Below are 53,248 nucleotides of genomic sequence, written 5' to 3'. Positions count from 1 at the left end.
CACCGCGTGGACGCCGACGCGGGGACGGTGGAGGTCGACGCCGGGGTCTCGCTCGACACGCTGATGCGGGCGCTGCTGCCGTTCGGGCTGTGGCTGCCCGTCCTCCCCGGCACCCGGCAGGTCACCGTCGGCGGGGCGATCGGCAGCGACATCCACGGCAAGGCGCACCACGTCGAGGGCAGCTTCGGCGACCACGTGCGGTCGCTCGACCTCCTCACCGCCGACGGCGAGATCGCCACCCTCACCCCCGACGACGACCTGTTCTGGGCCACCGTCGGCGGCATGGGCCTCACCGGCATCGTGCTGAAGGCGACCCTGCACCTCAACCACGTCGAGACCGCCTACTTCGTCGTCGACACCGAGCAGATCGGCAGCCTCGACGAGCTGATGGCGCGCCAGAGCGTCGACGACGAGAAGTACGTCGAGTCCGTCTCCTGGTTCGACGCCGTCACCACCGGGCCGCACCTCGGCCGCGGCATCCTCACCCGCGCCAACCACGCCACGGTCGACGACCTGCCGAAGAAGCTCCGGAAGCACCCGCTGAAGTTCGACGCGCCGCAGCTCCTGACGGTCCCGGACGTGTTCCCGCCCGGCATGCTCAACAAGCTGACCGGCCGGATCTTCAGCGAGCTGTGGTACCGCAAGTCGCCGACGAAGCTCGGCGCGGTCCAGAACATCACGCAGTTCCTGCACCCGCTGGACCTGGTCGGCGAGTGGAACCGCGGCTACGGGCCGCACGGCTTCCTGCAGTACCAGTACGTGGTCCCGTTCGGCGCCGAGGACGTCATCCGGCACACCGTGCGCCGCATGACCGAGACCGGCCAGGTGTCCGCGCTGAACGTGCTCAAGCGCTTCGGCGATGGCAACCGCGCGCCGCTGTCCTTCCCGATGGCCGGCTGGACGTTGTGCGTCGACCTGCCGGTCGGCGGCGGCGTGCACGAGCTGTGCGAAGAGCTGGACGAGCTGGTGCTCGCCGCGGGCGGGCGGCACTACCTGGCGAAGGAGTCCCGCGCGACGCCCGAGGTGATCGCGCGTGGTTACCCGCGGCTCGACGAGTGGCGCAAGATCCGCGCCACCGTCGACCCGCACGGAAAGTTCGCTTCGGACATGTCGAGAAGGTTGGAACTCTCGTGATCGACGCAGTCGGAAACCCCCAGTCGCTGCTGCTGCTCGGCGGCACCTCGGAGATCGGCCTCGCGGTCGCGAAGAAGTACGCGCGGCGCCGCCCGCTGCGGGTCGTGCTCGCCGCGCGGCCGTCCGAGCGGCTCGACAAGGCCGCCGACGACCTGCGTGCCGCGGGCGCCACGGTGTCCACCGTGGAGTTCGACGCCCTCGACACCGGCTCGCACGCCGCCGTGCTCGACAAGGCGTTCGGCGACGGCGACATCGACGTCACGGTCGTCGCGTTCGGCCTGCTCGGCGACGCGGAGCAGGCGTGGCAGGACCACGCGCGCGCGGTCGAGCTCGCGCAGGTCAACTACACCGCGCCGGTGTCGGTCGGGGTGCTGCTCGCGGAGCGCCTGCGCAGGCAGGGGCACGGCCGGATCGTCGCGCTGTCGTCGGTTGCGGGTGAGCGGGTGCGCCGGTCGAACTTCGTGTACGGCTCGACGAAGGCCGGCATGGACGGCTTCTACCTTGGCCTGGGCGAGGCGCTGCGCGGCGACGGCATCACCGTCACCGTGGTCCGGCCCGGGTTCGTGCGCACGAAGATGACCGAGGGCATGAAGCCGGCGCCGCTGTCGGCGACCGCCGACCAGGTGGCCGACGTGGTCGTGAGCGCGGTGACCAAGCGCAAGGAGCTGGTGTGGGCGCCCGCACCCCTGCGCGTGCTGTTCTCGATCCTGCGGCACGTCCCGCGGCCGATCTTCCGCCGTCTGCCGATCTGACGGTCAGTGGCCGTCCGCGAGCCTGCTGAGGTGCTCCAGTGCGGAGAGCAGGCTGCCGCGGCGCAGGCGCGGGCCCAGCTCCACGGACAGCCCGCCACCGTCGGCGGTGATCCGCCTGCGCCGCCACCTCGGCACGTCGCGCACGGGGAACGCGCAGGTCAGCCGCAGTGTCGCCCGTCGCCGGGTCTTCCTGTGGACACCTTCGTGCCCGCTGGACAGCTCGAACCGGCGCACCTGCGACGCGACGAACGGGCGGCCTCGCCACACGCCCGTCACGGTGATCTCGGGATGCCACGCCCCGGCCTGGGGCTTCCCGAACACGCCGGTCCGGTAACCCTCGCCGATCCGGCCCCTGCGCAGCAACGCCCACGCCTGCCTGCGCCTGCGCCGCTCCTGCTCGTCGAACGCGGCCCGGCCGCCGTCCCCGCCTGGCAGGTCGACCTGCCAGCCGTGCCGCCGCGCCAGGCCGCCCACCAGCAGGTACCGGAACGCGAGCCCGGACAGCCACCGGACCACGAGGGTGCCCACGACCACGACGAACAGGACCAGCAGGCCCCAGGCCCGCCAGTCCCACGTCGCGATCAGCGTCACTGGATGGTGAGGTCCTCGGAGGTCTCCTCCACCGACTGGTCACCGCCGGTGTTGCCGTATTCGCCCGCCTTGTAGCCGTTGTTGGCGTTGCGGGCGATCTTGCCGCGGTCGGTGTACTGGCCCTTGAGGCTGTCGAGGCCCTTCTCGCCGAGCCGCTGCGGGAACGTCTTCACCGCGTCGAAGTCGTCGAGGAGCTTGCCGCCGCGCTCGCGGGCGCCGAGCTTGGCCTGCATGCGCGCGGTCTGGCCGAACGCCCTGCTCGCGGTGCCCGCCTGCTTGAAGAAGTCCTTGGTCTTGGCCATCAGCGTCTTCAGCTTGTCGAGCAGCTGCTTGAGCATGTTGAGGATCTTCTGCAGCTTGCTGACCTGCTTGGTCGCCTTCACCGTGGTCTGGGTGCCCTTGGCGAACGTGCCGGTCCACGCGGCCGCGACCGAGCCGCCGAACGTCGGGGCCGCCGCGGCGAGCGCGGGGATCCAGATGAGGACCAGCCACTCGACGAACTCGGTGAGCAGCGCCTTGATGAACTCCTCGATGACCGTCATGACCATGCTGGAGATCTGCAGCAGCTGCGCGATGTCGCCCGCCTGGCCCGCGGTGCCGCCGATGCCCGTGGCGAACCGCTCCATGCGCTTCTGGGCGGCGTCCTTCGCGGCCCCGCCCCACTCCTTGAGCGACTCGCCGACGTCGGCGACGAACTTCTCGCCGTAGTCCGCGAGGCCCTTGGCGATGGCGTTGAAGTTCGACGCCGCGTTCAGCAGCGCCGGGCCGTCGCCGCTGACCATGTGGATCAGGTCCTGCAGCGGCTGGACGACCGTGATGAGGAAGTTCAGGCCCTGCCCGATCAGCCAGCCGAGCGGGTCGGTGGCGATGCCGGTGGCGGCGTCCTTGCAGGACTGGATGAACGTGGCGGCGCCGACGGTCGTGCCACGCCAGTCGCCGTCGCTCATGGCGAGGCCGGCGCTGACCGCGCCACCCACCACGGGCAGCCCGCGCGCGACCTTCTCGCCGTAGCCCATCTCCGCGCTGATCGTGATGCCGGAGAGCTGGCCGGTGGTCTTCTCGCCACCCATGTCAGTTGCCTCCCAGCGCCGCGGCGCCCTCGTTGAAGATCGCCGCCACGGCCTCCTCGACCGCCCGGTAGTCGGCCGCGGTGTCGGTCATCTTGTCCGCGCCGCCCTGCAGGCCGTCGGACATGTCGCCGAGCAGGTTGTTCAGGTCGCCGAGCATGCCCGTGTAGCTGGCCTTCACGAAGAGCCCGACGATGCCCCACGACTCGTCGCCGACGTCGGACTGCGACACCAGCCCTCGCACCTCGGACACGAGTGCCTTGTCGCCGGAGAGCTTGCTCGCGTACTTGTCGATGCCGTCGAGGTTGACGTTGAAGCCGTCCGCCATCTCAGTCCTCTTCGTCGTCGGACAGGTTGCGGAGGTAGGAGTCGCCCGACGAGTGATCGGTTCCACTCTGGACGGAGAAGGTGTCGCGCAGGACCGGTGGCTCGTCGTCGTCCTCGTCGTCCTCGTCGCCGTCGGCGCGCGGGCGCACCTTCTCCCGCAGCTCCTCGACCGGCACGCCCATGACCTCGGCCTGCGTCTCCAGCACCTGGTCCAGCACGGGCGCCTCGTCGCCCGCGTACTCCTGCACGATGCCCGCCTGCTGCCTGGCGGCGTCGGCGAGCGCGTCCTGGAGCGTCGACATGATCGTCGCGCCGAGCCGCTGGGCGCCGAGCCGCAGCGCGTCCTCGGTCAGCCTGATGTCCAGCACCGAGCCGCCCGGCCCGGCGACCACGGTGACCGACCGGTCCGGCGACGACGCGCTGACCTCGAGGGACGCCAGCTCGGACCGCATACCGGCCAGCTGCTCGAAACGGTCGTCCACGTTCTTGATGCTGGCCTGGAACGCCTCGAACTCGGCCACGAGCTGATCGAACTCAGCCGTCATGCACGCCTCCCCGGCAGATCTCGCGTGCACAACATGATGGCCCAGCGCACGTGGCCCGGCAGCCGATCGTCCACTTCGGTCAGGAATGTTCGTGATCGCGAACGCATGGACACACTGTACACAAGTATGTACACTTCTGCCATGTCCAGCGAAGCGTTAGCACGGGTCGGTATTCGGGAGCTGCGGGACAACCTCAAGGACGTGCTGGAGAAGGTGGAGCTCGGCGCCACGGTCGAGGTCACCAAGAACGGGAGGACGATCGCCATGATCGTGCCCAAGCCGGGCGGCGACGGCGTGGAACGGCTCATCGCCGAGGGCAAGCTGCTGCCCCCGCGCAGCGGCAGCGGCAGCGTCCGGCTGCCCCGCCGTGTGCTGCCGCCGCCGGGCAGCCCGGCGAGCGGCGAGGTGCTCGACGACATGCGCACGGAGCGGCGGTGATCTATCTCGACACGTCCGCGCTGGTAAAGCTGGTCATCGAGGAGGCGGAGTCCAGCGCGCTGGAACACTGGCTGCTGCTCCAGGAGGTGCCGCTCGCGACGAGTGTGATCGGCCGTGTCGAACTGCTGCGCGTGTGCCGCCGCCTGGTGCCGGAGAGCGTGGCGCCGGCCCAGCTGCTGCTCGCCGACCTGCCCGTCATCCCGGTGGACGGCTGGCTCGTGGACGTCGCCGAGGCCGTCGGCCCGTCGGCGCTGCGCACGCTCGACGCGCTGCACCTGGCGGCCGCGTTCTCGGTCGGTGACCTGCTGACGTCGTTCGTCACGTACGACAAGAGCCTGCGGGACGCCGCCCTGCTGGCCGGCATGCCGGTGGTGACACCGGGCGTGGCCTGACCGCCGATGAGTTCCACCCGCCGGGCTGGTCTACCCGCCATGGACCTGTACAGCGTGATGTGCGTGCGCGACCGCGGGAAGGCCGTGGCCTGGTACGAGGTGTTCTTCGGCCGCGCCGCCGACGAGGTCATCGGCGAGGAGTACCTCTGGCAGGTCGGCGAGAACGCGTGGCTCGTCGTCGACGACCGGGAGATGCGCGCCGCACGGGTGGGCGGCTCGATGGTCACGTTCGGCGTGACCGACATGGACGAGATCCTGGCCCGCCTGGCGGCGCACGGCATCACGCACGCTCCGGTGGAGACGTACGGCAACGGCGTCCGCCACGTCGACGTACTGGACCCCGATGGGAACAGCCTCTCGCTCGCGCAGGCCCCGGCGCAGCGGTGAGTGCGCGCAGCCCGGATCCCTCCTGTGAGCCGGGCGGGAACGGCGAGCAACACCGCCCGATGCCCGAAGCGGGCCGCCGAGCACCGCCGCTCCGCGTGACCGGCCGTCGTCAGCGACGCCACGCGGATGCGGCCGTCCGGCGGGCTCGGCCCCACCGACATCGAGCCCGCCGCGTCGAGCACGCGCAGCAGGCGGCTGACGTACCCGGAGTCCAGGTCCAGCCGCCTGCGCAGCGCACATCGACAAGCGGGCGGTCGCGGGCCAGGTGACGCTAGTTCGCGAAGCCGTGCTTCCTGGCCTGGTCGCTGCCGTAGACCTTGGTCATGGGCGGCAGCACGTCCAGGTGCGCGGTCACCACGTGCGTGAAGTTCACGGCCACCGTCGAGCCGTTCGCCAGTTTCGGGCGCCCGACCGCGGCGCTGCCGAGCAGGTCGGGCAGCTTCTCCTCCAGTTCGCGGGCGCCGTCCTCCGACAGTTCGAACACGATCGGCTCGCCGCCGCCCGTGACGTGTAGTACCAGTGCGCGTTTCGAGTCAGACATGCTTCAAGACCAGCAGGACGGCCACGCACCGGCAACCGGAGTTCACCGACAGCAAATCCGCTAGAAGCGGAAGAAGCGCTCCTTGCGGCCCTGGCGCACCAGTTTCAGCCACTGCAGGAACGCCTTCGGGTCGCGCTTGGTCCCGATGAAGTACAGGCCGAACCGGACGATCTCCAGCATGCCGATCTTCCGCAGCCCCGGCTGCGACAGCAGGTAACCGCGGTTGCGGTACGTGTAGTACCGCTTCACGTCGCTCGCCGGGTCCTGCGCGTGCAGCCGGCCGCCGAGCATCGGCTTGAACTCGTCCGAGCCGTCCGGGTGCAGGTACGCGACCCGCAGGCACGTGCCGAACGGCAGCCCCGACCGCACGAGCCTGCGGTGGATCTCGACCTCGTCGCCGCGGAAGAACAGCCGGTAGTCGGGGACGCCGATGACGTCCAGCGTGGACGCGCGGAACAGGGCGCCGTTGAACAGCGACGCGATGCCCGGCAGGAAGTCCGTGCCCAGCTCACCGGTGTTGCGCTTCCACGTCAGGCCGCGGCGCATGGGGAAGGCGAGCCGGTCCGGGGTCTCGATGTTCGTCACCACCGGCGAGATCTCCGCCAGGTTCCGCTTCCCGGCCTCGCCGAGCAGGACCTCGAGGACGTTCTCGTCGGCGGGCCTGCCGTCGTCGTCCGCGCACCAGACCCACTCGGCGCCCATGGCCAGCGCGTGCAGCATGCCCAGCGCGAACCCGCCGGCGCCGCCGAGGTTGCGGTGCGACTCGAGGTAGGTCGACGGCACGGGGCAGCTCTCGACGATGTCCCGCACCGGCTCGTCCGGGCCGTTGTCGACGACGACGAGGTGGTCAGGCGGTCTGGTCTGCGCGCCGATCATCTTCAGCGAGTCGGCGAGCAGGTCCCGGCGGTGGCGGGTGACGACCACCGCCACCACCGCGTTCGCGGGCAACCGCCGGGCTTCCATCAGACCTCGCTGGGGTTCGTCGTCAGTGCGGGCTCGATACCGAGCCGCGCGCGCGTTTCCGCGCTCATGCTCTCGAACGGGTCCCTGCCCTTGTACGCGGTGATGACCTCGCGCAGCGAGCCGTGCTGCTTCATGTGACCCTCGTCCATCCAGATGGCCGTGTTACACAGCTCGAACAATAGGTCGTCCTGGTGCGAAGCGAACACCAACAGGCCGGAACGCTTGACGAGATCCACCAGCCGGGTGCGTGCCTTCGCGAGGAACGCCGCGTCGACCGCGCCGATGCCCTCGTCCAGCAGCAGGATCTCCGGGTCGATCGACGTGACCACGCCGAGCGCCAGCCGGACCCGCATGCCGGTCGAGTACGTCCGCAGCGGCATCTGCAGGTAGTCGCCGAGCTCGGTGAACTCCGCGATGTCGTCGACCCGCTTCTCCATCTGCTTGCGGGTCATGCCGAGGAACAGCCCGCGGATCATGATGTTCTCGAGGCCGGAGATCTCCGGGTCCATGCCGACGCCGAGGTCGAACACCGGCGCGATCTTCCCGACGATCCGCGACGAGCCCCGCGTCGGCTCGTAGATGCCGGCCAGGAGGCGCAGCAGCGTCGACTTGCCGGCGCCGTTGTGGCCGACGAGCGCGACGCGGTCACCTTCCTTCAGCGACAGGGTGATGTCGTGCAGTGCCTCGATGATCGGCACCTTCTGCTCGGTGCCGATCTTGCCGCCCACCTTGCCGAGGACGAGCTTCTTCAGGGAACGGGACTTCGCGTCGAAGATCGGGAAGTCGACGGAGGCGTTCCAGACGTTGATGCTGACCATGTCGTTTCTCGCCTCACTCAGACCCAGTAGGAGACCCGTGCGCGGTAGTTGCGCATGGCCACGAAGGCCAGCGCCCACCCCACAACGGTAAACCCGGCGACCACGACCCAGTTGTGCCAGCTCTGCACGTTGCCGATGAGCGGCGCGCGCAGGATCTGCACGTAGTGGTACAGCGGGTTCAGCTCGGCGATGAGCGCCCGGCCACCGCCACCGTCGCCGAACTTGTCGGTGAGGATGTCGGTGGTCCACACGATCGGCGTCATGAAGAACAGCAGCTGGATCAGGCTGTTGATGACCGGCGGGATGTCGCGGTAGCGGGTGGAGATGATGCCGAAGAGGATCACGACCCAGCCGCCGTTGACGGCGATCAGGAAGAACGCGGGGATGGCCAGCAGCGCCGACCAGCCGATACCGGGCTGCTCGGTGCTCGAGCCGGGCGTGATCTCGTAGGTGCCGGAGAGGTCCGACCAGAAGATCGCCAGGACCACGAAGTACACGGCCAGGTTGTGCGCGAACATCAGCGTGAGCCGCCACACCGTGCGCAGCGCGTACACCGTCAGCGGCGCGGGCAGGTGCTTGATCAGGCCCTCGTTGCGGATGAACGTGTCGGTGCCCTCGAGCAGGCAGCCGTTGATGAAGTTCCAGACGATGAACCCGACGGTGATGTACGGGAGGAACGTCTGGATGTGCGCGCCGAACAACTGTGAGTAGAGAAGGCCGAGGCCGATCGCGGTGATGGCCATCGACAACGTGATCCACAGCGGGCCGATGACCGACCTGCGGTAGCGCTGCTTGATGTCCTGCCACCCGAGGTGCCCCCACAGCTCGCGCTGCTTGAAGCCCTCGACGATGTCCTCCCACGCACGCGACCAGCTACGGGTCGACGGGGGTGGCGGGGGCGCCTGCTCCTGCTCGGCAGTGCTCGTTACTGACACGGCTGTCGAGCGTACCGGCGGCCACCGTGCGTGCCGCAGGGGCCGCGTCCCGCACAGGTTCGTTGTCACACCGAGACCCTGCGCACAGATCAAGATCGTTCGCCTGCTGGTAACTTCTGCGCTCATGGTCGACGTCGCCCCTGCGCGGAGCGTCATGCGCGCTCTCATTGACGTCTACGCCGAGCACCCAGAACCCCGGACCGTCGCTGTCGTCGGCAACATGCCGCTGCCGCCGGACGAGGAGCGGGCCAAGGCCATCGACGCCAGTGACCTGGTCTTCCGGGTCAACGGGTTCGTCACGGACGAGCCCGGCGCGCCCCCCACCGTGGGCAGCCGCACGCACGTCGTGGTGTTCAACCGCGCGCTGCGTGCCACGAAGTACGTGTTCGAGAACTACCGCAAGCGGCTCTACCTCATGGTGGAGCCCGGCAGGCTGCACTGGGAACCGGACAACCTGCCCGGCTGGTGGCCCGCGGACCTCGGGCTCGTGCCGGTCAACAACGCCGAGGTCACGCTGCCCCTGTCGGACGCGCTCGGCCTCCCGACCCGCACCCAGGGCACGTGGGCGACGACGGGGACGATGGCGGCCTGGATAGCACGCACCTGCTATCCGGAGGCTGATCTCCTGCTCACCGGGTACTCGTTCATCGATGACCCGAACCAGACGCACTGGATGCACGCGGCCGGTGACTCCTGCATCGTCGGGCCCGAGCACCAGATCGCCGCCGAGGGGCGGCTGCTCGACTCGTGGACAAAGACCGGCCGCACCAGGCTGCTTCGCTGAGGGAAACACATTGCCGATCAACAGCTCCCGGGGACTCCGCAACCTCTTCGGGGCCCGCCGGATCATCTCCGACCGCATCAAGCGGCTGATCAACTACCGCATCGACGACCACCTGCGGGACCTCTACGCGACCGTCGACCGGCTCGCGAGAGACCACTCCGACGTCGTCGAGGACATGCGCAGACGGCTCAGCGACCTCGAGCGCCGCTACAACGAGATGGACAAGGTCCAGTACTGGACCAAGAACGAGCTGGAGCGCGTGATCCCGCAGGTCGCCGCGCAGGAGTCGCAGCTGGAGGCGCTGCGCGAGAAGATCGCGGCCGTGCCGGTCGGCGACCAGCCGCAGATCGACGAGTCCCGCACCCTGATCGACGAGATCCGCCGCGAGCACAGCCAGATCAAGGTGCGCCTCACCGCGGTCGCGCAGTACGAGGACCGGCTCAGGAAGCTCGAAGATCGCGCCGAGTAGCCGTCCGACCTCCGGCATCACGTTCCGTTGCCAGTGTTCACAGTTTAACGTTCAAGTGGGAATTGTTGACTGGTTGTCTTCATCAGTCAACTCTGTTGCGCGTTACTCCATTCGTGGACCCTGAGTCGTGGGCAGAGGCGCGGAGGTCGGGGTCATGGTGGAAGTCCAGTGGTGGTTATCGGCTTACGACAACCGGGTGCACGCGTTCGGCAACGAGGAAGCCGGACGCGACTTCGGTGAGGCGCTCTGCGAGCACTGCGTGCCGAACAACAAGATCTCCTGCACCGACGACGGCGAACGGTGCCTGGCGTGCTTGCTGATCTTCGGCGACCTGCTCGCGGACACGTACGGAGAGGCGGCCTGGCGGGCCTCCTGACCGGCACCAGTACGTTGGGGCCATGCGTGAAGTCAGGATCGGCAAGCACACGGTCGGGCCGGGCCACCGGCCGTTCGTCATCGCCGAGATGTCCGGGAACCACAACGGCGACCTGGACCGCGCGATGGCGATCGTCGACGAGGTGGCGCGGTCCGGCGCGCAGGCGCTGAAGCTGCAGACCTACCGCGCCGACACGATCACGATCGACGTCGACGGGCCTGCCTTCCGCGTCTCCGACGACCACTCGCTGTGGGGCGGCGAGAACCTCTACTCCCTGTACGAGAAGGCGCACACGCCGTGGGAGTGGCACGCCCCGATCTTCGAACGCGCGGCCGCCCTGGGGTTGACCGTCTTCTCCAGCCCGTTCGACCCGACCGCGATCGAGCTGCTCGAGTCCCTCGACGCCCCCGCCTACAAGATCGCGTCCGCCGAGATCGTCGACCTGCCGCTGATCGAGCTGGCCGCGCGCACGGGCAAGCCGCTGATCATCTCCACCGGCACGGCGAACGTCGCCGAGATCCACGCCGCCGTCGACACCGCCCGGCGGGCGGGCAACGACCAGCTGATCGTGCTCGGCTGCACGGCGTCGTACCCGGCTGACCCGGCCGACAGCAACCTGCGGGGCATCCCGCTCATCCGCGACACCTTCGACGTGGTGCCCGGCCTGTCCGACCACACGATGGGCATCGGGGTGCCGGTGGCCGCGGTCGCGCTGGGCGCGTGCGCGATCGAGAAGCACGTCACGCTCAAGCGCACCGACGGCGGCGTCGACAGCGAGTTCTCCCTGGAACCGGTCGAGCTGGCAGCCCTGGTCACGGAGACGGAACGGGCCTGGCAGGCCCTGGGCACCCCGCGCATCGGCCCGAAGGCCAGCGAGCGCGAAACCGCCCGCGTCCGCCGCTCACTGTGGGTGGTCGAAGACGTGGCGGAGGGCGACGAGGTCACCCCGGCCAACGTCCGCTCGATCCGCCCGTCCGGCGGCCTGCCCCCGGCCCACCTCCCCACAGTCCTGGGCCGCCACTTCCGCCGGGCGGCCCCGAAGGGCACCCCGCTCACCTGGGACCTGGTCTAACCTCGCGAGTCGCGTCCTCATACATCGCGAGTCGCGTTCCCCGGCACACTGAGTTGTACGTTTCGTGCACCTCGGCGACTGCACGAAACGTACAACTCGTCGTGTCTGAGAGCGCGACTCGCTGTGTTTGAGAGCGCGACTCGCGGGTCAGTTATCCACAGGTTTGAAAGTCGCAAGCGCTTGCCAACACACACGTTGTCCACAGGGCGTGTTGTTGTCCACAGAGTTATCCACAGGGGAGTTGGGCGAGGCGTTCGCGGGCGTAGTGCGGTTCGACCAGCCATCCGTTCGCCGCTTCCCACGCGTTGACCGCGGCGTGGGCGGCCGGGGGCAGGTCGATGCCCGGGATGTCCGCCAGGTCCAGCCACGGGTGGTCGACGCGGGCCTCGTCCCAGTCGAGGAACCCGATCCGGTCGCCGTCGACGCGGATGTTCGCCGCGCACGGGTCGCCGTGGACCACCGTCGACGGGCCGTCCAGGGCCCGCCACGCCGACCGGCACGCCTCGACGGCCTCCGGGGGCATCGCCGTCAGGTCGACGTCGCCGCCGCGGTCGGTCGTGAGCAGCTCACGCGTGCCCGGGAAGTCGGGGCGGGGCGGCCACCCGGCCATCAGCTCGTGCAGCCGGCGCAGCTCGGCCACCACCAGGGCCCAGTCCGTCGGTTCACGGCCCGGGAGCCAGCGCTGCACGACCACGCCGTCCACGTGCGCGCGGCCGTCCGCGCGGACCACCTCGGGTACGACGAAGCCGTGCGCCGCCAGGTGGTCCAGCAGCGCCAGCTCCCACTCCAGCGACGGGATGGACCGCTTCGACCGGCGGGCCACCAGGTCGCCCTCGAGGCGGAACACCTCGTTGCGGTGCCCGCCCAGCCGTTCGAGCACCGCGGGCGAACCCCACGGCGTGAGGTCCATCTAGAAGAACTCCCGCACGAGATCGATCACGCGGTCCACGTCGCCGTCCGACAGGTCCGGGAACAGCGGCAGCGACAGCTCCTCGGCGTAGAACCGCTCCGCGTTCGGGCACATGCCGCGTTGGTAGCCGAGGTCGGCGAACACCGGGTGCCAGTACACCGGGATGTAGTTCACCTGCACGCCGATCCCGTGCTCGCGCAGGTGGTCGAACAGCGCGCGCCTGCGCCCGTCCAGCACCCGCAACGGGTACAGGTGCCACATCGGGTCCGCGCCCGGCAGTGTCACCGGCGTGCGCACACCATCCACATCGGACAACCCGGCGGTGTAGCGGGCGTGGATCTCCGCGCGCCGCTCCTTGAACCACACCAAGCGCTTCAGCTGGCTGGAACCCAAGGCGCACAACACGTCCGGCAGCCGGTAGTTCAGGCCGAACTCGTGCACCTCCTGGTGCCAGCCGCCCTCGTCGGGGAACCGCATGCGTGCCTTGTCCCGCACCAGGCCGTGGTTGCGGAACTGCGCCGCGCGCCGCGCGAGGTCCGGGTTCGGCGTCGCGACCGCGCCGCCCTCGGCCGTCGTCAGGTTCTTGGTGGGGAAGAAGGAGAACGTCGTCAGGTCCGCCAGCGAGCCGACCGGCCGCCGCTGCCACGTGCCGCCGACCGAGTGCGCCGCGTCCTCGAGCAGCAGCGCGCCGCCGTCGTGCGCGACCTTGCACAGGTCGTCGACCGGCGCCGGGTGCCCCGCGTAGTCCACGGCGGACACCACGCGCGTCTTCGACGTCATCGCGGCCGCGGCCGCCTCCGGCAGCAGGTTCCCGGTCTCCGGTGACACGTCCGCGAACACGACCTTCGCGCCCTGCAGGACCGCGGTGGCCGCGGTCGCCACGAACGTCATCGGCGCGCACACGACCTCGTCGCCCGGCCCGATGCCCGCCGCCGCGTACGCCACGTGCAGCGCCGCGGTCCCGGAGGTCACCGACACCGTCGGCACCCCGCCGACCAGCGCGGACAGGTCCTCCTCGAACCGGCGCACGGCCGGCCCGGTGGTCAGCCAGTCGCCGCGCAGCACCGAGGCCACCGCCTCGATGTCCTCCTCGACGATCGACTGGCGCCCGTAGGGCAGCACGTCACCCATACTGGTCCACCAACGTCCGCAGGTCGTCGTCGGACAGCCACAGGTCGTTGGTGTCCGACCGGTACGCGAAGCCCTCCGGCACCGGCTTGCCGTCGGCGGGCGGCTCGTAGCCCCAGCCCGCGATGTGCGGCATCACGATGTACCGGTCGTCGAGCAGCAGCGTCCGGCGCGAGTCGTCGGGCGCGATCATCTCCTCGTGCAGCTTCTCGCCAGGACGGATGCCGACCTCGGTCATCGGGCTGTCCGGCGCGATCACCCGCGCCAGGTCCACCAGCCGCATGCTGGGGATGCGCGGCACGTACAGCTCGCCGCCGTGCATCTGGTCGAACGAGTTCACCACGAACTCGACCGCCTGCGGCAGCGTGATCCAGAAGCGGGTCATCCGCAGGTCGGTGATCGGCAGCGCCTCACCGCGCTCGGCCAGCGACTTGAAGAACGGGATGACCGAGCCGCGCGACCCCATCACGTTGCCGTACCGGACCACGGAGAACCGGGTCGGGTGGCCCGCCGCGTAGTGGTTGGCGGAGATGAACAGCCGGTCCGCGCACAGCTTCGTCGCGCCGTACAGGTTGATCGGGCTGGACGCCTTGTCCGTCGACAGCGCGACGACCTTCTTGATGCCGCAGTCGATGGCCGCCTCGATCACGTTCTGCGACCCGGTGATGTTGGTCTGCACGAACTCGAACGGGTTGTACTCGGCCGTGTCGACCTGCTTGAGCGCGGCGGCGTGCACCACGTAGTCCACGTCGTGCATGGCGCGCTCGATGCGGCGGCGGTCCCGCACGTCACCGATGAACCAGCGCAGCCGCGGGTCGTCGCCGAACATCTGGCGCGCCTCGTACTGCTTCAGCTCGTCGCGGGACAGGATCACCAGGCGCCGCGGGTCCAGGTGCTTCAGCGCGTAGTCGATGAACGCCTTGCCGAAGGACCCCGTCCCGCCCGTGAGCAGGATGCCCGCCCCTTCGAGCAGCGCCATGGTCTTACCTCCGCGGTCTGGATCGTTTCCAGTGCGCCATCATGGCACCCGTGCGAGTCAACGCGGTCATCCAGGCACGGTTGTCCTCCACCCGGCTGCCCGGCAAGGTGCTGCGGCCCCTGGGTGGCAGAACAGTCCTGAGCTGGGTGATCCGTGCCGCGCAGGAGACGCGCAACCTCGACGCCGTGATCCTGGCGACGTCCGACGACCCCTCGGACGACCCGGTCGCCGAGGAGGCCGCCCGCTGCGGTGCCGCGGTGGTGCGCGGCCCGCTGGACGACGTGCTGGCCAGGTACCTGAAGGCCGTCCGCGAGCACCCGTGCGACGCCGTGGTGCGGCTCACCGCCGACTGCCCGCTGCACGACCCGGCCCTGATCGCGCAGGTCGTCGGCATGTGGCTGGCCGACCCGGCGCTGGACCACGTGTCCAACGTGGTCGTCCGCCGCTACCCGCGCGGCTTCGACGCCGAGCTGGTGCGCGTGCCCGTGCTGGAGGAGCAGGACCGGGTGGCGACCGGCGCGCACCGCGAGCACGTCACGTCGAACATCCACACGCAGCCGACCGTCTACCGCACCGGTGGCGTGGTGCCCGGTGTGGACAACTCCGACCTGCGCGTGACGCTCGACACCGAGGAGGACGCGAAGCTCCTCGACGGGGTCGTCGCCGCGCTGGGCGACGGGGTGCCGCGCTGGGCGGACGTGGTCGCGCTGCTGCGGTCCCGGCCGGACCTGGTGGCGCTGAACGCGGACGTCGAGCAGAAGGCACTGCCCACGGCATGACCTCGCTGTTGTTGCGTGCCGACGCGGCGCCGTCGACGGGTGTCGGGCACCTGTCCCGCTGCGTTGCGCTGGCGACCGCGGCCCGTGCCCGCGGGTGGGACGTGACGCTGTGCGGGACGTTCACGGCCGGGCAGTGGCTGATCGGCTCCTTGCCCGTGGTGCCGTCGGTCGTGCCCGCGGACGCGGTGGTCGTCGACCACTACGGCATCGGGGCGTTCGAGTTCGACGGGCTCGTGGTGTCCATGGAGGACGCCGGCTTCGGGCGGCGGCGGGCCGACATCGTGGTGGACGCGAACCTGTTCGAGGTGCCGCGCCCGGACGACGGAACCCCGGTGGTGCTGCGCGGGCCCGAGTACGCGCCGCTGCGTGCGGAGATCCGCGCGGCCCGGCGTGCGCGGCAGGCCGGCTCGTTCTCGGTGCCGCCGAAGGTGGTCGTGGTGATGGGTGGTGGCGCGGCCCCGTCGTCGGTCGCGGCGGCGCTGACCGCGCTGCGGGACACGGGGGTGCCCGCCGAGGTGGTGGCGATCTCGGCGGCGCCGGTGCCCGGTTTCGACGTGACGCCGCCGACCCCGTCGTTGCCGTCGTTGTTCGCGTCGGCGGACCTGGTGGTGAGCGCGGCCGGCGTGACGTTGCTGGAGCTGTGCTGCATCGGGGTGCCGACGGCCTTGGTGCAGATCGCCGACAACCAGGCGCCCGGGTACGCGGCCGCGATCGAGCGCGGCCTGGCGGCCGGTCTCGGCACGGACCCGCGCGCGCACGTGCCTGTGCTGCGTGACCTGCTGACGGACGCGTCGCTGCGTACCGCGCTGGCGGACAGGGCGAGGACGACCGTCGACGGCAGGGGAGCGGACCGCATCCTGGACGCGATGGGCTTCGACCCGACGGTCCGCCCGGCCACGGCCGCCGACGCCGCGCTGTTGCTGGCGTGGCGCAACGACCCTGAGACGCGGCGCTGGTCGCACCGCGCGGACCCGGTTTCCCCGGCCGAGCACGAGGCGTGGCTGGCCAGGGCCCTGGCGTCGCCCGACCGCCGCCTGTTCGTGGCGGAACACGGCGGCCGCCCGATCGGCACGGTCCGCTTCGACCGGGACGGCGAGGCGTGGCAGGTCAGCACCACAGTGGACCCGTCGGCGCGCGGCCGCGGCCTCGCGACCCCGATGCTGCTGGCGGCGGAACGGGCACTGGGACCGGCCGTGATCCGCGCGAACGTGCACCACTCGAACACCGCGTCACTGGCCATGCTCCGCCGCGCCGGGTACGTCGTGACGGCGGACGGCGAGTGGCAGTGGCTGACCAAATCTCCCCCTTCGGAGTGAGCCGCCTCGGCCCACGGCGTGATCCGCGGCGCCGGTCTCCGGGGCGAGGCTTGGCGACATGCCGCAACTGTCCGAAGTGGAACACCGCCTGCACGAGGTGCTGACCGGGTTTCCGGATGCCACGCACCTGATCGACGCGGGCGGCAAGCGAATGCGCCCGCTGCTGACGCTGCTGGGCGCGGAGTTCGGCCCGCACCAGGAGAAGGTGGTCGACGCGGCGGTGCTCGTGGAGCTGATCCACGTCGGCACGCTGCACCACGACGACGTGATGGACAACGCACCGGTCCGCCACGGCGTCCCGACAGCGAACGCGTTGTGGGGCAACAACCGTGCCGTGCTGCTGGGCGACTTCATGCTGGCACGCGCGGCGGAACTGGGTGCGTCGCTGGGCATGCCCGCGCTGCGCCTGCAGACGACGACGCTCGCCCGGTTGGTGCGCGGTCAGCTCATGGAGACCGTCCGCCCGGAGACGGCCGACCCGATGGCGTTCTGCCTGGAGGTGATGGCCGACAAGTCGGCGTCCCTCATCGCGATGGCCGTCGAGATGGGAGCGCGGGTCGCGTGCGCGTCCGAGGAGGTGTGCGCGGCGCTGCACGCGTACGGCGAGCACCTGGGGATCGCGTTCCAGCTGGTGGATGACGTACTGGACATCGTAGGTGGGTCGTCGGGCAAGACGCCGGGGACCGACCTGCGCGCGGGGGTGGTGACCGTGCCCGTGCTCCACGCACTGGCAGCCGGGGACGCGGCCGCTGAGCGGTTGCGGGTGCTGCTGGTCGCGGGCGCGGTCACCGACCCGGACCTGCACGCGGAGGCGTTGCGGTTGTTGCGGGACGGGCCTGGGCCTTCGCTGACGCTCGCGGACGCTCGTCGGCATGCTGAGTCGGCGCGGGCGGCGTTGTCGTCGCTGGAGCCGATTCCGGCTCGGGCGACTTTGGACCGGCTGTGCGATGGGGTGCTGGACCGGGTCGTGTGAATGCTTCGGTCCTTGATGGTTTTGGTTGTCCCCGTCCTGGGTTTCGCCCGGGGGTCTTCGCTGTCCTGGGTGGTGTCCTCGCCGGACGGGCGTCCTCGCCGGAGGGCGTCCTGCCGGACGGGCCTCCTCGCCGGAGGGGCTGGTCTCCGGGATGGCAGGGGGGTCTTGCACGGGGTTGGTTTGGCAGGGACTGGTTTCCGGGGTCTGCCTGCCATCCCGTCGACCTCCCGGAGGGCTATCACACCGCGTCAAGGGGGCCCGGCGGCCTTGGGTGCGGGTTGCGTCGTGCTTCGGGCCCCCTTGACCCGGTGTGATCGGGCTTCGCCAGGTCGACGGGATGGCAGGCAGGCAGTCCTTGGGTGTGAGCTGCGCTCGGCTTGGGCGGGCGAAGCCCCGCGTCGTGGACCGGGCGCTTCGCGCCCGGCAGCCCCGCGTGGCGGTGCCGCGAAGGCGCGTTCGCGGCGTGGTGCTGGCCCGCTTCGCGGGCCCTTCGCGTCTGGCTTCCGGCGGTGTCCTGAAAGGCGCCTTCAGGAAATCCGATCCCGACTCAGCAGCGACCCCGCCGCTCGGCTCCGGCCCGCACTTCCGGCCGCGAAAACCCCTCTGACCTGCGAAAACTTCCCGCCCAGGACATCACCTCGAGCCCCACCCGATCCCGGGGGCCACCCGCCTTGCCAGTCTACCGGTGTGCACCGACAATTCCAGGGCGTTGCGTGGAACTGTGGACAACTGGGTCACCTGTGGACAACTCGTGTGCCGGGTGTGGCGCGCCAGTGGGTGTGACGTGGTCCTCGACCAGCCCGTACGGTGGGCGCCGCTGTCGGTGGGGCGTGCGACCATGCCGCCATGCCAGCACGTTTCAAGGACCTCTGCCTCGACGCGGGTGATCACCACGCGCTCGCCGACTGGTGGTGCGCGGCCATGGGCTACGTGCGCAAGGACGAGCACGAACCACCCGAGGGTGGCTGGGTCCGCCCGCACGACTGGCCGGTGCCGATCGTCGACCCCGCCGGTGACGGGCCGTTGTTCTGGATCGTGCCGGTGCCGGAGGGGAAGACCACCAAGAACCGGATGCACCTGGACGTGTTCGGGGACACCGAGGAGCTGGTTGCCATGGGGGCGACGGTGCTGCGCCGGCGGGACGACGAGATCGAGTGGGACGTGCTCGCCGACCCCGAGGGCAACGAGTTCTGCGTGTTCAAGCCACGTTGACCGCGCTCGAGATCGCCGTCGTCGTCGCGGCCGGGTTGTTCGCCGGGGGGATCAACTCCGTGGTGGGGTCCGGCACGCTCGTCACCTTCCCCGTCCTGCTGGGGCTCGGGTATCCGCCGGTCGTGGCGAACGTGTCCAACGGCCTCGGGCTCGTGCCCGGGTCGATCGGGGGTGCGGTCGGGTACCGGCGTGAGCTGAAGGGGCAGACCAGCAGGCTCCTTCGGTTCGGGGCGGTGACCGGTCTCGGTGCGATCGTCGGTGCGCTGTTGCTGCTGACGCTGCCGCCGGGGGCGTTCGAGGCCGTCGTGCCGGTGCTGATCGTCGTCGCGCTCGTGCTCGTTGTCCTTCAGCCGTTGATCGCGCGCAAGCTTGCCGAGCGGTCGCCGGACCGGCACCCGCACGGCGGCGTCCCGCTGCTCGTCGGGATCTTCGCGGTCGGGATCTACGGCGGCTACTTCGGCGCCGCGCAGGGGGTGATCCTGCTCGCGCTCATGGGGATCCTCCTCGACGACTCGTTGCAGCGGCTCAACGGCGTCAAGAACGTCACCACCGCGATCGCGAACCTCGTGTCCGGTGTGGTCTTCGTGTTCGTGGCCGAAGTGGACTGGGCCGTGGTCGGGCTGCTCGCGGGTGGCTCGATCGTCGGTGGGCTGATCGGGGCACGGATCGGGCGCCGTCTTAGGCCGATCTGGTTACGCGCGGCCATCGTGGTGGTCGGCACGGTGGCGATCGTGCAGCTGCTCATCCGGTGATTACTCCATTCGGATGGGTTTCGTTGACTGGTGTTCACCTCGACGTGATTGGGTATCGGAATGTCTCCAGCCACCCGCACAGAGCCTGTCGAGCTGACTGACGGTCGTGCGCTGCGCATGACCTTCGCGGAACCGCACCGTGTCGTCAGAGGCGGTGTCGTGGTCCTGCACGAGGAACGCGGGATGACCGAGGCCATGCGTGCCCTGATCACGGGGCTCGCGGCGGAGGGCTGGCTGACGGTCGCGCCGCACATCTACCACGGCGACTCGACCGAGGTGGACGACCGCACGGCCCGGGACCGGATCAGCGAGCTGTCCGGCGAGTCCGTGCTCGCCGACACCGACATCGCGTTCGGGTGGCTCGCGCAGCACGGCATCGACGCCGACCGGATCGGGGTCGTCGGGTTCGAGCTGGGCGGTGCGGTGTCGCTGGTGGTGGCCGCGAGCCGGGCGATCGGCGCGGCCGTGTCGGTCGGCGGTGGCGGGATCCTCAACCCGCTCTCCCCGGGACTGCCCGCGCTGGTGGACGCCGCGCCGACGCTGCGCTGCCCGTGGCTCGGCCTGTACGGGGACAAGGTCGCCGACGAGGTCGCGTTGCTGCGGGACGCGGCCCGGCGCTCGGAGACGGCCAACGACGTCGTGCTCTACCCGGCCGCCGACCACCGGTTCGACATCTACCCGGACACCGCCGTCGAGGCGTGGCAGCGGGTCCTCAACTGGTTCGACGCCCACCTGCGCTGATAATTGCGCGTGCCCGCGACCTCGTTGTCCCACCTGGAGTTCGACCTCCTGTGGGAGCACCTCGGCTTCACCGAGCAGCCCTACCCGCTGGCCGTGCCCTCGTTCGGCGAGACCGCCGACGAGCGCGCCGCCCTGCGTGACCAGGTGCGACATTCCTTGCGCGACAAGGGACTGCACGACGGCGCCGAGGTGGCACCCGCCCTGGAGCAACAGCTGGCGGTGCTGGGCAGGCACACGTTCAGCGTCGACGGGCGGCTGTCGGTCGGCGAGCCGCTGCGGGTGCTCGCCGCGTCCGACGGCGCCCGCGGGGTGCTCGCCGCCCAGTCCGACCACGAGGTCAAGCTCGCCTGGGTGCGTGAGGCGCGGCTCGTGCCCGCGGTGATCGCGCTCCTGCCGGACCGCGCGCCGGGACCCGGCGGCACGGCGCGGCTGCCGAAGGAGGTGTTCGACGCGGCCGTCGACGAGTTCGCCGCCGGCGGTTACGTCGGCCTCGAGCGCGCGCTCACGAACGGCGGCGTCACCGGCCGCGACCTGCGGACCGTGGTGACCCTGCTGGAGTCGCCGCGCGCGGGCGGCGGGCAGCTCGCCGTCAACAGCGTCGACGCGGTCGGCCGTCGCGCGCGGACACCGGTGCTGAACTGGTTCGACACCGAACCCGGCCGGTACCTCGTGCACAGCGAGGTGACCGGGGACCGGGTCGAGTGGCTGACGATCGCGCCAGCGGACACGGCCAGGATCGAGCAGCGGCTGTCGGCGATGGCGGCCTCGCTGAACCACCCGTGAGCGGCGCGCCGACCGGTTACTGTGACACCCGGATCCGATTCGTCAGTAGGGGTGCCGCATGACCGAACCGAGGCCCTTCCCGAACGCGGCCGCCGGTGCGCTGGTGCCGGTCGCCGACAAGGTGGACAAGGCGAAGGAACAGGCGCTCGCCGGTTCGCTGACCATCGACCTCGACGCCGCGAAGGCGATCCTCGCGCAGCTCGCGCGGCTGCGGGCGCGGGCAGACGGGCTGGTCAGGGACTGCGTCGAACTCGACACCCCGCTGCGGTTCGGCGACAACTGGGTCGGGCAGATCATGTCGGAGCGGCTGCGCACGGTCGCGGTCGACAGCGAAGGCGGCGTCACGCCGGTGCTCAAGGAGTTCCACCGGTTGCTCGACGCCCTGACGGTCACGGTCCAGCTCGCCGCGGGCCTGTACGAGGCGACCGAGGAGCGGGCGACCGGCGACCTGCGTCGCATCGTCGGCCAGTTCGGCGTGACGATCGAGGAGTGAGCATGGACCAGGACATCACGATCGGTGGCTGCTACCCGCCGTTCTGGCCGCGCCCGCCGCTGCCCCCGGTCGAGGAGCCGGAGCCGGACTCGCTCGACGAGCGGGTCGAGTGGATGACGTGGTCGCACCCGGAGCTCTACCGGATGGTGCACCAGGGCATCGACACCAGCGGGGCGATGGCGGTGTCCGCGACCTGGGCGCGGATGGGCCAGGAGCTGTCCGAGATCGGCGACGAGCTGCTGCGGCTGCTGTTCGCGACCGCCGACGCGTGGGAGGGCGAGGCGGCGGAGCTGGCCAAGGAGAGCGTGGCGGGTCTCGCCGAGTGGTCCGGGGAGACCGGCACGCGTGCGACCGAGGTCTCCGGCTGCGTCACCATCCAGGTCGACAACGTCACCACCGCGCGCAACGACATGCCGCCACCGCCGTACCCGATCGCGTACCCGGCCGACCTCCCCTCGCAGGTGACCGCGTTCACCACGAGTGACTTCGAGCTGGCCAAGCCGCTCGTGGCCGACCCGATGATCTACACGACGCGGGAACGCGAGCTGCACGAGCAGGCCGCGCGGACCATGGAGCGGTTCCAGGCGAACTCGCGGGACGTGTACGCCACCGTGCCGCAGTTCGCGCCGCCCTCGCTGCGGCGCGTCCCGTTCGCAGGCCCGGAGGAGGCGCCCCAGCCACCACCGCCGCCGCGCCCGCCGCAGCCCCCGGTGCCGGTGCCCACCCCGGTGCCCCGCGGCCCGGTCGGCGGCGGCCCGGCGCCCGGCGGTCCCGGCGGCACCAGCGGCCCCGGACCGTCGACGGGCCGTGCCCCGACCGCGCCCCTCGCGCCCGGTGGTGGCACGGGAACGTCCGAACCCGCCGCCCGGCCCGCCGCGGCGTCGGCAACCCCCGGCAGGCCCGGTGGGCAGGCCGCGCCGGGCATGGCCGGCATGCCGATGGGTGGCGGCGGCGGTGGCCGCGGCCCCGAGGACGGCGAGCGCAAGAGCAAGTACGTCGAGGAGGACCCCGACATCTGGGGCGCCCACGACGAGCGGGTCATGCCGCCGGTGATCGGGGAGGTCAACCGCCGTGCGTGACCCGGCGTCCGGGTGGATCCAGCTGAACGTGGTCGAGCTGTACCTGCTGTGGACGGCGATGGACCTCGGTCCGACGCCCGAGGTGCTGGACGTGCTGCACGTCGGCCGCACGCAGGCGCGGCGCGCGGAGCTGGCCGAGGAGGCGTCCCGCGCGCTCGCCGGCCGCGAGCTCGGCACCGTCGGCGCGCCGGCCAGGGACCTGGCGGCGATGCTGCGGTCGCTGGGCAACCCGTCCGCGTCGCTGGACATGCGGGTGTACGGGACGGGCGCGCCGCTGTTCGCGTTCGCCGCGACCGGCCCGTCCGGCGCCGCGATCGCCGCCCGGGTCGGCGACGAGGTCCGGGTGGGCGCGGTCCGCGCGACGGCACTCGCGTCGTCGCTGCTCGGCTCACTGTCCTACCTGCCCGCCGGCGCGAACCGCCCGGCGAACGTGAGCGTCGCCGACTACGAGGCCGCGTGCGAGGAGGGCGCGGTCGATGGCGTCTCCGGGTTCACCCGCGCACTGCACGCGGCGGGTGTCCGCGGGGACGAGGTCACCACGTTCACGCAGGCCCTGACGACCCGCACGGGCGGCGGTCAGCTCGGCGCCACGGGCCGGGGCCGCGCGTTCAGCCTGGTCAACTGGCTGGACACGCCGGAAGGCCGGTACGCGCTGCGCCGCAACGGCGCCTGGATCACCCTCACCCCGGCCGACACGGCCCGGCTGACCGCGATGGCCGAGGAGATGCTCGCCGACGTGCGGTGATCAGCGGTTGGCGAGCCCGTCGATCCGCAGCGTCGTGGACTCGTCCCGATGCGTGCCGTCGCTGCCGACGTGCTTCTCGCCGATCTCCACGCCGTTCTTGAGCACGTGGTAGAGCGCCATGCCGTGGCCGCGGCCGAGGTCGTGGTCGTTCTTGAGCCACTCGAGGACCACGCCCGCCTTCGTGGTCGCGTCGTAGCCGCGCTGCCTGGCCTGGGCCAGCAGCTCGGCGGGGGTCTTGCCGGTCTTCTTCTCGATGTTGTCGAGGTAGGCCTGGAAGGACATGTCGTCTCCTGTCGTCGTCAACGATAGCTTACGACAACTTTTCCTGTCCGGACAAGTTTAGTTTTCGGTTGTGCCCTTGGTGCGATTCGAACGCACACTGGACGGGTCCTGAACCCGTTGCCTCTGCCGGTTGGGCTACAAGGGCGTGCGGTTCCGGGGATTCGAACCCCGACTGGACTGGCCCTCAGCCAGCTGCCTCTGCCGTTGGGCTAGAACCGCGTGGCGCGTACGGGGGTCGAACCCGTGTTTCCGGCTTGAGAGGCCGGCGTCCTGCCACTGGACGAACGCGCCGTCGGGTGCCCGCGAGTCGAACGCGGTGTCTCCTGATCCCAGGTCAGGCGGGTTGCCGTCGCCCTCGCACCCGTTTCACGCCCACGCCCGCACCGCCGCGAAGTGCGCCGATCCCAGCCCCTGCGCGGGGTCGACGTGGCACAGCAGCGTGGGCGTGCCTGCCCGCAGGCGCGTGAACTCCGCCGCGCCCGCGTGCTTGTCGTGCTCGTCGTCGAACCACGCCAGTGGTCTGCCCGCCGCGAACTCGGCGACGCCGCGCCACTTCCACCCGTGGTCGTAGTCCGGGAACTCGACCACCGGCAGCCGCGGCAGCCCGATCGCCGGGCCGATGCGGTCGTTGGCCTCGTGCTGCCACGTGGTCGCCCACGCCGGCTCGAGCCCCGTCTCCTCCGCGAGCGCCAGCAGCCGCGCGCCGTGACCCGGGTTGAGCCACACCCGCAGCCCGCGGAACCGCCGCGCCTCCCGGCCCGTGTGCCAGCCGCCGGACCGGGTCCTGCGGTAGGTCACGTAGCCCTCGGGCCTGCGGGTCTTCTTCGCCGCGTACGGGTTGAGCGGGCCGTCGACGTCGAGCAGCAGCAGACCGCGCACCACCTCCCTCCTTTCCGTCCGGAGCACCCCTGGCAGGATTTGAACCCGCGACCACGCCGTTCGTAGCGGCGCGCTCTGTCCGGGCTGAGCTACCGGGGTTCGAAATATCGCGCCGAATTCCGCAAAAGGGCACGGCAAACAAAAGAGCCGCCCGTTCCGGATTTCCGGAGGGCGGCTCCCGCGTGGGCCTACAGGTAGGTCACGGCAGGGAGCCGAGAGGAAGAAGTCGCAGCTCAAGCGGCCGCTCGAGGAGCAGCGGGCAGCTGCGGAGGATCCGCTGCGGTCGCCGCTCTACCCGAGTCATGACTACTCCTCTAATCGGTGGTGACACCATGGTCGCCGATGTGCGCGACCCCGTCAACGATTTATTCTGAATTGCCGATCGGCCCTGGCGAATGCGCTGATTGACGCAGTCGTTACAGTGGCGAAGAGCGCCACCGACCGACGGGACGGATGATCATGCCGCGGCTAGCTTTCGAGGAGCCGAAGGGCGGTCCGGCGAGGACGGAGTCCGCCAGGCACCGCCGCGAGACCAGGCGTGACAACGTCGTCGTGGTGCTGAAGGCGGCGACCTTCGCGTTGATCATCGCCCTCGTCGGGGCCGGCATCCTGCTCGCCACCGCGGGTGACGAGGAGCCGAGGGCCGAGGCGCCGCCGGTCCCCGAGATCACGACGAGTGACGTGCCGGCGGCGACCACGACCACTCCGCCGATGGCGGAGATCCTGGTCCCCGAGGTCCGCAGCCAGACCACCGAGATGAGCGTCCCGCCCACGACGACCACCACCAAGCCGTCCCGGCCGGGCAACCGGCCACCGGCCCGGGACGACCGGTTCGCCGTGATCGGCCGCGCGTGCGACACGCCTGGGGCATACTCGTTCACGGAGCGCTACGAGCCCGTGAGATGTGTCGAACGTCGCGGCGGCAAGGCGGTCTGGCGCCCTCTCTTCGGATAGGTTCAGACCAATCCGGTCCGTAACCGGACGGCCGCGAAAAGCCACCAATTCCTGGGCTCGTCACCCGTTCGGACTAATTGATTTGGGCGATCCGCACATTTGACAGCGCATACGTTGCCTGTTTTCCGTTACCGCTTCGCAGTGGGAAGAAAGTAACCGAAAACGTTATTTGACTCGCTGACCCGCGGTGTTTACCGTTCCCCGCGGGGTCCGGGGGTGCGTGTTGCGGCGCCCGATCAAGAACAGTGGGAACGCCGGAAGGAAAGCGGACCGCGGTGAAGATGACGTCCATCCGGCGCAGGCGTGGCCGGGCCCTGTCGATCCGGACGCGCGTGCTCACGCTCGCACTGGTGCCGTGCATCGTATTCCTGCTCGCCGGTGTCGCCGGCGCGGGGTATCTGATCTATGACGCGGCGCAGACGCGCAATTACTTCCAGTTAGCGAGTGAAGCGCAACGCCAGTCGTTGCCATTGATCGTTTCATTGCAGGAAGAACGCCGGCTCACGTTGCGCCGTCTCGCGAGTTTCGGCACCTTCCAGTCCGATCTGATCAAACAACGCGGCCGCACCGACGCGCTCGCGGGCGCGGCCACCTCGAGCCTCGCCGAGTTGTCCGCGTTCGCACCGGAGTCGGTCACGCGCGCGGTCAAGCGGTTCACCGAGCTGATGGGCGAGCTGCCCGCGATGCGCGCCCGCGTCGACGGCGGCCAGGTGTCGGTCTCCGAGTCGTTCTCCCTCTACAACGAGATCATCGACCAGTTCATCGACGGCACGAAGGGCCTCGCGCAGTTCGCGCCCGACGCCGAGATCTCGTACCTGCAGCTGGTCGTCGCGCCACTGCTCACCAGCGCCGACCTCATGCAGCGCTCGGACGCACTGGCGGCGGCGAACCTGGTCGGTGGCGGCCTCACCGACTCCGACTTCGCCGTCTACCAGGGGCAGGTCAGCTCCTACCACCTGCAGCTCGAGTCGACCATCCCGCTGTCCGAGCCGGACGTGCAGGCCCAGTACCGCAAGCTCACCGGCTCCCCGTCGTGGCTGCGGCTGATGTCGGTCGAGGAGGTGCTGCTCCGCGGCGACATCAACCTCCCGATCAGCGAGGACCTGTGGCGCTCCGCCGCGAGCGACGTCGGCGAGGCGCTGATGACGATGCTGCAGACGCAGAGCCGCCACACCAACGACCTCGCGCTGTCGAAGGTCAACACCACGCTCGCCCAGTCGATCATCGCGGGTGTGCTGGTGCTCGCGCTCGTGATCGCGGTGTTCCTGTTCGCGCTGCGGCTGTCGCGCAGGCTCATCGAGCGGCTCGTCCGCCTGCGGTCGGAGACCCTCGACCTCGCGGAGAAGGGCCTGCCCGAGCTGGTCGAGAAGGTGCGGACCGGCACCGACGTGAGCATCGACGACGAGGTCAAGCTCCGCGACTACGGCTCCGACGAGATCGGTGAGGTCGCCGACGCGTTCAACAAGGCGCAGCAGACGGCGGTCGCCGCGGCCGTGCAGGAGGCGAAGACCCGCGAGGGCACCAACAAGGTGTTCCTCAACATCGCCCACCGCAGCCAGGTCATCGTGCACCGCCAGCTGAAGACGCTGGACGAGGCCGAGCGCAAGCAGGAGGACCCCGAGCAGCTGGAGCTGCTGTTCCAGCTCGACCACCTGACCACCCGCCAGCGCCGCAACGCCGAGAACCTGATCATCCTCGGCGGCGGGCAGCCGGGCCGCCGCTGGCGCAACCCGGTCAGCCTCGCCGAGATCGTGCGCGGCGCCGCCGCCGAGACCGAGGACTTCGCCCGGGTCAAGACGGCGAAGCTGCCCGCGCTGACCGTGATCGGCCCGGTCGTCGGCGACCTCGTGCACCTGCTCGCCGAGCTGATCGACAACGCCACCACGTTCTCCCCGCCGGGCGCGCGGGTGGACGTGCGGGGCAACGTCGTCGGCCGCGGCGTGGTCCTCGAGATCGAAGACCAGGGACTCGGTATCGAACCGGCCCGCGCGGACGATCTCAACGACATGCTGGCCAACCCGCCGGACTTCGGCATCATGGCGCTCTCGAGCGAGCCGCGCCTCGGGTTGTTCGTGGTCGCCCGCCTCGCCGCGCGGCACGGCATCTCGGTCGCGCTGCGGGAGTCGGCGTACGGCGGCACGCGGGCCATCGTGCTGGTGCGCAACGAGCTGCTCGGTCCGGACTCGTCGGGCCCGCGTGACGAGAAGCCCGCCGAGGTGGCGAAGCCCGCGCCGCCCGCCGAGCAGAAGACCGTCACGAACCTGCGCCCGCTCGACCTGCCCGCGTCGAACGGCGAGACGGCGGCGCCCGGCGCCACGGTCCGCCTGACCATCCCGGGTGCGGTCAGCCTGCCCGACCTGCCGCCGCTGCCGGTGGTGGAGCCGAGGCCGGGGGAGGACCTGTTCCGCCCGCAGAAGCCGGTGGACGCCGAGCACGAGCCGAGCCAGCCGCTGCGCCAGCCGAAGCACGCCGAGCCGGAGACCAGCGAGCCGCTGCGGGACGGCCTGACCAACGGGGCGGACAGCGCGCCGAACGGCGGGCCGGTGGCGGGCCGCCCGCCGCTGCCGAAGCGGAACGGCCACGCCGAGCACGAGTCGAGCCAGCCGGTCCGGCGTGAGCCTCGTCATGCCGAGCGTGACGGCGCCGAGCCGGAGCGGCCGCGGCCCGTCGAGCTGCGCAAGGTCGCGCCGGAGATCAACCGCCCCGCGCCGACCGACGGCGACACCCGCGCGCAGGCACAGCCCCAGGCGCAGGGCATGGCACCGGGCAGGCCGCCCCTGCCGCAGCGCCGCCGTCAGCAGAACCTGGTGCCGCAGCTGCGTGAGGACACGCCGCCCGCCTGGCCGCAGCAGTCCGTCGGCGAGGCGGAGCACAATCGGGAGGAGACCCCGGAGCAGGCACGCAGCCGGCTGGCGGCGTTCCAGGCGGGTACGCGGCGCGGTCGGGACGAGCCGGTGCCCGGGGAGACCGTGAACGGGAACGACAGTGTGGGGAGCGCACGCAATGGCCAACACCGCGGTGAATGAGCTCGACTGGTTGCTCGACGAGCTGGTCAAGCGAGTGGCGGGCGTCGACCGTGCCGTCGTGCTCTCGGCGGACGGCCTGCTCATCGGCCGGTCGAGCAACCTGTCGACCGGCGACGCGGAGCACCTGTCCGCGGTCGCGTCGGCGTTCCAGAGCCTGGCCCGCGGCACCGGCCGCCACTTCGGCGGTGGCCAGGTGCGGCAGACGCTGGTCGAGATGGACCACGCCTTCCTCTTCGTGACGGCGGCGGGTCACGGCGCGTGCCTGGCACTGCTCGCGTCGGAGAACGCGGACGTGGGCATGATCGCCTACGAGATGAACATGATGGTCAAGCGCGTCGGCGCGGTGCTCACCGCCAAGCCGCGGGAGTTCATGGAGCGTCCGGTGCCATGACAGCGGCCGACGAGGAGTGGTTCGACGAGGCGGCCGGCCCACTGGTCCGGCCCTATGCGATGACCGGTGGGCGTACCCGGTCGGACACCCTCGGTCTCGACCTGATCACGCTCGTCGTCGCCATGCACACCGCCACCGATGCCGACGTGGAGCCCGAGTACGCGGGCATCCTGTCCGCCTGCCAGTACCCGACCTCGGTGGTCGAGGTGGCGGCGAAGGTGGACCTGCCGCTGCAGGTCGTGAAGGTGTTGTTGAGCGACCTCATCACCCAGCGCCTCATCATGTTCCGCTCGCCCGTCGCCCCCGGTGCCGAGCCCCCAAGCCAACACGTTCTCCAGGCGGTCCTCGATGGCATACGCAAACTCTGACCGGTCGGCGAGAGCCACCAAGATCGTGATCGCAGGCGGCTTCGGCGTCGGCAAGACGACGATGGTCGGCTCGGTCAGCGAGATCGCACCGCTGCGCACCGAGGAACTCATCACCGAGGCCTCGGAGGGTGTGGACGACCTGTCAGGCGTCGAGCAGAAGCGCACCACGACGGTCGCCCTGGACTTCGGCCGCATCACCATCAGCCCCGAGCTGATCCTGTACCTGTTCGGCACCCCGGGCCAGGACCGCTTCTGGTTCATGTGGGACGAACTGGCCCGCGGCGCCATCGGTGCGGTCGTGCTGGCGGACACCCGCCGCCTGGACTCCTGCTTCGCCGCGGTCGACTTCTTCGAACGACGCGGGCTGCCGTTCGTGGTGGGCGTCAACTGCTTCGACAACGCGTACCGCTACGGCACGGAAGAGGTCCGCCAAGCCCTCGACCTGGACGACCACGTCCCCGTCCTCCTGTGCGACGCCCGCGAACGCGAGTCCACCAAGCAGGTCCTGATCGCCCTCCTGCAACACGCGATGGCGGAAGCCCGCCTGGCAGGCACAGCCAGCTGACAAGCGGACCCCGGCACGCCGGGCGCGCAGCGCCCCGAACCCCGCGAAGCGGGCGAAGCCCCATCACCCCGTGAGGGGCGCCTGCCATCCCGTCGACCTGGCGAAGCCCGATCACACCGGGTCAAGGGGTCCGGATGCCCAAACCAACCCGTGCCCAAGCCTCCCGGGCGGTTATGGCTTCAGCGACAAGCCGGCCGCGCCGGGGTGGGGGATCGAGCGGATATCCGACGCGTGGTGCGAGCTGATGGCCCGGCTCGGCTACCGGCGGTTCGGCGCCGAGGGCAGCGACTGGGGCACCAGCATCGCCACGAGTCGCCGGCATCCATCTCATGCCGCCGCTCGCACCGCCCGATCCGGCCACGTTGGACGACCTCACCGGTGCCGAGCGGGCGGCGCTCGCGACACTGCGGGAGGCGGACGAACGGGGCTCCGGATACTCGGCGCGGCAGTCGACCCGGCCGCAGACGGTCGGCTACGGGCTGGTCGACTCGCCGGCTGCCCTCTGCGCCTGGATCGTCGAGAAGTTCTGGTCGTGGACCGACTCCGGTGGCGACCTGCATCGGGTTATTACCCGGGATGAGCTGCTCGACAACCTGATGCTCTACTGGCTGCCCGGCACCGGTGCCTCATCCGCCCGGCGGTACTGGGAAAGCCTCCGGCAGGTCAACGAATGGATCTCCGGGTCGGCCGGCGCGCCGGTGACCGTACCCACCGGCTGTTCGGTCTTCCCCAAGGAGCTGCAGCGCCCGTCTCGGCGGTGGGCGGAGCGCCGGTTCCCGAACATCCGGTACTGGAACGAGCCCGGCAAGGGCGGCCACTTCGCGGCGTTCGACCAGCCGACGTTGTTCGTCGACGAGGTCCGGTCATTCTTCCGGCTGGTCCGCTGATGGTCACCCGTTCTCGGTAAGCGGCTGGCTGAAGATCAACAAGTGCCCATCGGGTGTCCGTACGTTGAAGTCGCGCATCCCGTAGGGCCGGTCAGCCACTGGCTCGACGATGTCGGCGCCGCGGGCGCGCAGCTCGTCGTGGCAGGAATCTACGTCGTCGACGACAACCGTCACCCTGGTCGGGCCGACGCTGCTTTCGGCGTACAGGTGGAACTCGGCGGTGTCGCGGATCACGGCCGCGTAGCTAGGTGGGGTCTCCCAGGTGAATATGGTGTCGAATCCGAGCGCGTCCGTGAAGTACGACCGCGCTGCCTCCACATCTCGGCACGGCAGCACGGGAATCGCCACCCGCATGACCATTCCGTAACCTTACCTGACTTTGGCTCAAGATCGCTGATCTTGGGTGAACGGCGAAATCTGCGCACCAAGCGGCCGGTTCCAGGCTGTCTCTCGTGGCGTATGTGCGCACGGTGAAGACGGCGTCGGGGGCCAGGGCGGTGCAGATCGTGCACTCCTCGCGTCGCGGGTCGCGGGACATCGAGCACATCGGCTCGGCGCATGACGACGCGGCGTTGGAGGCGCTCAAGGCGGTGGCGAGGCAGCGTCTGGCTGTGGCCCGGACTTCGCGGCGTTGCGGGCCGGCAGTGGTGCTGGTGGTGGGCCGCTTGCGATCACGTCGTCGCGGATGGGGTACCTGTGGGACGCGCTCGGCCACGCCTACCAGCTGTTGGGGTTCGAGGAGGCCGCTGGTGGTGACGAGGTGTTCCGTTCACTGCTGCTGGCACGGATCGTCGAGCCGACCAGCAAGCTGGACAGTCTGCGGGTGGTCGAGGAGGCAGGTTTCGACCCGCCGGCGTACGCGACCCTCAAGCGGCGTCTGCCCGCGTTCGCGAAAGAGTCCTGGCAGCAGAAGTTGGGTTCTCCAAAGAACGCCGCCTGGAGCCGCAGATCACGATCGGGCTGCTCACCGACGCAAGCGGGTTTCCGTTGATGGTTAACGCGTTCGAGGGCTCTACTACCAGTACCGGGCGGTCCGGGCTCGGCGCACCCTGCACGGCATCGACGAACAGGTCGCCAAGGCCGAGCAGGCCGTCGCCGGCAAGACCGCGGTCAAACGCAACCGGTTCATCCAGCTCACCGGCGCCACCAAGAGTGTCAACCGGCCCCTGGAAGCCAAGGCACGCGCCAACCTCCCGGACGTCACCGCCGAGTTCGTGATCGACGCCTACCACCGACTGTTCCACATCGAGAAGTCGTTCCGAATGTCTGAGCACGACCGACGTGGCGCGGCCGATCTACCACCACAAGCGCGAGTCGATCGACGCGCACCTGACGGTCGTGTTCGCCGCCCTGGCCGTCAGCAGGTGGATCGAGCAGACCACCGGCTGGTCGATCAAGAAGTTCGTGCGCACCACCCGCCGCTACCGCACCATCAACATCCAGGCCGGCGAGCACACCCTCACCGCCGTCGACCCGCTACCCGACGCCTCCGCGATGCCCTCACCCGCATCCACGACCGCGGTACGCACTAATTTGAGCCAAGTCAGGTGATAGCCCGTGGGAGGTCGACGGGATGGCAGGCACCGCCGCGGACACCAGTCCTTGCCATCCCAGCCCCGTGCAAGACCTGCTGCCATCCCGGAGACCAGCCCGTCCGGCGAGGACCCCCCGGAGGGAAAACCCACCACAAGGTCAACCACAAACCCGGGACAGAAACCGGTGACCTGGGAAAACCGAAAGAGAACCGCGGCCCCAGTACGTACGGGCAGCCCCCACCACTCCCGGGGGCACCCCGCTGTCCAGTCTACCGGTGTCCACCGACAGGGGGACGGATGTCGATCTTGGCTGTGGACAACCACCCCACCTGTGGACAGATGAGTGCCGCGAGTCCGCACACGACCCGCGGCACTCACCGCGACCAGCTCAGTTGCCGAAACGGTCCTTGGCGTTCTGCATGGCGTCCGAGGCCTTGTCGCGAAGCTCGTCGACGCGGTCGGACGAGCCCTCGTTCTGCTGGTCGTCCTGCTGGCGGCCGAACTTCTCCTTGGCCTGCCCCATGAAGTCCTGGGCCTTGTCCTTCGCCTCGTCGAACGTGCTCATGCCGTGCTCCTTCCCTGGGTGGATCGATCTCCGCGCAGGGGCTGCCCGGCCTTCTAGCTGGGAAAACCTCGGCTCACCGGATCGTGTGCGGCCGCCGCGGCATGACACGCGCCGTAGCCTTCCGCGCGGGTGACGACCCGCCCGCGGGCGATGCGGACGGCCACTTCCGTGGCATCGCTCACCGCGGGCACACCCAGGGCGGCGGCCAGCGCACCGGTGCCGTCGCACACCACGCGCAGCCGCGGCCACGCGTACTCCGGGAACGCCTGCCGCAGGCACCCCGTCAGCTCCGCCACCGCCAGCCGCGCCAGCGGGATCAGCTCGCGCGGTGCACCGGACACGAGCACCGCCGTGACCGTGGCGTCGGCCGGGGCGGCCCGCACCGCGTGCTCCACCGCCGCCGCGCGGTTCAGGCCGAGTACCGCGACGACACCGTCCTCCGCCAGCGACACCTCCGCACCCCGCACGGAGTCCCACGCCGCGGGCGGTGACCACGGCTCGTCCACCACCCGCGCCTGCGTGGTGAACGGCAGCTCCAGCCACTCGTCGTCCACGTCGAGGTACGCGAGCTGTGCGCACGCCGCCACCACGTTGAACGGCTCCACGAACCCGGGCGCCGCGCCGGCCAGCTGGCTCGCGCCCTGCAGCATGGTCAGCACGGTCTCCGCGACGCGCACCAGCCGCCCGTCCGGCCGCAGCCGCTCCAGCGCCAGCCCGAGCAGCACCGCGTCGAGCGCCATCAGCTGCGCGTACGGCCGCCGGGTCGCCTCGTCGGCGACGACCTCCGACAGCGCGTCCTTGCCCAGCGGCGCCGCCTCCCCGGTCGGCGGCAGCCGCGCGAGCCACGCCCGTGCCAGCGCGGCCAGTGCGTCACCCGTCGTGCGGCCGGGCTGGACGACCGTCGTCGGCGCCTGTTCGGCCAGGTCCGCGAGCACCGCGAAGTACAGCGCGCGCTTGCCGGGGAAGTTCGAGTACACGGCGCCCCGGGTCAGCTCCGCCCGTTCCGCGATGAGGTCGATCTTCGCGTCCCGGTACCCGCGCTCGGCGAACTCCTCCCGCGCCGCGGCCAGGACGAGCGCGCGGTTGCGCTCCTGCGACTCCGCTCGGGACAGCCGGCTCATGCTTGACAAGATACTCGGACCATTCAGATGATGAGATCATATGATCTCAACATGTGGAGTGAACATGCACGAGGTGGACCTCACCGACCCCACCGTCATGGCCGACCCGTTCACCGCCTACAACCGCGCCCGTGAGGCGGGCCCGGTGGTGCGGCTGAACGTCCCCGGTATGCCGATGTACGCCCTGACCAGGCACGACGACGCACGCGCGATGCTCACGGACCCGCGCTTCGCGATCCGGTCGGCGAGCTTCGCCGGCATCCCGGGCGTCCCCGACACCTACCGGACCTACCTGCGGACCATGTCCGAGATGGACGGCCCCGACCACCTGTGGCTGCGCCGCCTGGCCGCGCCCGGGTTCACGGCCCGCCGCGCGCAGGACTTCCGGTCCGCGGTCGAACCGGTCGTCGACAAGCTGCTCGCGGGCCTGCCTGCCGAGCCGGACCTGCTCCGCGACTTCGCGCGGCCGCTGCCGATGCTCGTGATCTGCGAGCTGGTCGGCATCCCGGAGGCGGACCGCGCCGACTGGGTGGAGTGGGGCGCGATCGTCGCCGCCGGTGACGGCAAGCGGTTCGGCGAGGCGATCCCCGGCATCGTCGAGGGCGCGAAGGCGCTGGTGGCGTCGCGGCCGGAGACGGGTGTGGTCGCCGACCTCGTCCGCCAGGAGGACCGGCTGACCGACACCGAACTGGTGACGCTCGTGTGGCACATCGTGCTCGCGGGCCAGACCCCCGCCAACCTGATCGCGAACGCGGTGGCCGAGCTGTGGGCGCGGCCGGACGACCTGGCGGCGTTGCGTGCCGAGCCTGCGCTGTGGCCGGGCGCGGTCGAGGAGCTGATGCGCTGGTGCGGGCCGCAGCTGCTGACCGTGCCGAGGTTCGCGGCCGAGGACGTCGACGTGCACGGCGTCCGCATCGCGGCGGGCGAGATGGTGACGGTCGCGATCGCGGCGGCCAACCGCGACCCGCGCGTGTTCGCCGACCCGGACCGCTTCGACGTCCGGCGCGCCGCGGCGACCCAGCTCGGGTTCGGCCACGGCCCGCACTTCTGCCTCGGCGCCGCTCACGCACGGGTGCAGACCGAGGTGGCGCTGGCCGCGCTCGCGTCCAGGGACATCACGCTCGCGGGTGAACCGGTGCGCGCGATGGACCCCGGCACATGGCGCCTCACGGAGCTGCCCGTGCGCACGGGCGTGTGAGCACCGCCGTTTCCGGGTAAGTCGGCCTCAACCAACACAGGAGGTCGAATCTCATGATCCTGCGCCGGATCGCACGTCCGATGCTGGCGGCCGTCTTCGTGTCCGGCGGCATCAACACGCTGCGCAACCCGAAACCCCGCCTCGAGACCGCCGGGCCTGCCGTCGACAAGGCCACCCACCAGGTCCTCGAGAAGATCCCGGACCAGGCCCTCGACAAGGTGCCGGACAAGGTGGTCGACAAGATCCCGACCGACGCGGAGTCGCTGGTCAAGATCAACGCGGCCGCACAGGTCGGCGCCGGGCTCATGCTCGGTCTCGGCAGGTTCCCCCGGCTCGCGGCGCTGGTGCTCGCGAGCAGCACGATCCCGACGACGCTCGCCGGGCACGCCTTCTGGGACAAGACCGACCCGGCGGAGCGCGCCCACCAGCAGGTCCAGTTCCTCAAGAACATGGGCCTGGTCGGCGGCCTGCTCCTGGCGGCGGCCGACACGCACGGCAAGCCGTCGGCGGCCTGGCGGGCCAAGCGCGCCGCCCGCACCGCCGCCAACACGGTGCAGGGCGCGGCCAGCGCGGTGCTGCCCGGGTGATGCTCAGGTCCGCGGGGGCGCGGGCAGCTGCCAGCGGCGGGTGATGGCCAGCACGCGCAGCACCGTGCCCACCGCGGCACCCGCGATCGCGGCCGGGACCTGGGGGAGCCCCAGCACCCCGGCCACGACGAACACCAGCGCCGACAGCATGGCGACCGAGATGTAGACGTCCTTGCGCACCAGGGCGGCCCGCTCGCCGGCGAGCACGTCACGCAGGATGCCGCCGCACGTGGCGGTGAGGATGCCCATCACCACCGCCACGGGTGCCACCATGCCCTCGTCCCGCGCGATCAGCGCGCCGACGACCGCGAACGCGCTGATCCCCAGCGCGTCCAGGAACAGCAACGTCTGCCTGCGCCGCGGCCCGGCGCCGACGAACCACACCAGCGCCGCGGCGCCCACGCAGACGTACAGGTAGCTCGGCGCGTGCAGCCAGAACACCGTCCGGTCGAGCGCCAGGTCGCGCAGCGTGCCGCCGCCGATCCCGGCCACCGTGCCGAGCAGGGCCGCCGACACCAGGTCGAGCCGCCGGTCCCGCGCGCCGACCGTGCTGCCCATGGCGAACGTCGCGACACCGACGTAGTCAAGAACCGCCGTCAACACCACATGCGGCAGTCTCACATGGACAGTGCCGGTCCCGGCACCCTCCCGCTCCGTCCGCGCGTTCAGCAGGTAGTGGTGGATACCGTGCAGCGGGTGGACGGAGGTCGGCGATGACGGACAGGGTGCTGGCTGGGCTGGTGTCGGACGAGGCCGCGGCGGCCTACGACCGGCTGCACGAGGCCGTGCACCTGCCGGTCGGCGCGGGCCCCGGCCGGTTCGACCTCGACGACAGCACCGCGCGCGAACTGCTGGACGCGGGCCTGATCACGTTCGCCGGCCACGGCACGAGCCGCATCGCCCGCGCCGTGCACCCGTCGATCGCGCTGCGCAGGCTGCTCGACCGCCAGCACCGGCACCTGGCCGCGCTGCAGTCGGGGCTGGCCGAGACGTGGCAGCGGTTCGCCGCGCTCGTGTCCCCGGTCAGCGGCCTCACCGACGGCGACCTCGACGGGTCCGACGTGCGTGCGGTGCGCGACCGCGCGGAGATGGCCCGGCTGGCGGCGGGGCTGTACCGGTCGCCGAGGAGGCTGCTGCGGGCCACGTTCACCGCGCGGTCCGGCAACGAGCCGACCACCGAGGGGTTGCTGCTGCCGCCGTCGGACTCGATCGCGGCGGGCGTCGAGTTCCGGATGCTGTACGACGCGCAGCACGCGGCCGACAGTTGGGGTTCGTACAGCATCGAGCAGTCCGTGCTGGCCGGTGAGCAGGCGCGGGTCCGGCAGACGGTGCCGTTGAAGATGATGCACGTCGACGATGCCGTTGCCCTGGTGACCATCGATCACACCGGCGCGCGCGGGGCTCTGTACATCGAGTCGCCTGCGTTGCTGAAACTGCTGGCCGAGTGGTTCGACGCCCTGTGGAGTGCTCCGGACACCACGCCTATCGGTGGGAAGGTGCCGGATGAGTTGACTCCTGCCCGGCACAAGGTGCTGACGTTGCTCGCGTCCGGGTTGACCGACGAGTCGATTGCCAATCACACCGGGACCGCTGTGCGCACCGTGCGCAGGCATGTCAGTGCGATTTTGGAGATTTTGCAGGTGGACAGCCGGTTCGCGGCTGGGGTGGCTGCTGTTCGGCGGGGTTGGTTGTAGTCGTTTGCGGGGTTCTCTTTGGTTGTCCCCGTTCTGGGGTTCGCCCGTCCTGGGTTGTCCCCGTCCTGGGTTGTCCCCGTTCTGGGTGGTGTCCTCGCCGGAGGGCGTCCTGCCGGACGGGCCTCCTCGCCGGAGGGGCTGGTCTCCGGGATGGCAGGGGGTCTTGCACGGGGCTGGGTTGGCAAGGACTGGTTTCCAGGGTCTGCCTGCAATCCCGTCGACCTCCCGGAGGGCTATCACACCGCGTCAAGGGGGCCCGGCGGCTTGGGCATGTGGGTGCTTTGGGTTTCGGGCCCCCTTGACACGGCGTGATCGGGCTTCGCCAGGTCGACGGGATGGCAGGCAGCAGGCCCTTGGTGAGCTGCCGCTCGGCTTGGCGGGCGAAGCCCGCTTCGCGGACCGGGCGCTCCGCGTCCGGGTTCCCGGGTGGCGGTTGTGCCGTGAAAGGCGCGTTCGCGGCGTTGAGTGCCGGTAACGCGCCTTTCGCGGAGTGGTACTGGCCCGCTTCGCGGGCCCTTCGCGTCTTGCTTCCGGCGGTGCCCTGAAAGGCGAACCCGCCTCAGCAGCGGGTCCGCCGCACGTCTCCGGCACGGCCCTTCAGGCCGCGAAACCCCTCTGACCTGCGAAAACTCCCCGCCCAGGACATAACCTCGAGCCCCACCCGATCCCGGGGGCCACCCGCCTTGCCAGTCTACCAGTGGGGGGTGACAACGGTGGGGGTTTTCCGGTCGGCTGTGGATAACCGTGGCGGTTGTGGACAAGTCCTGTGTGGCCGAAAGGGGACATTGACCGCAAGAGCACTCGTGGACGGTGACGCCGCGACCTGATGCTTGCTCCGTGATCGCGGAGGGAGTGAGGATGCGCGGCGTCACCGATTCCGGCTGAGGTTCGGGGCTGCTACTGGTCGCGGCGCCGCCGGCGCGTGAACAGCAGCAGCCCCAGGCCCAGTGCCAGCACCACCACGCCCGCGACGACCATCTCCGTCACCGCTGTCACGCCGGTCGATGCCAGACCGCCCTGCGGGACAGGCGCCGGGACCGGCGCCGGGGACGGTGCCGCGACGGTGGCCGTCACCGTTGCCGGGGCGGACGTGATGCGCTCGCCCGACGGGGTCGTGCCCGTCGACGTCGCCGTTGCCGTCACCTTTCCTGTCGCGTGGTGCGTGGCCCGGCACGTCGTCGACTCGCCCGGGGCCAGGCGCACCGGTGCGCACGTCAGCTGCACCGCGGTCAGGTCCGGGGTCACGTTCGTCAGGGTCACGTCGCCGGTGTTGGTCGTCGTCACCGTGTACGTCAGCGTGGTGCCCTCGACCGCCACCTCGTTCGTGACCGCGATGGCCGGGTGTTGCGCCACGTCCGCGCGGGCCTCGCTCGGGGTCGCCGCCACCGGCTCGCTCCACGGGGTGGTGGCGCTCGCCGTCGCGATCACGCTCGCGTGGCCGCGGTCGCGGTCCGCCTGCGTCACCTCCTGGGTGCCTTCGCAGGTCGCCGACTCGCCCGGGGCCAGGGCAGCCACCGCACAGTCCAGTGTGGACACCTGGTGCAGCGTCACCGTGCCGGTGTTGGTTGCCGTGACCGTGTACGCCACCGTCTTGCCGTCGGTGGTGGCCCTCGTGGTGATCGTCAGTTCCGGGGTGCTGCTCAGCTCCGTCTCCGCCGTCACCGGGGTCGTCACCTCCGCGCCTGCCGGGGTGGTGCCGCGTGCCGTCACCGCGTAGGTGACCGGGGTGTTCGCGTCCACGTCCGCCTGCCGCACCACGTACGTGCCGGTGCACACCACCGACTCGCCCGCCGGGACGGTCGTCGTCGCGCAGGTCAGGCCTTCCGCGCCGACGTTCGTCAGCGTCACCGTGCCCTCGTTCGTCAGCGTGACCGTGTGCGTCAGCTCGTCGCCCGTGTCGGTCAGCTCGTTCTCGTTGACGTCCTCGACCACCGTGTCGACCGTCGCCGACAGTGTTGCCACCACCGGGATCTCGGTCGTCGCGGGCGCCGGCTGCGACTGGGCCTCGCCCGCCACCGACGTGCCCGTCGCCGTGGCCACGTGGGTGACCTTGCCCTGGTCGGCGTCCGCCGGGGTCAGGGTGTAGGTGCCCGTGCACGTCTGGGTCTCTTCCGGCGCAAGGGTTTCCGGCGCGCACGTCAGCGTCACGCCCGGCAGCGTGGTGACCACACCGGACACCTTCACCGTGCCCGTGTTGGTCGCCGTGACCTCGTACGTGAGCACGTCACCGCTGTCGGTGCGGCCGTTGGCGTCCGTGTCCTCGACCGACGTCACCGTGTTCGTCACGGCCAGCGCGGCGATCTGCGTCACCCGCGTGGTCGCCTGCGCGCGCGGCGCCTGCACCGGCTTGCCGTCCGGTGTGGTGGCCGACGCGGTCGCGGTCGCGGTGACCGTGCCGGTCTCCATGTCGTCCGCGGTGATCACGTGCGTGGTGGTGCACGTCGTCGACTCGCCGATGATCAGGGCCGGGGTGGTGCAGTCGCCGGTCAGCGTCACCTTGTGCAGCACGGCGCCGCCCGTGTTCGTCGCCGTCGCCGTGGTGGTGACGACGTCGCCGCGGTCGGTGCGGCCGTCGCCGTCGGTGTCGGTGACCGTCGCGTCGAGCGTGAGCGTCATGCCCGGCGCGGGGTTCAGCTTCGTGGTGCGGGACGCGGTCGCGGTCAGCGTCGTGCCGCCGGACGACGTGCCGGTCGCGGTCGACGTGATCGTGAAGCCGCGGGCCGTCACGTCGGCCGACGACAGCACGCGTACGCCGGTGCAGGTCAGCGTCGCGCCGGGGGCGAGCGTGGTGGCACCCGTGCAGGTGAGCGACACCCCGGACGCCGTCACCGACACGCCGCTCACCGTGACGCCGCCGTCGTTGCGGGCCGTCACCCAGTACTCGACGCGGTCACCGATGTCCTGGCGGCCGTTGCCGTTGCTGTCGATGACGTCCGAGCCGCCGTTCGTCGCGGTCAGCAGCTCCGGGCTGATCACGACCCGGCCCGTGCCGCCGGTGCCGAACGACGCCCGCGACGCGAGCGGGCCCGCGCACGAACTGCCGCCGCCACCACCCGCGCCCGCCTGGTTCACGCCGCCCTGGCCGCCTGCGCCGCCGCGGCAGCCGCCGCCACCGCCGCCGCCACCCGCGCCGGTGCGGCCGCGGCCCGCCCTGCCGTTGTCGCCGAGACCGGTCGCGCGCACACCGCCGCGGCCACCCGCGGCCGGCTGCGGACCGGGGCCCGCGGCACCGTCCACACCGGACGGGCTGCCGGAACCGCCGGTGCCGCCGGTGTTCCCGGCACAGTCGCCGCCCGCGCCGCCGCTGCCGCCCGCCTCGACGATCACCGAGGAGAAGTCGCCGGTCAGGACCGCGCTGCTGCCCGCGCCCGGTGCGCCGTCCGCACACGAGCCGTCCTTGGACACACCGCCGCCGCCACCCCAGTGGTAGCCGGCGCCGCCCGCGCAGCCGGTGACCACGCCGAGCACCTCGCCGGGTTCGACCTCGACCGACGCCTCGACGACCCCGCCGTCCCCGCCGCCCTCGGCGCGGACGTGCACGTCCGTCACGCCCGCGGGCACGACGTACTCGAGCGCGGCGCCGTCCGCGCAACCGAAGACCTGTGGTGACGCCGCCGCCGACGCCGTACCGGTGGAAGTGACGCTGACCACACCAGCGGCCAGCAAGGCCACGATGGCAGCGGAAAACCTGCGAATCATTGACACACCCAATGCGTCCCGAGACCGCTGGTGCCCGAGTTTCGACCCCCGACAGTCAGTGACGACGGTGGCCAGCGGTGTGCCGTGCCGTGCAACGGGGACGATCTTGCCACGGTCGTCAAATTCCGAACCACGTCTTGACACCGACCTTCGGTTCCGATTGTGTGCTCAGGCCAGGTCGGGATGTAACGCGAATCACCCACGCCGGAAGTCAAGGCGGACACATGGGCAGTGGGGCCCCGGAGTCGCGCGAGCGCGACGCCACGAGATGGCGCATCGACAACTGGAACCTGCGGACGAAGGTGGCGGCGGTCCTGCTGCTGCCCGCACTCATCGCGCTGGTGCTCGGCGCGGTCCGCGTCCAGTCGCGTTTGGACGAGGCCAACCGGCTGAGCACGATCCGCGACCAGATGGCGGTGCTCGGCGAATCGTTGCGGCTCGCGGACCTCGTGGTCGACGAGATGGTCAGCGCGGTGATCAACGACCGGGCGGACCGGCCACGCCTGCGCGCGCAGCGCGCCGCCGTCGACCGGCAGGTGGTCACCGTCCGCGACGCGGTGAACTTCGCGCGCCTGCCCGCCCAGGTCGACCGCACGCTGTCCGACGCGCTGGGGCGCCTCGACGCGGTGCGCCTGCAGACCAGCAACGACGTCGGCGACCCGGTCACGGACCTCGCCGCGTACCAGGAGGTCGTGAACGGCCTGACCGAACTGGTGCCCGGCGTCGTCGAGGTGGCGCGGAGCGGCGACCTCGACGATCTGTCCACTTCGGTCCGGTCGCTGCTGTTGCTGCGTTCCTCGCTCGCCGCCGAGGAGGCGCTGATCCGGCACTCGACCGCGCCGGGCAACCGCGCCATCGCCGCCGCGGCGCAGCAGTCCGCCGCGGAGGAACGCGTGCTCGGCGAGCAACTCAAGCTCGACCTGCCGGACCGGGCCGCCGCCGAGTTCGCCGCGGCGACCGACACCGCGCGGGCCCGTCGTGCCACGCTGCAGCAGGCCGTGGTGGACCCGCGCTCGGTGAACCTGCGGGACCTGCTGCCGGACCTGCAGGGCCATACCGAACGCGTCCGCGAGCTGTCGCGGCAACTGGTCACCTCGCTCGGGGACACGGTCGCGGCACGCACCAACGAGGCCCGCTCCGCCGCCCTGCGGGACGCCGCCATCGTGATCGCCGCGCTGCTCACCGCGCTCGCCGTCGCACTGGTCGTCGCGCGGTCGCTGCTGTCGCCGGTCCGCAGGCTGCGGGAGGCCGCGCTGCACGCCGCCCACGAGCAACTGCCGAAGACGGTCGAACGGGTGCGTGCCGGTGAGCAGGTCGACTGGACGTCCGTGCAGGCCGTGCCGGTGCGCGGCACCGAGGAGATCGGCCAGCTGGCGCGGGCGTTCGACGACATGCACGCGCAGGCCGTCCGCCTCGCCGGGGAACAGGCCGAGCTGCGCAGGCAGATCAGCGAGATGTTCATGACGCTGTCACGCCGCAGCCAGACGCTCGTCGAGTCGCAGCTCGAGGTGATCGAGAGCCTGGAGCACGACGAGCAGGACCCGCGCAGGCTCGCCGGGCTGTTCCGCCTCGACCACCTCGCGACCCGCCTGCGCCGCAACGGCGAGAACCTGCAGGTGCTCGCGGGCGGCACCCCGTCGCGCCGCGACACGGCACCGGTGACCGTCGTGGAACTGTTGCGGGCGGCCACATCCGAGATCGACGACTACCGCCGCATCACCCTCGCGCACGCGCCGACCGGTTCGGTCCGCGCGTCCGCGGCCGCCGACGTCGTGCACATCCTCTCCGAGCTGCTGGAGAACGCGACCCGCTTCTCGCCGCCGGACCGCAAGGTCGTCCTGTCCGCCGACCGCGGCGCCGACGGCGGCCTGCTGTTCGAGGTCGTCGACGCGGGCCTCGGCATGGCGCCCGACGACATCGCCGCCGCGAACGAACGGCTCGCCGCGACCGACGCCGTCGACCCGGAGACCACCCGCCGCATGGGCCTGTACGTGGTGAGCCGCCTCGCCGCGCGCCACGGTGTGCTCGTCCGCCTGCGGCCCACGTTCGAACGCGCGAGCCGCGCCGGGATCACCGCCAGCATCCACGTGCCCGGCACGCTCGTCATCGCGGGCACCACCCCGGAAAGCGTCGTCGCGGCCACGCTCACCGCCGCCGTCCCGGCACGCAAGGAGATCGCCGCCGCCGCGCCGCCGGAGCCCGCACCCGATCCCGCGACGTCCAGCTGGTTCGTCGAGGAGACCGCGCCGGAGGAGCCGCAGGCGAACCAGTGGCTCACCCCGGCCGTGCCGGTGCGCGCGCCCGCCGCACCGCAGCAGCCCGCCACCACGGCGAACGGCCTCCCGGTCCGCACGCCCGGTGCGCGCACGCTGCCGGCCGAACGCCCCAAGACCGCGCCACGGACCGGTTTCCGCGACCCAGAGTCGATCAGGAGCAACCTCTCCCGGCACTACGACGGCGTGCTCGCCGCGCGCCGTGCCCGTGAGCAGCCCGGGTCGGCGGGATGAACGCGGGGCCGAACAAGGATGGGAAAGCACACGAGATGAGTGAAGGCACGACTGCCACCGAGCAGTCGCTCGGCTGGCTGGTGTCCGCGTTCACCCAGGAGGTGCCCGGCGTCGCGCACGCGGTGCTGGTGTCCGCGGACGGCCTGCTCGTCGCGGCGAGCGACGCGCTGCCGCGGGACCGGGCGGACCAGCTCTCCGCGCTCACCGCCGGGCTCACGAGCCTGACGGTCGGCGCCGCGGAGCTGTTCACCGCGGGCCGGGTCGTCCAGTCGGTGATCGAGATGGAGGGCGGGTTCCTGTTGCTGATGAGCGTCGGCGACGGCTCGCACCTCGCGGTGGTCGCCGCCGCGGGCTGCGACATCGGGCTCGTCGGCTACGAGATGACGCTGCTGGTCGACCGGGTCGGGCGGATGGTCGACACGCCGGTCCGCGGAGCGCCGGAGCAGGGCTGATGCCGTGAGCGGAGCGGAGGAGGGGGAGCGGCCGTCCCCCGCGCTGGCCCGGCCGTACTCCTGGACCGAGGGGCGGACCGAGCCGTCCGTCGAGATCGCGGTCGAGGCGCGGGTGGTGACCACGCCCGCGGGCCGTGACCTGCCGCCGAGCCTCACCAGCGCCGCCTGGACGATCACCCGGCTGTGCGCGCGGCCGCGCTCGGTCGCCGAGCTCGCCGCGTACCTCGCGGTGCCGCTCGGCGTGGTGAAGGTGCTGGTGGCGGACCTGCTGGCCGACGGGATGGTGCACGTCGAGGCCACCCTCGCCCGGGACGCGGACGACGCGGAACGGCGTGAGCTGATCGAGAGGGTCCTGAGTGGACTACGGGCGAAGTGAGCGGATCACGTCGGCGAAGATCGTGGTGGCCGGCGGTTTCGGGGTGGGCAAGACCACGTTCGTCGGGGCGATCTCGGAGATCACCCCGCTGCGCACCGAGGCGTTGATGACCAGCGCGAGCGTCGGCGTCGACGAGCTGTCGGTGATCCCGGACAAGCTCGCGACCACGGTCGCCATGGACTTCGGCAGGCGCACGCTCGCGAACGACCTCGTGCTGTACGTGTTCGGCACGCCCGGCCAGCGCCGGTTCTGGTTCATGTGGGACGACATCGTGCAGGGCGCGATCGCCGCGGTGGTGCTGGTGGACACGCGGCGGCTCGCCGACGGGTTCTCCTCCATCGACTACTTCGAGTCGCGCCGCATGCCGTTCCTGGTGGCGGTCAACGAGTTCGACGGCGCCCGCCGCTTCACCACCGACGAGGTGCGCGAGGCGCTGCGGATCGCGCCGGAAGTCCGGATCGTCACCTGCGACGCCCGCGACGGGCGGTCGGCGACGGACGTGCTGATCGCGGCGAGCGAACACGCGCTGTCCACTCTGGACGCACCGCAACCGGTCCGCCGGTACTGAGAGGCGCTGCCGTGGTCGACCACTTGGCGATGGGTGCCTGGCTGCTTGATCCTCATGCACGGCACCGGCATGTGGGCGGTGAACGTCAAGGGAACCGTCGGCCACGAGGCGGCGGCGATGACCGTGCGTGCTCGCCGCCGCCGCGCTGGCGCTCCTGATCGTCGCACTGCTGACGGCCAGTTCGGACAACGATTCCCCGGGTGTGACGCAATCGGGTGTAACTGTCGCCATACAGGAGCGATGAAGAGGCGAAGAGATCTCTCGGTCCCCAGGGGGAAGTCCATGCGGCGTGTGCTCGGTGCGGTTCTGGCTGCGGTGTTGTCGGCGGGGGTGGTGACGGCCGTCGCGCCGGCCGCGAACGCCGAGGAGGGGGAGTACCCGGTCGTCGGCGGGGTGGTGCGCGACAACGTCGGCAACACGCACAGCCCGCAGATGGCGCAGGAGTTCGACGGTGTGTCGGCGCGGACGTCGGCCGCGGCGGCCGAGTACGTGCGCGGCATCGACGTGGCGAGCCACCAGCACGACAACGGCGCCACCATCGACTGGAACCAGGTCGCGGCGAGCGGCATCCGCTTCACCGCGGTGAAGGCGACCGAGGGCAACTACTACCTGAACCCGGACTACGCGAGCGACATGGCGGGCGCGCAGGCGGCGGGCATGTACTCGTTCGCGTACCACTTCGCGACCCCCAACGACTCCAACGGTGTCGTGCAGGCCGACTACTTCCTGGCGCGCGCCAACTACACGTCGAACGGCAAGACGCTGCGCCCGGTCGTCGACCTCGAGTGGAACCCGTACCTCGAGTACGCGAACGCCTGCTACGACAAGACGCCCGCGGAACTGGTCACCTGGGTCCAGGACTACGTCAACCGGATCAAGGTCCGCACCGGCATCGAACCCATCATCTACACCGCGGCCAGCTGGTGGCAGCAGTGCCTGGCCGGCAGCACCGCGTTCGCGAGCTACCCGCTGTGGGTGGCGCATTACACCACCGCCACCTCCCCGAACCTGCCCGCGGGCTGGTCGGACTGGGACCTGTGGCAGTACAGCAACAAGCAGACGGTCCCCGGCATCGGCGGCGAGGTCGACGGCAACTACGCGCACAGCGAGGAAGACCTGGCCGCGCTGGCGACGAAGGGTTCCGAGCCCGCCGGCTACACCGCGGTCGCCCCGACCCGGGTCCTCGACACCCGCAGCGCGATCGGCGTGCCCACCACGACCCCGGTCGGCACCCGTGGCGTCGTCACGCTCGACCTGTCGTCCCGCATCCCGGCCACCGCGACGTCCGCGGTGCTGAACGTCACCGCGATCGCGGGCTCCACCACGTTCGTCACCGTGTGGCCGGCGGGCCGCGACCGGCCGATCTCGTCGAACCTGAACCTGGCCGCCGGTGAGATCCGCCCCAACCTGGTGACCGTGCAGCTCACCGCGGACCGCAAGGTGGCGTTGTACAACAACTACGGCAACACGCACCTGGTCGCCGACCTGGCGGGCTGGTACGACACCGCGGGTGCCGGTCTCTACACCGCGCTCGCGCCGCAACGCGCGCTGGACACGAGGACGTCGACCGGCGCCGTCGGCGCCCGCGGCAAGATCACGCTGAACCTGTCGGCCCGGGTCCCCGAGACCGCGACCGCCGTGACGCTGAACCTGACCGGCGTCGGCGCGACGGCGTCCACGTTCGTCTCCGCGTACCCGACCGGCACCACCCGGTCCAGCGCGTCGAACCTGAACCTGGCGAACGCGAACCCGACGTCCAACCTGGTCACCGTGCGGCTCGGCACGAACCGGTCGATCGACCTGTACAACCACAACGGCTCGGTCCACCTGATCGCCGACCTGGCCGGCTACTACAGCCCCGGCACGGGCGCGAAGTTCGTCGCGCTGTCCCCGATGCGGGTCATCGACACCCGCGTCAACCGCATCACCTGGACCGCGGTGAGCGGCGGCGGCTCGGCCTTCACCCTGACCATGGCGGGCCCGATCCCGGCAGGCGCGACGGCGGCGGTCATGAACCTGACCGGCGTCCAGCCGACGCTCGCCACGTACCTCGCCACGTACCCGAGGACGAGCGCGACCCCGACCCGCCCGAGCACGTCGAACGTCCAGCTCACGAAGGGCCAGATCCTGCCGAACCTCGCGTCGGTGGCACTCGGCCCCAACCGGGACGTGTGGATGTTCAACAACTCGGGCTCGATCAACGTGATCGCCGACCTGGCGGGCTACTTCGTCCCGTAGGCGCCGGAAGCCGCGCCACCTGACAATTAGTGGTCAATAACCGCCACTGATTGTCGGTGGCGCGGTGACGGTACGAATTGCCCCGTATTCTGTGAAGATGGGCCGGACGGTCGCCATCATCGGCAGCTTCCGCCAGCACTACCCCGACGTTCTGGTGGCGTGGCTGGAGTTCCGTGACGCGGGCTGGGAGGTCACGAGCCCTCTCGGCAGCCAGGTCATCGAGGAGGGAATTCCGTTCGTCAGGTTCCGGACCGACGAACCGGCCTGGGACGACCCCACTGTCCAGACCGCCGCGCTCCACCGAATCCTGCGTGCTTGCCTCACCTACGTCGTCGCTCCCGGGGGATACGTCGGCAGAACCACCTGCTACGAGTTGGGGTGAGTCATCCAGGCAAACCGACCGGTCTACTTCAGCGAAAGTCCGGTCGATCTTCCACTCGCCGTTCCCGTGGACCATGTTCTTCCGGCGCGGCAACTGGTCGTGAAACTTCGTGCGGAAAACCCCGCGCCGCTCTTCGCGGGAACCAGGGGGACATATGCCGAATGGGAGCGGCAGTTGATCGCGAGCAACTACCTCGAGTTGTGAGCCACGCGACGCCGCCGCCGGACTCCGGCTCGGTGCCCGTTGAGGCAGCCGGGGCGGAAGCCCCGGCGGTCCGTGTGTTCATCTCGTACGCGCACGAAGACGCCGGTCACATGGACGACGTGTGGCGACTGTATGTCCTGCTGCGCAACAACGGAATCGACGCCGTCCTCGACCTCCCCGCGACCGACCGACGCCGGGACTGGTCGCTGTGGATGCTCCAGCAGGTGAGGGAATCGAATTTCGTGCTGATCATCGCCTCGCCGGAGTATCGGCGGCGTAGCGAGGGTGACGCGGAACCCGGCGAGGGGCGTGGTGTGCAGTGGGAGGCCGCGCTGATCCGCGACGAGTACTACGCCGACCGGTCAGCGGCGGAGAGCAAGTTTCTGCCGGTGTTGCTACCTGGAAGATCTACCGACGACATTCCAGCGTGGTTCGGACGTGTGTCGGTGACCAGCTATCCCGTCACCGACTTCACGGTCGCCGGTGCGGAGGACCTGCTCCGGGTGATCACAGGCCAACCGCGTGCCATCCCCGTCCCGCTCGGCCGGGTGCCGGTGTTGCCGAGCCGACTTGCTTGGGAGGAGTCCTCGCGGGTGGCACCATTCGATCGGTTGTTCCTCCACTTCTTCGACCCGCACTTCCTCGACCAGGTGTCACGTGGAAGGAACAAGAACCTGATCGCCCGCGAGGCACGCAACGCGACACGCCTTGCCGTGCTGGCCGCCCATACGGTGTTCGTCCCGGCCGCGAGCTACATCGAATCCGATCTCTGTGCGGAGACAGTCGACGAGTACCGCGGCCTGTTCGACACCGGCCAGATCACGCTCGTGGGCGGCGAAGCCAACATCGTTGACTTCGCCGCGCGCAAACTGCTGCAGTACGAGCCCGACGGTCCGCGCTACCGACGTTACGAGGCCGTGCTGTCGGCGACGGCGGTGACTCCCCCATTCCGGACCAGAGCGAGGTCCGCGACTTCGGACATCACCAACGCCTGGCAGCGGAGGCTTGACGACCTGTCTGTGGTCGTCGCGGGTCTGCCCTATCCGATGTCGTCCCTCTCGAAGCTGGAGCAACGCTGGCAGCAGGTGCCAGATTCGCTCGAGGGGCGTGCGTTCACCCCGGAGTACGTCACCAGGCTGCTGTTCGACGCGGCGCCGTCGAGCGGCGTCGAGTCGATCGTCGCGCGCCGCGCGGGGTCGGAAGTCAACTCGGCCTACTTCGAGAGTTACACCGACGAACTGGGCGCCGGAGTCGTGACGGAGCTGACATACCTCAACAGCCCACGGGTGGGTGGTGGATCGGTCCGTGATCTGCCGTACGGGAGAGTGATGCGCGCACTCGAGTCGAATCGTGTGGTGGACCTGGTGCTGGGAGCGCGACCCGAGCGGCTCGTCGAACTGCGGTCGAATCCGGGGGTGACCGCGGCGGTCGTGTCAGCCGTGACGAAACCACAGCCTGTCGATCATCGGACGGCAACGGAGGTCTAGCTGTACTGGAAGACCTCCTGCCACCGTGTCGGGTCCAGTTCTTCCTGGGCCCCCAGGTCGCGGACCATTCGAGGTAGGTCGCCATTCAGGCATTCCACGCCCCATGCGGCTAGCTCGTCCGCGTAGTAGTCAGGCATGCCCTGGAGGAGGAACACCCTTCGTTGGTCCGCGAATGCGACGCTGATCTCTGCGAATGAATTGGGTCCGACGTAGTTGAGTGCTCCTGGCCGATCGACGTTGACGACCAGGATCGCGGCGGTCCGCTGGTTCCGTATCTGGCCCATGTGCCGGAGCGACGCAGCACGCTTCGCCGCTGCCGACACCGCGGTGCGCTCATCAGGCTCCGGGGTCACGACGTCGAGGCCGGACGTCTCCAGAATTTCGGCGATTCCGTTCATGAGCCCGAGGTTCTTCATTGATCCACAAATGACAACCCTTCGCGCCTCGGTGCCTTTGTTGCTCATTCGTCGACCTCGATTCCAACTGGCGGCACGGGTCCTGTCATCTTGGCATCGTGCGACGTCAACTCCGGTATGACACGCGCCGCGTCACACTTCCGTGCAGAGATTTCTTATTGATCTTCCCGTTGAGGCACCTGCGCTGACGAAAGAGAGTGCCTCCCTGCCGGCTCGCCCGTAGGCGCACAATGGAGGCATGACGGAAGAGGGCGGCGAGTCGGTCTGCTGGCTCGCCCGCGTGTGCCCGGAGTGCGGCGCGCTCGCCGAGGACGAGCCGCCCACTCCGTGCCCCCGCTGCGGCGAGACCATCCCGGCACCGGAGGACTGACGCACACGCTCGCGGCCGGGTAGGCGCACATCTGAGAGCCGCCGCGCCGTCACGGTGCGGCGAGCTCGTCCACCTGGGACGTCGTGTCGACCGGGGCCGGTGGGGTGGCCTCCGGCGCGCCGCCGATCCCCAGGTAGATGCCGAGCGCGACGCCGAGCACGAAGCACAGCGCGACCAGCCGCAGCATTCCCGAGAGCGAGACGAGAATTCTCATCGGTTCCTCCACGAATTCGTTGACACCTCGAGAATGAGGCAGGCGGAACCTGTCCTGATACCCGTTTCCCGTTGCCCGCCGAGGAGGAGACGGGAAACGGTCACGACAGGGCGCCCAGCCAGCACTCGGCCGCCGGGCGCCTGCCCGGGGCCGCCGCGCGGGCGGCGAGCACGGACAGCGCAGGCCCGAGCCGGCCGCGCAGCACCGGCCTCGCGCGTACCTCTTCCGGTGTCACGCGGTGGTTGCCGAGCAGCAGCCGCAGCACCAGCAGCGCGACCTTGTACCGGTCGGTGTCGAGCGTGACCTCGCGCGACCCCGCCGGGTCCGCCCAGCCCGCCGTGTCCGCGGGGCGCACCGCGGGTGGCCGCCCGGCGAGCCGGAAGCCGTCGCAGTCGATCGCGAACACGCCGGGGCCCTCCTGCAGCGTCCACAGCAGGTTCCGCATCGACACGTCGCCGACCATGACGTCGTTGCGGTGCAGCTCCGCGAACAGCTCGAGGTACCCGACGGCGATGCGCCGCCGCTCCTCCTCCGTCGGCAACGTCAGGTCCGCCCACATCGCGCGCTTCGGGTACAGCAGGTACTGCAGCTCCAGCAGCCGCGGCCTGCCCGCGATCGTCGTGGCGAACCGGGCGGGGGCCTCCGGCATCAGCAGCCCCACGCACCGGCCGCGGTCGAACACCCGCCCGCTCGGCCACGCCGTCCGCGTCGCCACCACGGCGCGCGCGGGCAGGTCGATGAGCCGCCCCAGCTCGCCCGCCAGCACGGCCACCTCGCGGTGGTACAGCTTGAGCAGCGTCCCCGCCGGCCTGCTCAGCCGGAACACCGTGCCCTGCCCGCCCTCCGCGATCCGGTCCGCCGCCGTCAGGTCGGTCAGCTGTGCGTCCCCTAACGGGCCCACACCACCACCGCCGTGCGGTCCTCGTCGAACGCGCGGAGGTCGAACTGCAGCTGGTGCAGGAAGGCGACGGGCCCGGGCGGCCGCACCCACGACTCCGCGAGGTACGCCCCGACCGGCGACTCCCGCACGGGCGTGCCGACCCCGGCCGACGCCACCACCAGCGCCTCACCGGGCCGCAGCACCCCGCGCACACCGTCGGCGGGGCCGCGTGGGGTGGGCAGGCAGTCGCCCGCCGCGCCGCGTTTGCCGAACAGCGGCAGGAACACCCCGTCGGTCAGCACCATCGCCGGGCTGTCGCCGATCCGCGCCGCGCGATACCGGTGCCCCTTCCCGGTCCAGCCCAGCTCGACGGCCGCGACGGTCAGCGTGGTCCGCCTCGTCTCCGGGTTCGGGCCCGCCTCGCGGAGCGCGCGGTCGGCGGCCCGCAACGCGCCCGCCATGTCCACGACGTCGAGGTCCGAGCCGGGCAGCGCCCACGCGAGGTAACCGACGGCGTGCCGCACCGCCAGGTGCGCGCCGCGGTGGGCGTGGCTCGCCCCGGCAGCCCCGTCCGCGACCGCGATGAGCACGAACCGCCCGCCGAGCTCGGCCACGCTCATCGCGTCCTGCCTGACCTTGCCGTTGACGCGGTGCTTGGCGCCCCTGCTGGACGCGGCCCGCACCTCGAGCGTGCCGACGCGGGCCGCGTCGACGACGGTGTCCGGCACGTCGGCCACCCCGTCCAGCCGCCACGGTTCGCCCGCCGTGCGCGACGGTTGTCCCAGTTCACGCGGCCGGAAGACGCCTTCGTCGCCCCAGACGCGGTCGTCGGTCATCACAGCTGATCGATCCTCAGTGCGGTGAAGCCCGCCACCTGCGTCGGGACCCGCAGCAGCAGGTCGCTGTCGCCCGCGGTGCGGACGACCGACGTGGTGAGCGCGTGGGCGAAACCGTGGAGCGCGGCGGCCGGGCTGACCCCGCCGTGGCTCATGAACGCCTGGAACGTGCCGATCCGGCCGATGGTCGCGGCGTCCGCGTCGCCGATCCCGAACGCGATGATGTTCGGCCGCGCCGCCCACTCCGGGTCGACGAGCCGTTCGTACGTCGCGGGCCACACCGCCGGGTCGGTGGGGTGCCCGTCGGACAGGAAGAACACGGCGGGCCGGTACACCTGGTGCGCATCGGCCTTGAGCGCGGCGACGTCGTCCTCGATGGTCTCGCGGAGCAGCGTGAACGCCGCACCGAAGTTCGTGCCCGCCTGCGTGGCCAGCCCGACGAGCCGCACGACGTCGCTCGCGCTGCACAGCGGCTGTAACACTTCGGCGTTTCCCGCGAACCCGATGAGACAGAACCTTGTTTTGTCGGCCACCACGGGGTCGGTGCCGACGGCGGCGTGCAGTTGCGCCAAGCCGTCGTTCAACGCGTCGAGGTGGTCGGCCATCGAGTACGACTGGTCGCACACAACGTAAAACGGCAGTATTTGTTCTGGCATTCTCGCCCTCCCGGAGGGAGAGGATGACGCGCGCACCCGCACCAGACCTGGATCAGATATGGACTTTCGGTTGTTCGGCCCGTTCGAGGTGTGGCACGAGGGCGCCTCGGTGGACCCTGGGGACCTGCAACAGCGCTACGTGCTGGTGATCCTGTTGCTCAACGCCAACCGGGCGGTGACGCGGGAATACCTGCAGGAATACGTGTGGCGCGGCCAGGAACAACCCCGCTCGGACCTGATCACCAGTTACATCGCGCGGCTGAGAAAGGTCTTCAAGCCGACGCCCGAGGTAGTGATAGACAAAACTCCGACGGGCTATCTGTTACGCGTCGACCCGGATCTGATCGACCTGAACCGCTTCCGCCGCCTGCGCGCGGAGGCGGCCAAGGACAGCGACGTCGCGAAGTTCCACGAGGCGCTGGACCTGTGG

At 70.7% G+C, this 53,248-nt stretch carries 60 protein-coding genes, 4 tRNA genes and 1 pseudogene (1 of these 65 cut by a window edge); 38 read left to right on the top strand and 27 right to left on the bottom strand.

Annotated features, from left to right (window positions below):
* Both ACYQ77_RS18975 and ACYQ77_RS18970 read left to right on the top strand, forming a co-directional pair.
* Window positions 1–1,134, top strand: partial view of an FAD-binding oxidoreductase gene (locus tag ACYQ77_RS18975; protein WP_459713089.1) — the 3' portion only. Its footprint begins 207 nt before the window's first position; 1,134 of the gene's 1,341 nt are visible here — the last part of the coding sequence; its start codon lies beyond the left edge, outside the window; it ends in the stop codon at window positions 1,132–1,134.
* On the top strand, window positions 1,131–1,886 hold the full coding sequence (locus ACYQ77_RS18970) for a decaprenylphospho-beta-D-erythro-pentofuranosid-2-ulose 2-reductase (protein WP_459713087.1): 756 nt from the start codon (window positions 1,131–1,133) through the stop codon (window positions 1,884–1,886). Before ACYQ77_RS18975 ends, ACYQ77_RS18970 begins: the two co-directional genes overlap by 4 nt.
* 3 nt (window positions 1,887–1,889) lie before the next feature.
* Here ACYQ77_RS18970 and ACYQ77_RS18965 read toward each other — a convergent pair whose 3' ends face one another.
* From ACYQ77_RS18965 to ACYQ77_RS18950, 4 genes are read right to left on the bottom strand one after another with little or no spacing between them, the layout of a single operon-like run.
* Complete coding sequence (locus ACYQ77_RS18965; RefSeq protein WP_459713085.1) at window positions 1,890–2,477, bottom strand: hypothetical protein; 588 nt, start codon at window positions 2,475–2,477, stop codon at window positions 1,890–1,892.
* Window positions 2,474–3,547, bottom strand: coding sequence for a hypothetical protein (locus tag ACYQ77_RS18960; RefSeq protein ID WP_459713083.1), 1,074 nt, complete (start codon window positions 3,545–3,547; stop codon window positions 2,474–2,476). Before ACYQ77_RS18960 ends, ACYQ77_RS18965 begins: the two co-directional genes overlap by 4 nt.
* A gap of 1 nt (window position 3,548) precedes the next feature.
* On the bottom strand, window positions 3,549–3,872 hold the full coding sequence (locus ACYQ77_RS18955) for an ESX-1 secretion-associated protein (protein WP_459713081.1): 324 nt from the start codon (window positions 3,870–3,872) through the stop codon (window positions 3,549–3,551).
* A 1-nt stretch (window position 3,873) separates the two neighbouring features.
* Window positions 3,874–4,416 (bottom strand): YbaB/EbfC family nucleoid-associated protein, encoded by a 543-nt coding sequence (locus ACYQ77_RS18950; protein WP_459713080.1) that lies wholly within the window; start codon window positions 4,414–4,416, stop codon window positions 3,874–3,876.
* 141 nt (window positions 4,417–4,557) lie between these two features.
* Between ACYQ77_RS18950 and ACYQ77_RS18945 the strand changes: the two genes are divergently transcribed.
* From ACYQ77_RS18945 to ACYQ77_RS18935, 3 genes are read left to right on the top strand one after another with little or no spacing between them, the layout of a single operon-like run.
* The gene (locus ACYQ77_RS18945) at window positions 4,558–4,854 is read left to right on the top strand and encodes a type II toxin-antitoxin system Phd/YefM family antitoxin (RefSeq protein WP_459713078.1); all 297 of its coding nucleotides are present in this window, start codon (window positions 4,558–4,560) and stop codon (window positions 4,852–4,854) included.
* Window positions 4,851–5,246 (top strand): type II toxin-antitoxin system VapC family toxin, encoded by a 396-nt coding sequence (locus tag ACYQ77_RS18940; RefSeq protein WP_459713076.1) that lies wholly within the window; start codon window positions 4,851–4,853, stop codon window positions 5,244–5,246. Before ACYQ77_RS18945 ends, ACYQ77_RS18940 begins: the two co-directional genes overlap by 4 nt.
* 39 nt (window positions 5,247–5,285) lie before the next feature.
* Window positions 5,286–5,633, top strand: a complete 348-nt coding sequence (locus tag ACYQ77_RS18935) for a VOC family protein (RefSeq protein WP_459713074.1) — start codon at window positions 5,286–5,288, stop codon at window positions 5,631–5,633.
* A 271-nt stretch (window positions 5,634–5,904) separates the two neighbouring features.
* Here ACYQ77_RS18935 and ACYQ77_RS18930 read toward each other — a convergent pair whose 3' ends face one another.
* The 4 genes from ACYQ77_RS18930 to wzm are packed head-to-tail and all read right to left on the bottom strand — an operon-like array spanning window position 5,905 to window position 8,890.
* The gene (locus ACYQ77_RS18930; RefSeq protein WP_459713072.1) at window positions 5,905–6,174 is read right to left on the bottom strand and encodes a hypothetical protein; all 270 of its coding nucleotides are present in this window, start codon (window positions 6,172–6,174) and stop codon (window positions 5,905–5,907) included.
* Window positions 6,175–6,234: 60 nt separating this feature from the next.
* Entirely contained in the window at window positions 6,235–7,137 is a 903-nt protein-coding gene (gene glfT1 / locus ACYQ77_RS18925) for a galactofuranosyltransferase GlfT1 (protein ID WP_459713070.1), read from the bottom strand.
* Complete coding sequence (gene wzt, locus ACYQ77_RS18920) at window positions 7,137–7,955, bottom strand: galactan export ABC transporter ATP-binding subunit Wzt/RfbE (protein WP_459713068.1); 819 nt, start codon at window positions 7,953–7,955, stop codon at window positions 7,137–7,139. The genes glfT1 and wzt overlap by 1 nt, the downstream gene beginning before the upstream one ends.
* Before the next feature lie 17 nt (window positions 7,956–7,972).
* Window positions 7,973–8,890, bottom strand: coding sequence for a galactan export ABC transporter permease subunit Wzm/RfbD (wzm, locus tag ACYQ77_RS18915; protein WP_459713066.1), 918 nt, complete (start codon window positions 8,888–8,890; stop codon window positions 7,973–7,975).
* 154 nt (window positions 8,891–9,044) lie between these two features.
* Between wzm and ACYQ77_RS18910 the strand changes: the two genes are divergently transcribed.
* The 4 genes from ACYQ77_RS18910 to pseI all read left to right on the top strand — a co-directional run bounded on the left by ACYQ77_RS18910 (window position 9,045) and on the right by pseI (window position 11,591).
* Window positions 9,045–9,674 carry a hypothetical protein gene (locus tag ACYQ77_RS18910; RefSeq protein WP_459713064.1) on the top strand — a complete coding sequence of 210 codons (630 nt, stop codon included), beginning with the start codon at window positions 9,045–9,047 and terminating at the stop codon, window positions 9,672–9,674.
* A 10-nt stretch (window positions 9,675–9,684) separates the two neighbouring features.
* The gene (locus tag ACYQ77_RS18905) at window positions 9,685–10,143 is read left to right on the top strand and encodes a hypothetical protein (RefSeq protein ID WP_459713062.1); all 459 of its coding nucleotides are present in this window, start codon (window positions 9,685–9,687) and stop codon (window positions 10,141–10,143) included.
* 154 nt (window positions 10,144–10,297) lie between these two features.
* Window positions 10,298–10,519, top strand: a complete 222-nt coding sequence (locus tag ACYQ77_RS18900; protein ID WP_459713060.1) for a hypothetical protein — start codon at window positions 10,298–10,300, stop codon at window positions 10,517–10,519.
* Between the two features lie 22 nt (window positions 10,520–10,541).
* Window positions 10,542–11,591: a pseudaminic acid synthase gene (gene pseI, locus ACYQ77_RS18895; protein WP_459713058.1), complete on the top strand. Its 1,050-nt coding sequence runs from the start codon at window positions 10,542–10,544 to the stop codon at window positions 11,589–11,591.
* Between the two features lie 226 nt (window positions 11,592–11,817).
* Here the strand turns inward: pseI and ACYQ77_RS18890 are convergent, their stop codons facing one another.
* From ACYQ77_RS18890 to pseB, 3 genes are read right to left on the bottom strand one after another with little or no spacing between them, the layout of a single operon-like run.
* Complete coding sequence (locus ACYQ77_RS18890; protein ID WP_459713056.1) at window positions 11,818–12,501, bottom strand: phosphotransferase enzyme family protein; 684 nt, start codon at window positions 12,499–12,501, stop codon at window positions 11,818–11,820.
* Window positions 12,502–13,632, bottom strand: coding sequence for a DegT/DnrJ/EryC1/StrS family aminotransferase (locus ACYQ77_RS18885; protein ID WP_459713055.1), 1,131 nt, complete (start codon window positions 13,630–13,632; stop codon window positions 12,502–12,504). It abuts the gene before it with no gap.
* Complete coding sequence (pseB, locus tag ACYQ77_RS18880; RefSeq protein ID WP_459713053.1) at window positions 13,625–14,608, bottom strand: UDP-N-acetylglucosamine 4,6-dehydratase (inverting); 984 nt, start codon at window positions 14,606–14,608, stop codon at window positions 13,625–13,627. Before pseB ends, ACYQ77_RS18885 begins: the two co-directional genes overlap by 8 nt.
* 41 nt (window positions 14,609–14,649) lie before the next feature.
* Between pseB and ACYQ77_RS18875 the strand changes: the two genes are divergently transcribed.
* The 10 genes from ACYQ77_RS18875 to ACYQ77_RS18830 all read left to right on the top strand — a co-directional run bounded on the left by ACYQ77_RS18875 (window position 14,650) and on the right by ACYQ77_RS18830 (window position 23,481).
* Window positions 14,650–15,387 (top strand): cytidylyltransferase domain-containing protein, encoded by a 738-nt coding sequence (locus ACYQ77_RS18875; RefSeq protein WP_459713051.1) that lies wholly within the window; start codon window positions 14,650–14,652, stop codon window positions 15,385–15,387.
* Window positions 15,384–16,703 carry a GNAT family N-acetyltransferase gene (locus tag ACYQ77_RS18870; protein WP_459713049.1) on the top strand — a complete coding sequence of 440 codons (1,320 nt, stop codon included), beginning with the start codon at window positions 15,384–15,386 and terminating at the stop codon, window positions 16,701–16,703. Before ACYQ77_RS18875 ends, ACYQ77_RS18870 begins: the two co-directional genes overlap by 4 nt.
* 58 nt (window positions 16,704–16,761) lie before the next feature.
* Window positions 16,762–17,676, top strand: coding sequence for a polyprenyl synthetase family protein (locus ACYQ77_RS18865; protein WP_459713047.1), 915 nt, complete (start codon window positions 16,762–16,764; stop codon window positions 17,674–17,676).
* An 846-nt stretch (window positions 17,677–18,522) separates the two neighbouring features.
* The gene (locus ACYQ77_RS18860; RefSeq protein WP_459713045.1) at window positions 18,523–18,888 is read left to right on the top strand and encodes a VOC family protein; all 366 of its coding nucleotides are present in this window, start codon (window positions 18,523–18,525) and stop codon (window positions 18,886–18,888) included.
* A complete protein-coding gene (locus ACYQ77_RS18855; protein ID WP_459713043.1) occupies window positions 18,885–19,640 on the top strand; it encodes a sulfite exporter TauE/SafE family protein in 756 nt (251 codons plus the stop codon). The genes ACYQ77_RS18860 and ACYQ77_RS18855 overlap by 4 nt, the downstream gene beginning before the upstream one ends.
* 117 nt (window positions 19,641–19,757) lie before the next feature.
* On the top strand, window positions 19,758–20,381 hold the full coding sequence (locus ACYQ77_RS18850) for a dienelactone hydrolase family protein (protein ID WP_459713041.1): 624 nt from the start codon (window positions 19,758–19,760) through the stop codon (window positions 20,379–20,381).
* 9 nt (window positions 20,382–20,390) lie between these two features.
* Window positions 20,391–21,164: an ESX secretion-associated protein EspG gene (locus tag ACYQ77_RS18845; RefSeq protein WP_459713040.1), complete on the top strand. Its 774-nt coding sequence runs from the start codon at window positions 20,391–20,393 to the stop codon at window positions 21,162–21,164.
* A gap of 58 nt (window positions 21,165–21,222) precedes the next feature.
* Window positions 21,223–21,657, top strand: coding sequence for a hypothetical protein (locus ACYQ77_RS18840; protein WP_459713038.1), 435 nt, complete (start codon window positions 21,223–21,225; stop codon window positions 21,655–21,657).
* 2 nt (window positions 21,658–21,659) lie between these two features.
* Window positions 21,660–22,736 carry a PPE domain-containing protein gene (locus tag ACYQ77_RS18835; RefSeq protein WP_459713036.1) on the top strand — a complete coding sequence of 359 codons (1,077 nt, stop codon included), beginning with the start codon at window positions 21,660–21,662 and terminating at the stop codon, window positions 22,734–22,736.
* Window positions 22,729–23,481, top strand: a complete 753-nt coding sequence (locus ACYQ77_RS18830; RefSeq protein ID WP_459713034.1) for an ESX secretion-associated protein EspG — start codon at window positions 22,729–22,731, stop codon at window positions 23,479–23,481. Before ACYQ77_RS18835 ends, ACYQ77_RS18830 begins: the two co-directional genes overlap by 8 nt.
* On the opposite strand, the gene ACYQ77_RS18825 is transcribed toward ACYQ77_RS18830, so the two are convergent.
* From ACYQ77_RS18825 to ACYQ77_RS18800, 6 genes are all read right to left on the bottom strand, one after another.
* Window positions 23,482–23,763 (bottom strand): DUF4287 domain-containing protein, encoded by a 282-nt coding sequence (locus tag ACYQ77_RS18825; protein WP_459713032.1) that lies wholly within the window; start codon window positions 23,761–23,763, stop codon window positions 23,482–23,484. It lies immediately after the preceding gene.
* A gap of 71 nt (window positions 23,764–23,834) precedes the next feature.
* Window positions 23,835–23,908 (bottom strand) — tRNA-Leu (locus tag ACYQ77_RS18820).
* Window position 23,909: 1 nt separating this feature from the next.
* A tRNA-Leu gene (locus ACYQ77_RS18815) sits at window positions 23,910–23,982 on the bottom strand.
* A 1-nt stretch (window position 23,983) separates the two neighbouring features.
* Window positions 23,984–24,054, bottom strand: a tRNA-Glu gene (locus tag ACYQ77_RS18810).
* A 75-nt stretch (window positions 24,055–24,129) separates the two neighbouring features.
* Window positions 24,130–24,642, bottom strand: coding sequence for an HAD domain-containing protein (locus ACYQ77_RS18805; protein WP_459713030.1), 513 nt, complete (start codon window positions 24,640–24,642; stop codon window positions 24,130–24,132).
* A 24-nt stretch (window positions 24,643–24,666) separates the two neighbouring features.
* Window positions 24,667–24,741 (bottom strand) — tRNA-Arg (locus ACYQ77_RS18800).
* A 360-nt stretch (window positions 24,742–25,101) separates the two neighbouring features.
* Here ACYQ77_RS18800 and ACYQ77_RS18795 point away from each other — a divergent pair.
* The 6 genes from ACYQ77_RS18795 (at window position 25,102) to ACYQ77_RS18770 (ending at window position 30,833) form a co-directional block, all read left to right on the top strand.
* Window positions 25,102–25,596 (top strand): hypothetical protein, encoded by a 495-nt coding sequence (locus ACYQ77_RS18795; protein WP_459713028.1) that lies wholly within the window; start codon window positions 25,102–25,104, stop codon window positions 25,594–25,596.
* Between the two features lie 281 nt (window positions 25,597–25,877).
* Window positions 25,878–28,622: a sensor histidine kinase gene (locus tag ACYQ77_RS18790; RefSeq protein WP_459713949.1), complete on the top strand. Its 2,745-nt coding sequence runs from the start codon at window positions 25,878–25,880 to the stop codon at window positions 28,620–28,622.
* Window positions 28,600–29,013, top strand: coding sequence for a roadblock/LC7 domain-containing protein (locus ACYQ77_RS18785; protein WP_459713027.1), 414 nt, complete (start codon window positions 28,600–28,602; stop codon window positions 29,011–29,013). Before ACYQ77_RS18790 ends, ACYQ77_RS18785 begins: the two co-directional genes overlap by 23 nt.
* Window positions 29,010–29,381, top strand: coding sequence for a DUF742 domain-containing protein (locus ACYQ77_RS18780; protein ID WP_459713025.1), 372 nt, complete (start codon window positions 29,010–29,012; stop codon window positions 29,379–29,381). Before ACYQ77_RS18785 ends, ACYQ77_RS18780 begins: the two co-directional genes overlap by 4 nt.
* Entirely contained in the window at window positions 29,362–29,946 is a 585-nt protein-coding gene (locus ACYQ77_RS18775; RefSeq protein WP_459713023.1) for a GTP-binding protein, read from the top strand. Before ACYQ77_RS18780 ends, ACYQ77_RS18775 begins: the two co-directional genes overlap by 20 nt.
* Window positions 29,947–30,275: 329 nt before the next feature.
* Window positions 30,276–30,833, top strand: coding sequence for an alpha/beta fold hydrolase (locus tag ACYQ77_RS18770; RefSeq protein ID WP_459713021.1), 558 nt, complete (start codon window positions 30,276–30,278; stop codon window positions 30,831–30,833).
* Between the two features lie 3 nt (window positions 30,834–30,836).
* On the opposite strand, the gene ACYQ77_RS18765 is transcribed toward ACYQ77_RS18770, so the two are convergent.
* Window positions 30,837–31,193 carry a VOC family protein gene (locus ACYQ77_RS18765; RefSeq protein ID WP_459713019.1) on the bottom strand — a complete coding sequence of 119 codons (357 nt, stop codon included), beginning with the start codon at window positions 31,191–31,193 and terminating at the stop codon, window positions 30,837–30,839.
* 176 nt (window positions 31,194–31,369) lie between these two features.
* Here ACYQ77_RS18765 and ACYQ77_RS18760 point away from each other — a divergent pair.
* Window positions 31,370–32,365, top strand: a pseudogene (locus ACYQ77_RS18760) (transposase); the annotation flags it as partial.
* Between the two features lie 391 nt (window positions 32,366–32,756).
* Here ACYQ77_RS18760 and ACYQ77_RS18755 read toward each other — a convergent pair.
* Both ACYQ77_RS18755 and ACYQ77_RS18750 read right to left on the bottom strand, forming a co-directional pair.
* Window positions 32,757–32,933 (bottom strand): CsbD family protein, encoded by a 177-nt coding sequence (locus ACYQ77_RS18755; RefSeq protein WP_459713017.1) that lies wholly within the window; start codon window positions 32,931–32,933, stop codon window positions 32,757–32,759.
* 53 nt (window positions 32,934–32,986) lie between these two features.
* Window positions 32,987–34,054 (bottom strand): TetR/AcrR family transcriptional regulator, encoded by a 1,068-nt coding sequence (locus tag ACYQ77_RS18750; protein WP_459713015.1) that lies wholly within the window; start codon window positions 34,052–34,054, stop codon window positions 32,987–32,989.
* Between the two features lie 64 nt (window positions 34,055–34,118).
* Between ACYQ77_RS18750 and ACYQ77_RS18745 the strand changes: the two genes are divergently transcribed.
* Complete coding sequence (locus ACYQ77_RS18745) at window positions 34,119–35,252, top strand: cytochrome P450 (protein ID WP_459713012.1); 1,134 nt, start codon at window positions 34,119–34,121, stop codon at window positions 35,250–35,252.
* Between the two features lie 53 nt (window positions 35,253–35,305).
* Window positions 35,306–35,839 (top strand): DoxX family protein, encoded by a 534-nt coding sequence (locus ACYQ77_RS18740; RefSeq protein WP_459713010.1) that lies wholly within the window; start codon window positions 35,306–35,308, stop codon window positions 35,837–35,839.
* Window positions 35,840–35,842: 3 nt separating this feature from the next.
* Here the strand turns inward: ACYQ77_RS18740 and ACYQ77_RS18735 are convergent, their stop codons facing one another.
* Window positions 35,843–36,439 (bottom strand): trimeric intracellular cation channel family protein, encoded by a 597-nt coding sequence (locus tag ACYQ77_RS18735; protein ID WP_459713008.1) that lies wholly within the window; start codon window positions 36,437–36,439, stop codon window positions 35,843–35,845.
* A 113-nt stretch (window positions 36,440–36,552) separates the two neighbouring features.
* On the opposite strand from ACYQ77_RS18735, the gene ACYQ77_RS18730 reads away from it, so the two are divergent.
* Entirely contained in the window at window positions 36,553–37,533 is a 981-nt protein-coding gene (locus ACYQ77_RS18730; protein ID WP_459713006.1) for a helix-turn-helix transcriptional regulator, read from the top strand.
* 897 nt (window positions 37,534–38,430) lie between these two features.
* Here ACYQ77_RS18730 and ACYQ77_RS18725 read toward each other — a convergent pair.
* A complete protein-coding gene (locus tag ACYQ77_RS18725; RefSeq protein WP_459713004.1) occupies window positions 38,431–41,205 on the bottom strand; it encodes a DUF7507 domain-containing protein in 2,775 nt (924 codons plus the stop codon).
* 251 nt (window positions 41,206–41,456) lie between these two features.
* On the opposite strand from ACYQ77_RS18725, the gene ACYQ77_RS18720 reads away from it, so the two are divergent.
* The 7 genes from ACYQ77_RS18720 (at window position 41,457) to ACYQ77_RS18690 (ending at window position 49,446) form a co-directional block, all read left to right on the top strand.
* Entirely contained in the window at window positions 41,457–43,739 is a 2,283-nt protein-coding gene (locus ACYQ77_RS18720; protein WP_459713002.1) for a sensor histidine kinase, read from the top strand.
* Window positions 43,740–43,774: 35 nt separating this feature from the next.
* Complete coding sequence (locus ACYQ77_RS18715) at window positions 43,775–44,191, top strand: roadblock/LC7 domain-containing protein (protein ID WP_459713001.1); 417 nt, start codon at window positions 43,775–43,777, stop codon at window positions 44,189–44,191.
* 4 nt (window positions 44,192–44,195) lie between these two features.
* Window positions 44,196–44,567, top strand: coding sequence for a DUF742 domain-containing protein (locus tag ACYQ77_RS18710; protein ID WP_459712998.1), 372 nt, complete (start codon window positions 44,196–44,198; stop codon window positions 44,565–44,567).
* Window positions 44,548–45,135, top strand: a complete 588-nt coding sequence (locus ACYQ77_RS18705) for a GTP-binding protein (RefSeq protein WP_459712996.1) — start codon at window positions 44,548–44,550, stop codon at window positions 45,133–45,135. Before ACYQ77_RS18710 ends, ACYQ77_RS18705 begins: the two co-directional genes overlap by 20 nt.
* Window positions 45,136–45,417: 282 nt before the next feature.
* Window positions 45,418–47,373, top strand: a complete 1,956-nt coding sequence (locus ACYQ77_RS18700) for a GH25 family lysozyme (RefSeq protein ID WP_459712994.1) — start codon at window positions 45,418–45,420, stop codon at window positions 47,371–47,373.
* Window positions 47,374–47,470: 97 nt separating this feature from the next.
* Window positions 47,471–47,755, top strand: a complete 285-nt coding sequence (locus ACYQ77_RS18695; RefSeq protein ID WP_459712992.1) for a hypothetical protein — start codon at window positions 47,471–47,473, stop codon at window positions 47,753–47,755.
* 200 nt (window positions 47,756–47,955) lie between these two features.
* Window positions 47,956–49,446 carry an SEFIR domain-containing protein gene (locus ACYQ77_RS18690; RefSeq protein ID WP_459712990.1) on the top strand — a complete coding sequence of 497 codons (1,491 nt, stop codon included), beginning with the start codon at window positions 47,956–47,958 and terminating at the stop codon, window positions 49,444–49,446.
* Here the strand turns inward: ACYQ77_RS18690 and ACYQ77_RS18685 are convergent.
* Window positions 49,443–49,910, bottom strand: a complete 468-nt coding sequence (locus ACYQ77_RS18685) for a hypothetical protein (protein WP_459712988.1) — start codon at window positions 49,908–49,910, stop codon at window positions 49,443–49,445. The genes ACYQ77_RS18690 and ACYQ77_RS18685 overlap by 4 nt on opposite strands.
* A 190-nt stretch (window positions 49,911–50,100) precedes the next feature.
* On the opposite strand from ACYQ77_RS18685, the gene ACYQ77_RS18680 reads away from it, so the two are divergent.
* Window positions 50,101–50,232, top strand: coding sequence for a hypothetical protein (locus ACYQ77_RS18680; protein ID WP_459712986.1), 132 nt, complete (start codon window positions 50,101–50,103; stop codon window positions 50,230–50,232).
* A gap of 49 nt (window positions 50,233–50,281) precedes the next feature.
* Here the strand turns inward: ACYQ77_RS18680 and ACYQ77_RS18675 are convergent, their stop codons facing one another.
* The 4 genes from ACYQ77_RS18675 to ACYQ77_RS18660 all read right to left on the bottom strand — a co-directional run bounded on the left by ACYQ77_RS18675 (window position 50,282) and on the right by ACYQ77_RS18660 (window position 52,788).
* The gene (locus ACYQ77_RS18675; RefSeq protein ID WP_459712984.1) at window positions 50,282–50,446 is read right to left on the bottom strand and encodes a hypothetical protein; all 165 of its coding nucleotides are present in this window, start codon (window positions 50,444–50,446) and stop codon (window positions 50,282–50,284) included.
* Between the two features lie 100 nt (window positions 50,447–50,546).
* Window positions 50,547–51,347: a hypothetical protein gene (locus ACYQ77_RS18670; RefSeq protein ID WP_459712982.1), complete on the bottom strand. Its 801-nt coding sequence runs from the start codon at window positions 51,345–51,347 to the stop codon at window positions 50,547–50,549.
* Entirely contained in the window at window positions 51,335–52,162 is an 828-nt protein-coding gene (locus ACYQ77_RS18665; RefSeq protein ID WP_459712980.1) for a protein phosphatase 2C domain-containing protein, read from the bottom strand. The genes ACYQ77_RS18670 and ACYQ77_RS18665 overlap by 13 nt, the downstream gene beginning before the upstream one ends.
* Entirely contained in the window at window positions 52,162–52,788 is a 627-nt protein-coding gene (locus tag ACYQ77_RS18660) for a vWA domain-containing protein (RefSeq protein WP_459712979.1), read from the bottom strand. The genes ACYQ77_RS18665 and ACYQ77_RS18660 overlap by 1 nt, the downstream gene beginning before the upstream one ends.
* Window positions 52,789–52,876: 88 nt before the next feature.
* On the opposite strand from ACYQ77_RS18660, the gene ACYQ77_RS18655 reads away from it, so the two are divergent.
* The coding region (locus ACYQ77_RS18655) for an AfsR/SARP family transcriptional regulator (RefSeq protein ID WP_459712977.1) at window positions 52,877–53,248 on the top strand (372 nt) is incomplete at its 3' end.

It is taken from the genome of Actinophytocola sp. KF-1 (assembly GCF_054661535.1).
Note: the sequence above shows the minus strand (reverse complement) of the source record. Positions and strands in the feature narration are given on the sequence as shown.

Excerpts from the sequence above, each read along its gene's own strand:
- ACYQ77_RS18960 (WP_459713083.1), bottom strand. The coding sequence starts at position 3,547 with ATGGGTGGCGAGAAGACCACCGGCCAGCTCTCCGGCATCACGATCAGC.
- ACYQ77_RS18955 (WP_459713081.1), bottom strand. The coding sequence starts at position 3,872 with ATGGCGGACGGCTTCAACGTCAACCTCGACGGCATCGACAAGTACGCG.
- ACYQ77_RS18950 (WP_459713080.1), bottom strand. The coding sequence starts at position 4,416 with ATGACGGCTGAGTTCGATCAGCTCGTGGCCGAGTTCGAGGCGTTCCAG.
- ACYQ77_RS18945 (WP_459713078.1), top strand. The coding sequence starts at position 4,558 with ATGTCCAGCGAAGCGTTAGCACGGGTCGGTATTCGGGAGCTGCGGGAC.
- ACYQ77_RS18935 (WP_459713074.1), top strand. The coding sequence starts at position 5,286 with ATGGACCTGTACAGCGTGATGTGCGTGCGCGACCGCGGGAAGGCCGTG.
- ACYQ77_RS18930 (WP_459713072.1), bottom strand. The coding sequence starts at position 6,174 with ATGTCTGACTCGAAACGCGCACTGGTACTACACGTCACGGGCGGCGGC.
- glfT1 (WP_459713070.1), bottom strand. The coding sequence starts at position 7,137 with ATGGAAGCCCGGCGGTTGCCCGCGAACGCGGTGGTGGCGGTGGTCGTC.
- wzt (WP_459713068.1), bottom strand. The coding sequence starts at position 7,955 with ATGGTCAGCATCAACGTCTGGAACGCCTCCGTCGACTTCCCGATCTTC.
- ACYQ77_RS18910 (WP_459713064.1), top strand. The coding sequence starts at position 9,045 with ATGCGCGCTCTCATTGACGTCTACGCCGAGCACCCAGAACCCCGGACC.
- ACYQ77_RS18900 (WP_459713060.1), top strand. The coding sequence starts at position 10,298 with ATGGTGGAAGTCCAGTGGTGGTTATCGGCTTACGACAACCGGGTGCAC.
- pseI (WP_459713058.1), top strand. The coding sequence starts at position 10,542 with ATGCGTGAAGTCAGGATCGGCAAGCACACGGTCGGGCCGGGCCACCGG.
- ACYQ77_RS18890 (WP_459713056.1), bottom strand. The coding sequence starts at position 12,501 with ATGGACCTCACGCCGTGGGGTTCGCCCGCGGTGCTCGAACGGCTGGGC.
- ACYQ77_RS18885 (WP_459713055.1), bottom strand. The coding sequence starts at position 13,632 with ATGGGTGACGTGCTGCCCTACGGGCGCCAGTCGATCGTCGAGGAGGAC.
- pseB (WP_459713053.1), bottom strand. The coding sequence starts at position 14,608 with ATGGCGCTGCTCGAAGGGGCGGGCATCCTGCTCACGGGCGGGACGGGG.
- ACYQ77_RS18875 (WP_459713051.1), top strand. The coding sequence starts at position 14,650 with ATGGCACCCGTGCGAGTCAACGCGGTCATCCAGGCACGGTTGTCCTCC.
- ACYQ77_RS18870 (WP_459713049.1), top strand. The coding sequence starts at position 15,384 with ATGACCTCGCTGTTGTTGCGTGCCGACGCGGCGCCGTCGACGGGTGTC.
- ACYQ77_RS18865 (WP_459713047.1), top strand. The coding sequence starts at position 16,762 with ATGCCGCAACTGTCCGAAGTGGAACACCGCCTGCACGAGGTGCTGACC.
- ACYQ77_RS18860 (WP_459713045.1), top strand. The coding sequence starts at position 18,523 with ATGCCAGCACGTTTCAAGGACCTCTGCCTCGACGCGGGTGATCACCAC.
- ACYQ77_RS18850 (WP_459713041.1), top strand. The coding sequence starts at position 19,758 with ATGACCTTCGCGGAACCGCACCGTGTCGTCAGAGGCGGTGTCGTGGTC.
- ACYQ77_RS18840 (WP_459713038.1), top strand. The coding sequence starts at position 21,223 with ATGACCGAACCGAGGCCCTTCCCGAACGCGGCCGCCGGTGCGCTGGTG.
- ACYQ77_RS18835 (WP_459713036.1), top strand. The coding sequence starts at position 21,660 with ATGGACCAGGACATCACGATCGGTGGCTGCTACCCGCCGTTCTGGCCG.
- ACYQ77_RS18825 (WP_459713032.1), bottom strand. The coding sequence starts at position 23,763 with ATGTCCTTCCAGGCCTACCTCGACAACATCGAGAAGAAGACCGGCAAG.
- ACYQ77_RS18795 (WP_459713028.1), top strand. The coding sequence starts at position 25,102 with ATGCCGCGGCTAGCTTTCGAGGAGCCGAAGGGCGGTCCGGCGAGGACG.
- ACYQ77_RS18790 (WP_459713949.1), top strand. The coding sequence starts at position 25,878 with ATGACGTCCATCCGGCGCAGGCGTGGCCGGGCCCTGTCGATCCGGACG.
- ACYQ77_RS18785 (WP_459713027.1), top strand. The coding sequence starts at position 28,600 with ATGGCCAACACCGCGGTGAATGAGCTCGACTGGTTGCTCGACGAGCTG.
- ACYQ77_RS18780 (WP_459713025.1), top strand. The coding sequence starts at position 29,010 with ATGACAGCGGCCGACGAGGAGTGGTTCGACGAGGCGGCCGGCCCACTG.
- ACYQ77_RS18775 (WP_459713023.1), top strand. The coding sequence starts at position 29,362 with ATGGCATACGCAAACTCTGACCGGTCGGCGAGAGCCACCAAGATCGTG.
- ACYQ77_RS18770 (WP_459713021.1), top strand. The coding sequence starts at position 30,276 with ATGCCGCCGCTCGCACCGCCCGATCCGGCCACGTTGGACGACCTCACC.
- ACYQ77_RS18765 (WP_459713019.1), bottom strand. The coding sequence starts at position 31,193 with ATGGTCATGCGGGTGGCGATTCCCGTGCTGCCGTGCCGAGATGTGGAG.
- ACYQ77_RS18755 (WP_459713017.1), bottom strand. The coding sequence starts at position 32,933 with ATGAGCACGTTCGACGAGGCGAAGGACAAGGCCCAGGACTTCATGGGG.
- ACYQ77_RS18750 (WP_459713015.1), bottom strand. The coding sequence starts at position 34,054 with ATGAGCCGGCTGTCCCGAGCGGAGTCGCAGGAGCGCAACCGCGCGCTC.
- ACYQ77_RS18745 (WP_459713012.1), top strand. The coding sequence starts at position 34,119 with ATGCACGAGGTGGACCTCACCGACCCCACCGTCATGGCCGACCCGTTC.
- ACYQ77_RS18740 (WP_459713010.1), top strand. The coding sequence starts at position 35,306 with ATGATCCTGCGCCGGATCGCACGTCCGATGCTGGCGGCCGTCTTCGTG.
- ACYQ77_RS18730 (WP_459713006.1), top strand. The coding sequence starts at position 36,553 with ATGACGGACAGGGTGCTGGCTGGGCTGGTGTCGGACGAGGCCGCGGCG.
- ACYQ77_RS18720 (WP_459713002.1), top strand. The coding sequence starts at position 41,457 with ATGGGCAGTGGGGCCCCGGAGTCGCGCGAGCGCGACGCCACGAGATGG.
- ACYQ77_RS18715 (WP_459713001.1), top strand. The coding sequence starts at position 43,775 with ATGAGTGAAGGCACGACTGCCACCGAGCAGTCGCTCGGCTGGCTGGTG.
- ACYQ77_RS18700 (WP_459712994.1), top strand. The coding sequence starts at position 45,418 with ATGCGGCGTGTGCTCGGTGCGGTTCTGGCTGCGGTGTTGTCGGCGGGG.
- ACYQ77_RS18695 (WP_459712992.1), top strand. The coding sequence starts at position 47,471 with ATGGGCCGGACGGTCGCCATCATCGGCAGCTTCCGCCAGCACTACCCC.
- ACYQ77_RS18685 (WP_459712988.1), bottom strand. The coding sequence starts at position 49,910 with ATGAGCAACAAAGGCACCGAGGCGCGAAGGGTTGTCATTTGTGGATCA.
- ACYQ77_RS18680 (WP_459712986.1), top strand. The coding sequence starts at position 50,101 with ATGACGGAAGAGGGCGGCGAGTCGGTCTGCTGGCTCGCCCGCGTGTGC.
- ACYQ77_RS18675 (WP_459712984.1), bottom strand. The coding sequence starts at position 50,446 with ATGAGAATTCTCGTCTCGCTCTCGGGAATGCTGCGGCTGGTCGCGCTG.
- ACYQ77_RS18665 (WP_459712980.1), bottom strand. The coding sequence starts at position 52,162 with ATGACCGACGACCGCGTCTGGGGCGACGAAGGCGTCTTCCGGCCGCGT.